The 46,281-nt window shown below is 74.9% G+C and carries 39 protein-coding genes; 18 read left to right on the top strand and 21 right to left on the bottom strand.

Going from position 1 to position 46,281, the window contains the following annotated elements:
- Positions 1 to 383 precede the first annotated feature (383 nt).
- Together ACYVGT_RS23630 and ACYVGT_RS23625 are read right to left on the bottom strand one after the other, a co-directional pair.
- Positions 384 to 1,079, bottom strand: a complete 696-nt coding sequence (locus tag ACYVGT_RS23630) for a DUF1707 SHOCT-like domain-containing protein (RefSeq protein ID WP_460862404.1) — start codon at positions 1,077 to 1,079, stop codon at positions 384 to 386.
- A gap of 159 nt (positions 1,080 to 1,238) precedes the next feature.
- The gene (locus ACYVGT_RS23625) at positions 1,239 to 1,541 is read right to left on the bottom strand and encodes a DUF3817 domain-containing protein (RefSeq protein ID WP_460862413.1); all 303 of its coding nucleotides are present in this window, start codon (positions 1,539 to 1,541) and stop codon (positions 1,239 to 1,241) included.
- A gap of 644 nt (positions 1,542 to 2,185) precedes the next feature.
- Between ACYVGT_RS23625 and ACYVGT_RS23620 the strand changes: the two genes are divergently transcribed.
- Positions 2,186 to 4,009 carry a UvrD-helicase domain-containing protein gene (locus tag ACYVGT_RS23620; protein ID WP_460862411.1) on the top strand — a complete coding sequence of 608 codons (1,824 nt, stop codon included), beginning with the start codon at positions 2,186 to 2,188 and terminating at the stop codon, positions 4,007 to 4,009.
- Positions 4,010 to 4,595: 586 nt separating this feature from the next.
- On the opposite strand, the gene ACYVGT_RS23615 is transcribed toward ACYVGT_RS23620, so the two are convergent.
- Positions 4,596 to 6,056 carry a DUF6114 domain-containing protein gene (locus ACYVGT_RS23615; RefSeq protein WP_460862401.1) on the bottom strand — a complete coding sequence of 487 codons (1,461 nt, stop codon included), beginning with the start codon at positions 6,054 to 6,056 and terminating at the stop codon, positions 4,596 to 4,598.
- Between the two features lie 5 nt (positions 6,057 to 6,061).
- Positions 6,062 to 6,697, bottom strand: a complete 636-nt coding sequence (locus ACYVGT_RS23610; RefSeq protein ID WP_460862399.1) for a DUF6230 family protein — start codon at positions 6,695 to 6,697, stop codon at positions 6,062 to 6,064.
- Positions 6,698 to 6,928: 231 nt separating this feature from the next.
- Here ACYVGT_RS23610 and ACYVGT_RS23605 point away from each other — a divergent pair, with 231 nt between their 5' ends.
- Complete coding sequence (locus ACYVGT_RS23605; RefSeq protein WP_460862396.1) at positions 6,929 to 8,812, top strand: GMC oxidoreductase; 1,884 nt, start codon at positions 6,929 to 6,931, stop codon at positions 8,810 to 8,812.
- Positions 8,813 to 8,859: 47 nt separating this feature from the next.
- Positions 8,860 to 9,798 (top strand): alpha/beta fold hydrolase, encoded by a 939-nt coding sequence (locus ACYVGT_RS23600; RefSeq protein ID WP_460862394.1) that lies wholly within the window; start codon positions 8,860 to 8,862, stop codon positions 9,796 to 9,798.
- A gap of 127 nt (positions 9,799 to 9,925) precedes the next feature.
- Here the strand turns inward: ACYVGT_RS23600 and ACYVGT_RS23595 are convergent, their stop codons facing one another.
- Positions 9,926 to 10,684, bottom strand: coding sequence for a MerR family transcriptional regulator (locus ACYVGT_RS23595; RefSeq protein ID WP_460862392.1), 759 nt, complete (start codon positions 10,682 to 10,684; stop codon positions 9,926 to 9,928).
- Positions 10,685 to 10,857: 173 nt separating this feature from the next.
- On the opposite strand from ACYVGT_RS23595, the gene ACYVGT_RS23590 reads away from it, so the two are divergent.
- The 4 genes from ACYVGT_RS23590 to ACYVGT_RS23575 all read left to right on the top strand — a co-directional run bounded on the left by ACYVGT_RS23590 (position 10,858) and on the right by ACYVGT_RS23575 (position 14,772).
- Positions 10,858 to 11,748, top strand: a complete 891-nt coding sequence (locus tag ACYVGT_RS23590; RefSeq protein WP_460862390.1) for an SDR family NAD(P)-dependent oxidoreductase — start codon at positions 10,858 to 10,860, stop codon at positions 11,746 to 11,748.
- Between the two features lie 55 nt (positions 11,749 to 11,803).
- The gene (locus ACYVGT_RS23585; RefSeq protein ID WP_460862389.1) at positions 11,804 to 12,748 is read left to right on the top strand and encodes an AurF N-oxygenase family protein; all 945 of its coding nucleotides are present in this window, start codon (positions 11,804 to 11,806) and stop codon (positions 12,746 to 12,748) included.
- A 147-nt stretch (positions 12,749 to 12,895) separates the two neighbouring features.
- Complete coding sequence (locus tag ACYVGT_RS23580; protein ID WP_460862387.1) at positions 12,896 to 14,407, top strand: flavin-containing monooxygenase; 1,512 nt, start codon at positions 12,896 to 12,898, stop codon at positions 14,405 to 14,407.
- Positions 14,404 to 14,772, top strand: coding sequence for a DUF4873 domain-containing protein (locus tag ACYVGT_RS23575; RefSeq protein ID WP_460862385.1), 369 nt, complete (start codon positions 14,404 to 14,406; stop codon positions 14,770 to 14,772). The genes ACYVGT_RS23580 and ACYVGT_RS23575 overlap by 4 nt, the downstream gene beginning before the upstream one ends.
- A 237-nt stretch (positions 14,773 to 15,009) precedes the next feature.
- Here the strand turns inward: ACYVGT_RS23575 and ACYVGT_RS23570 are convergent, their stop codons facing one another.
- From ACYVGT_RS23570 to lon, 6 genes are all read right to left on the bottom strand, one after another.
- Complete coding sequence (locus ACYVGT_RS23570) at positions 15,010 to 16,125, bottom strand: adenosine deaminase (protein ID WP_460862384.1); 1,116 nt, start codon at positions 16,123 to 16,125, stop codon at positions 15,010 to 15,012.
- Positions 16,126 to 16,375: 250 nt separating this feature from the next.
- Positions 16,376 to 17,779: a four-carbon acid sugar kinase family protein gene (locus ACYVGT_RS23565; protein ID WP_460862382.1), complete on the bottom strand. Its 1,404-nt coding sequence runs from the start codon at positions 17,777 to 17,779 to the stop codon at positions 16,376 to 16,378.
- A gap of 141 nt (positions 17,780 to 17,920) precedes the next feature.
- Positions 17,921 to 19,108, bottom strand: a complete 1,188-nt coding sequence (locus ACYVGT_RS23560; protein WP_460862408.1) for an MFS transporter — start codon at positions 19,106 to 19,108, stop codon at positions 17,921 to 17,923.
- Between the two features lie 349 nt (positions 19,109 to 19,457).
- Entirely contained in the window at positions 19,458 to 20,588 is a 1,131-nt protein-coding gene (locus ACYVGT_RS23555; protein ID WP_460862380.1) for a Gfo/Idh/MocA family oxidoreductase, read from the bottom strand.
- A gap of 19 nt (positions 20,589 to 20,607) precedes the next feature.
- Positions 20,608 to 21,213, bottom strand: coding sequence for a Uma2 family endonuclease (locus tag ACYVGT_RS23550; protein WP_460862377.1), 606 nt, complete (start codon positions 21,211 to 21,213; stop codon positions 20,608 to 20,610).
- Positions 21,214 to 21,323: 110 nt separating this feature from the next.
- Positions 21,324 to 23,741 carry an endopeptidase La gene (gene lon, locus ACYVGT_RS23545; RefSeq protein ID WP_460862375.1) on the bottom strand — a complete coding sequence of 806 codons (2,418 nt, stop codon included), beginning with the start codon at positions 23,739 to 23,741 and terminating at the stop codon, positions 21,324 to 21,326.
- Positions 23,742 to 24,197: 456 nt separating this feature from the next.
- On the opposite strand from lon, the gene ACYVGT_RS23540 reads away from it, so the two are divergent.
- From ACYVGT_RS23540 to ACYVGT_RS23530, 3 genes are all read left to right on the top strand, one after another.
- Positions 24,198 to 25,598 carry an ABC transporter substrate-binding protein gene (locus ACYVGT_RS23540; RefSeq protein WP_460862374.1) on the top strand — a complete coding sequence of 467 codons (1,401 nt, stop codon included), beginning with the start codon at positions 24,198 to 24,200 and terminating at the stop codon, positions 25,596 to 25,598.
- A 132-nt stretch (positions 25,599 to 25,730) separates the two neighbouring features.
- A complete protein-coding gene (locus ACYVGT_RS23535; RefSeq protein WP_460862372.1) occupies positions 25,731 to 26,711 on the top strand; it encodes a carbohydrate ABC transporter permease in 981 nt (326 codons plus the stop codon).
- The gene (locus ACYVGT_RS23530) at positions 26,708 to 27,658 is read left to right on the top strand and encodes a carbohydrate ABC transporter permease (RefSeq protein WP_460862369.1); all 951 of its coding nucleotides are present in this window, start codon (positions 26,708 to 26,710) and stop codon (positions 27,656 to 27,658) included. The genes ACYVGT_RS23535 and ACYVGT_RS23530 overlap by 4 nt, the downstream gene beginning before the upstream one ends.
- 255 nt (positions 27,659 to 27,913) lie before the next feature.
- Here ACYVGT_RS23530 and ACYVGT_RS23525 read toward each other — a convergent pair whose 3' ends face one another.
- Together ACYVGT_RS23525 and ACYVGT_RS23520 are read right to left on the bottom strand one after the other, a co-directional pair.
- Positions 27,914 to 28,606, bottom strand: coding sequence for a response regulator transcription factor (locus ACYVGT_RS23525; protein WP_460862367.1), 693 nt, complete (start codon positions 28,604 to 28,606; stop codon positions 27,914 to 27,916).
- Positions 28,603 to 29,907, bottom strand: a complete 1,305-nt coding sequence (locus ACYVGT_RS23520; protein ID WP_460862365.1) for a sensor histidine kinase — start codon at positions 29,905 to 29,907, stop codon at positions 28,603 to 28,605. The genes ACYVGT_RS23525 and ACYVGT_RS23520 overlap by 4 nt, the downstream gene beginning before the upstream one ends.
- Positions 29,908 to 30,102: 195 nt before the next feature.
- Between ACYVGT_RS23520 and ACYVGT_RS23515 the strand changes: the two genes are divergently transcribed.
- Positions 30,103 to 30,420: an SHOCT domain-containing protein gene (locus ACYVGT_RS23515; protein WP_460862363.1), complete on the top strand. Its 318-nt coding sequence runs from the start codon at positions 30,103 to 30,105 to the stop codon at positions 30,418 to 30,420.
- Between the two features lie 138 nt (positions 30,421 to 30,558).
- Positions 30,559 to 31,122 carry a hypothetical protein gene (locus tag ACYVGT_RS23510; RefSeq protein WP_460862362.1) on the top strand — a complete coding sequence of 188 codons (564 nt, stop codon included), beginning with the start codon at positions 30,559 to 30,561 and terminating at the stop codon, positions 31,120 to 31,122.
- 43 nt (positions 31,123 to 31,165) lie between these two features.
- Here ACYVGT_RS23510 and ACYVGT_RS23505 read toward each other — a convergent pair whose 3' ends face one another.
- From ACYVGT_RS23505 to ACYVGT_RS23480, 6 genes are all read right to left on the bottom strand, one after another.
- The gene (locus ACYVGT_RS23505) at positions 31,166 to 31,897 is read right to left on the bottom strand and encodes a hypothetical protein (RefSeq protein WP_460862360.1); all 732 of its coding nucleotides are present in this window, start codon (positions 31,895 to 31,897) and stop codon (positions 31,166 to 31,168) included.
- 348 nt (positions 31,898 to 32,245) lie between these two features.
- Positions 32,246 to 33,115, bottom strand: a complete 870-nt coding sequence (locus ACYVGT_RS23500) for a fructosamine kinase family protein (RefSeq protein ID WP_460862357.1) — start codon at positions 33,113 to 33,115, stop codon at positions 32,246 to 32,248.
- A gap of 120 nt (positions 33,116 to 33,235) precedes the next feature.
- Positions 33,236 to 33,757 (bottom strand): low molecular weight protein-tyrosine-phosphatase, encoded by a 522-nt coding sequence (locus ACYVGT_RS23495; protein WP_460862353.1) that lies wholly within the window; start codon positions 33,755 to 33,757, stop codon positions 33,236 to 33,238.
- A 222-nt stretch (positions 33,758 to 33,979) separates the two neighbouring features.
- Positions 33,980 to 34,426, bottom strand: a complete 447-nt coding sequence (locus tag ACYVGT_RS23490; protein WP_460862349.1) for a response regulator — start codon at positions 34,424 to 34,426, stop codon at positions 33,980 to 33,982.
- Positions 34,423 to 36,357 carry a sensor histidine kinase gene (locus tag ACYVGT_RS23485; RefSeq protein WP_460862347.1) on the bottom strand — a complete coding sequence of 645 codons (1,935 nt, stop codon included), beginning with the start codon at positions 36,355 to 36,357 and terminating at the stop codon, positions 34,423 to 34,425. The genes ACYVGT_RS23490 and ACYVGT_RS23485 overlap by 4 nt, the downstream gene beginning before the upstream one ends.
- Positions 36,354 to 37,595 (bottom strand): PP2C family protein-serine/threonine phosphatase, encoded by a 1,242-nt coding sequence (locus ACYVGT_RS23480; protein ID WP_460862344.1) that lies wholly within the window; start codon positions 37,593 to 37,595, stop codon positions 36,354 to 36,356. The genes ACYVGT_RS23485 and ACYVGT_RS23480 overlap by 4 nt, the downstream gene beginning before the upstream one ends.
- A gap of 586 nt (positions 37,596 to 38,181) precedes the next feature.
- Here ACYVGT_RS23480 and ACYVGT_RS23475 point away from each other — a divergent pair.
- The 3 genes from ACYVGT_RS23475 (at position 38,182) to ACYVGT_RS23465 (ending at position 40,137) form a co-directional block, all read left to right on the top strand.
- A complete protein-coding gene (locus ACYVGT_RS23475) occupies positions 38,182 to 38,892 on the top strand; it encodes a biliverdin-producing heme oxygenase (protein WP_460862340.1) in 711 nt (236 codons plus the stop codon).
- Positions 38,893 to 39,061: 169 nt separating this feature from the next.
- Entirely contained in the window at positions 39,062 to 39,688 is a 627-nt protein-coding gene (locus tag ACYVGT_RS23470; protein ID WP_460862337.1) for a TetR/AcrR family transcriptional regulator, read from the top strand.
- Positions 39,689 to 39,774: 86 nt separating this feature from the next.
- Complete coding sequence (locus ACYVGT_RS23465; RefSeq protein WP_460862334.1) at positions 39,775 to 40,137, top strand: hypothetical protein; 363 nt, start codon at positions 39,775 to 39,777, stop codon at positions 40,135 to 40,137.
- Positions 40,138 to 40,144: 7 nt separating this feature from the next.
- On the opposite strand, the gene ACYVGT_RS23460 is transcribed toward ACYVGT_RS23465, so the two are convergent.
- A complete protein-coding gene (locus ACYVGT_RS23460; protein ID WP_460862332.1) occupies positions 40,145 to 41,053 on the bottom strand; it encodes a 3'-5' exonuclease in 909 nt (302 codons plus the stop codon).
- Positions 41,054 to 41,673: 620 nt separating this feature from the next.
- Here ACYVGT_RS23460 and ACYVGT_RS23455 point away from each other — a divergent pair.
- Both ACYVGT_RS23455 and ACYVGT_RS23450 read left to right on the top strand, forming a co-directional pair.
- Positions 41,674 to 42,642: an asparaginase gene (locus tag ACYVGT_RS23455; RefSeq protein WP_460862330.1), complete on the top strand. Its 969-nt coding sequence runs from the start codon at positions 41,674 to 41,676 to the stop codon at positions 42,640 to 42,642.
- Between the two features lie 82 nt (positions 42,643 to 42,724).
- Positions 42,725 to 43,957: an NAD(P)/FAD-dependent oxidoreductase gene (locus tag ACYVGT_RS23450; RefSeq protein WP_460862406.1), complete on the top strand. Its 1,233-nt coding sequence runs from the start codon at positions 42,725 to 42,727 to the stop codon at positions 43,955 to 43,957.
- A gap of 193 nt (positions 43,958 to 44,150) precedes the next feature.
- Here ACYVGT_RS23450 and ACYVGT_RS23445 read toward each other — a convergent pair whose 3' ends face one another.
- On the bottom strand, positions 44,151 to 44,342 hold the full coding sequence (locus tag ACYVGT_RS23445; RefSeq protein WP_460862328.1) for a ferredoxin: 192 nt from the start codon (positions 44,340 to 44,342) through the stop codon (positions 44,151 to 44,153).
- Positions 44,343 to 44,522: 180 nt separating this feature from the next.
- On the opposite strand from ACYVGT_RS23445, the gene ACYVGT_RS23440 reads away from it, so the two are divergent.
- Positions 44,523 to 46,232 carry an AMP-binding protein gene (locus ACYVGT_RS23440; protein ID WP_460862326.1) on the top strand — a complete coding sequence of 570 codons (1,710 nt, stop codon included), beginning with the start codon at positions 44,523 to 44,525 and terminating at the stop codon, positions 46,230 to 46,232.
- Positions 46,233 to 46,281 lie beyond the last annotated feature (49 nt).

The following is a 46,281-nucleotide window of genomic DNA, read 5'->3' as shown; positions in this document are numbered from 1 at the left end:
GCCGGACGGCGGGGCCCGGCGCAACCGGAGCCGGGGCGCCCGCCGCCCGTGGGCGCATCTGCACTGGACCGGTGCCGGCGGCCGGCCGCACGCGCGCCGCGGGGGTGCGCCCGCAGCCGCCCCCGCGGGCGGCCGCAGCAGACCGCCCCCCGATACGGAGACGGGGAGGAGCCCCGGCGGGCGGTGGTCCTCCGCCTGCGCGCGGACGCACGAAGGCCGCGCAGCCCTGCCGGGCCTGCCGGGCCGCCGTCTGCCGAAGGCCCTGCGGCGGCCGCGCGGCCGGAGAGAGCGGGCTGCCCGCGGTTGCCCGGGACCGGCTCCAGCCGCTGGATCCGCAACGCGCGGAAGAGCGGCAGGCTCCGGGGCGGGGACCGTGCCGGGGATCAGCCGGAGAAGCCGAGCATCTGCTGGATGCGGCTGGCGTAGCGGACCTGGACGGAGCCGCCCTTGGCCGTGCCGCGGATGATGAAGTGCGGCGCGGGCGGGGCCGGCCGGTCCGGAACACGGCTGTCCACCGAGCCGAACCAGGACGAGTCGACCGCGATCTCGGCGGAGGCGCCCTCGGGAAGCACCACCCGCACCTCGCCCCAGGAGGCACCGATGTCGATCGACGTCGTCGCCGCGGCGAGGCGGGCCGACCGGAAGTCGAGCAGGGTGCTGCCCATCGGGTTGGCCACCGAGATCTGCGCCGGAGCGTCCCAGGTGCCCTTGCGGGTGAGGGTGCCCGCGGTGGCCTTGAGCTCGAGCGGCTCCCGGCCCCGCGCCGCAGGTACCGCCGGCTCCGCGCCGGCCGCGGTGCTCTCCGGGAGGTCGGCGGTGAGCGGCTCGAGGTCGCCGTAGGTGCGGGCGGCGAACACCGCCGTCAGCCGCTCGTCGAGCTCGTCGAGGGTGATCCGGCCCGTGGCGGCCGCCTCCCGCAGCACTTCGGCGACCCGCTCGCGGTCAGCGTCGCCCGCGCGCATCTGGGACCCCGGCTCTTCGCGCGGCACCTTCGACCACCTCTTCGTCAGACGTCTGCTCCCGGCCGCGGCGTCCCGCAGCGCCTCGGCGGCCCGCTCGCGGGCGTCCCCGACCCCCATCCGCGACTGCGGCTCCTCACCCGGCACATCGACCGCCTTCCTCCGGCGCGCCCGGCGCAACCGCGGAGCGCTGTGCCCTGGATCATACCGGTTGCACCGTTTCCCTCCGCGCGCGCTTCCGCGGCCGGGACGGGCCTCCCGCACCGCCGGGGCGCCCGGTCAGCGGCCGGACCGGTGCGGTTCGAGGTGCCCGCGGGCGCCGGCCACGCGCTCGAACAGGACCGTACCGAACGGCGGCACACTCGCCGCGAGCCCGATCAGGCCCGTCCACAGCGACCAGCGGTGCACGCGCCAGGCCAGCAGCGCCACCGCCCCGTAGACGACGAACGCCGCACCGTGCAGCGGGCCGAAGACCTGCACGCCGATCTCGTTGCCGGCCGCTCCGTACTTGAAGAACATGCCGACCAGGAGCCCGGCCCAGGTGAACGCCTCGAACGCGGCGATCGCACGGAACGCGGTCAGGGTGCGCGCCGCGAAGCGGGACGGGGCGGCGGCGCTCGGAGCGGCTTCGGCCGCGGCCTGCGGGGACGGTGTTGGCACGGGTGCTCCCGGGGAGAGGGTGACGGGTCCCCTCCAGTGTGTCCGAACCTCGGCACCGCACCGCACCGGCCCCGGAGTGCTGCTCCGCACGCCGATCGCCCGCCGGGCGCTCCAGCGGCCGGCGGGCCCTCCCCCGCCCTGCCGGTCCGATATCGAGCCCCGGCCACCGCTCGGACGCCCCTCGCCGTCTACTCCGCCAACTGCGGCGAAGCAGCCACCGGCGCCCCGGTTGACCCTGATTCGGACTGTTCAGATCATGCTTTCCGGACACCTGGCCACCGCACGGAACCGCAGGTCGCGGAGCCCGCCGCGGAACCCGGCGGAAAACCTTCCCCGCGCATTCGAAAACATCCCCGAAAAACACCCTTTGAGCTGCACAGACTACAGGCCGCGAAACCCGCCGGAATATCTTCGCCCACCCGCACTCTGCGGCGTTTGCCCAAATTCCGCGCCGAGCATGACGTTATTGACAAAAGCGCAGGTCGGCCCGCATTTCTGGATGTGTTCCGGCCGGCCGCGCCCCCCTCGCAGGCGACGGAGGACAGCTGGACGTGCCCAGCCAGGACGTGCCCAAGACCGCGATCTCCCCGAACTTCCTCTCCGACTTCTCCCGCCTCGGCCCCAGCATGCGCAGCGCGGTGCTCACCGTGGTCGAGGCGTTCATGGGCGGCGCCGAGGACCGCTTGGAAGCCGTACCCGGCGCCCCCGACCCGCGCATCCGGCTGCTGCGCATCGGTCCGGAGTGGGCCGGTGTCGTGGTGCCCGCCGCGGACGGCGCCCGCCTCCTGGACGCCCTCCGGACCAGCGACGACGCGCTCGCGCTGGCCCGCGACCACACCGGCCTCCCGCCGGCCCCGGCGGCGGAGCTGGTCCCGGCCCAGGCGACCGGCGCCACCGCGCCGCGGATCAGCGGCCCGGACGAGCTGTCGGCGCAGCTCGGCCGGTCCTTCGACGAATGGCAGATCACCCTGCACCCCAACCAGCACCGCATCGTCGACGCGCGGTTCCGCGGATCGGCGCAGGTCACCGGAGGGCCCGGTACCGGGAAGACGGTGCTGGCGCTGCACCGCGCCGCGCACCTCGCGGCGCGCGACGCCGCCGCCAACCCGGGCGAGGTGCGCCCGCCCGTCCTGCTGGCCACCTACAACCGGCTCCTCGCCCAGACGCTCTCCGGCCACCTCGACCGGCTGCTGCCCGATGCCGGCGTGCGCGCCCGCGTGCAGGTGTCGACCATCGACAGCCTGGCGCGCAGCATCGTGCACGAGCACTCCGGCCTGGTCCCCGAGCCGCTGGGCTCGGACGCGCTCGCGGAGCGCTGGCGGACGGCTGCCGCAGCCGACGGCCTGCCGTACTCGGGCCGGTTCCTGGTGGACGAGTGGGAGCAGGTCATCCTGGCGCGGGGCTTCACCCGCGCCGCCGACTACATCCGCTGCGAGCGCAGCGGGCGCCTGCTGCACCTCGCGCCCGAGCACCGCGCGCACGTGTGGGATGCGGTCCAGCGCTACACCGCCGACCTGCGCGCCGACGGCGCCTGGTCGTTCCCGCAGATCGCCGAGGCCGCCGCCGGACACCTGCGGCGCACCGGCACCCGCTATCGGCACATCATCGTCGACGAGGCCCAGGACCTGCACCCCGCACAGTGGCGGATGCTGCGGGCCGCCGTCCCGGAAGGCCCGGACGACCTGTTCATCGTGGGCGATCCGCACCAGCGGATCTCCGACAACCGCGTCTCGCTCGCCTCGCTCGGTATCAACGTGCGCGGCCGCGGCCACCGGCTGCGGATCAGCTACCGGGTGAGCCAGGAGATCCTCGACTGGGCGGTGCCGATCCTCGGCCGCGGCTCCGCGGTCGGGCTCGACGACGACGCCGACACACTGGCCGGCTACCGGTCGCTGCTGCACGGGCCGGAGCCGGTGCTGCGCGGCTGCCGCGACCGCGCTGAGGAGCGCGCGGCGCTGGGCGAATGGGTGCGGGTGTGGCTGGAGGCGGGGGTAGCGCCCTCGGCCGTGGCCGTCGCCGGCCGCAACCAGTGGGTGGCGCGCGCCGCAGCCAAGGAGCTTCAGGCGCGCGGCATCCCCACGGCCGCGGTCGACGCCCCGGACGCACCGGCGTCGGTGCGGGTGGGCACCCTGCACCGGTTGAAGGGGCAGGAGTTCCGCTGCGTCGCGGTGGTCGGCGTCAGCGAGCCGCTGCTGCCGCCGCGGGCCGCTCTGGACGCCGCCGAGGGCGACCCGGTGGCTCTGGAGCAGATCCACCAGCACGAGCGCAACCTGCTCTTCGTGGCGTGCACCCGCGCCCGGGACGCGCTCTACGTCTCCTACGTCGGCGCGCCGAGCCGGCTCCTGCCGCAGGCGCAGGCGGCGGACCAGGAGCAGGAGGCACTGCTCTGACCCGCCCGAGGACCGCGCGGAGCCGCTGACCGGCCCACGCGGCAGCGGTCCGGCCGCGGTCCCCTGCGGGAGCCGCGGCCGGTTCGCGCCTGGGGGTGCGGCGGCGCGCGTCCGGTGGCGGGAGCAGCAGGGGTGCCCGCCCGCCACCGCCGACTGCGCGTCACGGCGTGTGCCGCGAGCGGTGTCGCCAGGTCCACCCGTCGCACGCACCCCTGGGACATCTGCTCATCCGCCCAGCACGCCCAGACGGGCCCGGGAGGGTTCCCGTCCCCGTCCTGGCTGCACCAGCGCAGCACAGCGATCATCCGGATGCCGGAGAACCAGCCCGGCCCGGAACACCGCGACGCCCGCACCGCCGAAGGACTCGACGCGGGCCTGCCGCCGCACCTACGCGCCCGACACCGCGGTTCCGAACAGGCTGACCGGCGCTCCGGCCGAGCGGCCACCGGCCGCCGACGACCACCGGCCAGCCCCTCGCGGCGTTCTCCTCTCCTCGACAGGGAAACCCGCCCTGACTCCCTCGCCGGCCGTGCGGCGGGAGCACCGCCGACACCGCTCGCGACGAACGCCACCCGCCCCACAGGCCCTAACTGCTCGCACGCAGGTCGAGGCCGTCCACGGCCAGGTGTCCGGCGTCGGCGACCGGGCGGGTGACCTCCACGTTGGGGATCGGGATGAGGGACGGCAGCAGCGGCGGCGGGAAGTCGGGGGTGAAGGTGATGCTGATGCCGAGGATGGTGATGGTCAGCTCCTGGACGTGCAGCACCAGCTGCCCGCCGTCAGCGCCCGCCAGGTCCATCTCCGGCAGCCCCAGGGACGCGCGGCTGCCGTTGTGCATCCACCACAGCTCGCCGCCGGTGACGGCGCCCTCGTCCATCCGGATCTGCAGGTAGCGCTCGGTGCCCGAGCTGGTGGGATACTCCACGACGCCGCCGAACTGCGCACCGTACATCGTCATCGAGTCCGCGGTCAGGCCGGACTCGGCGTCGGAGGCGGTGAAGGGCCCGGCGCCGTCGGCGAGCGGAGCCTGAGGGGCGGTACCGGCCTCGCGGGCCGCCTCGCACGCCTCCACGGCGGCGAGGAACTCCTCCTCGGTCTCTGCTGCGGACTCCGCGCCCGTGCGGACCTCGCAGTCGGCGGGGTCGCCGTCGCCTTCCGGCTCCGGCGCCGCCTCCGATTCCTCTTCCTCCTCGCCGCCGTCTCCGCCGGAGCCGCCTCCCGGCTCCTCTGCGGGCGGCGTGCCCTCGCCGGGCTCGCTGGGCGACGGCGACGGGGATGGTGACGGCGAGGGCGACTCCGGGTCGGCCGGGGCCGACTCCCCGCCGTCTCCGCCGCCGAACCAGTCGTCCCACGGCCACCGGATGTCAGCGGGAGCGGCGGCGGGCAGGGCCAGCGCGAGCGCCAGCGGCGCGGCGGCCCACCCGTGCAGCCTGCGGTGCTCCCCGCCCGCGTCGGGACCGCGGCCGGATGCCTCCCCGGAGGCGGCCCCGCCGCCGGCTGGGCCGGAGCCGGACTCCTCCGGCGGCCGTTCGGCGCGGCGCACGATCGCACCGGACCGGGCCTCGGCGGCGCCGTCCTCAGCACCACCGGAGTCCGCGGCCTCGTCCGGATCCGCCGGCTCGGGCCCCCCGCCCCTGCTCCGCCGCGGCGGGCGCTCGGGCCGCCAGGAGAAGACGAGGGCGCCGCCGACGATGCCGAGCAGCATGCCGATGACGAAACCGCCGAAGTTGGCGGTGACGAACGACGCCACCGACAGCAGCGTGCCGACGACCGCGTAGAAGGCGCGCTGCTGCGGCTGGAGCCACACCAGGACGCCGAGTGCGATCAGCAGCAGGCCGATCAGGTACAGCGAGATGCCCGCGACCCCGGCGTAGATGACCAGGTTGAGCGGGAGGATCAGGTCCACCGCGGCAGGCGCGGCCATGAGCTCCACGCCGGCCGCGGCGAGCAGGGCTCCGCCCCAGAAGGGCCGGGTCCTGCGCCAGTCGCGGAAGGCGCGCAGCGGGCCGCGCGGCCGCGCCGTCGGTTCGGGCGTCGGTTCGGGCATGGGCTCTAGAAGCACTCGTGGTTGCCGGGCTTCAGCGCGAGGCTGAGGCCGCTGAGCTTGAGGCTGCCGGCGTTGACCGCCCACGAGGTGATCTCGGGGTCCGCCACCGAGATGGTGTCGGCCTGCAGTCCGAAGCCGCCGGCCGGCCCGGAGCCGCCCTCGGCCTTGTCCAGGGTGCTGGCGTCGCGGCCGATCTCGATGTTGGAGAAGCTCGCGTTTCCTTCGAGCTGCTCGATGTCGAGGGTGAGGTTGCTTCCTTCGACGGGGGTCTCGCCGCCGCCGGCGCCGATCAGCAGGGTCGCTTCGCCGATCGGCAGCGGCAGCAGTGCCGACATGCACATGTCGGTGATCTCGGCGCTGTCCACGGTGGACAGCCCCACCGGCCGGGAGGAGTCGTCCACCGAAGTCGCGACGTCGCCGTACTGGGTGAAGCCCTCCCCTTCCAGCTGGGAGGCGGAGAGCTTGAAGTTGTCGCCGGAGACCGCGAACGAGGCCGCGAGCAGCCCCTGCGTCGTCATCAGGCCGAGGATGGCGGCGGCGCCCAGGCCGGGCAGCACGGCGAGCCCGAAGGTGCGCCAGCGGGTGCCGCCGCTGGGAGTGGGGGGATCTACCGGATTCGCATCGATCGGCTCGTCAGGCATAAGGGGGGTTCTCCTGAATCTCTCGCCCGCCCGCATCCGCGGGCGGTCCGCAGGGTGAAGGGCCTTGCGCTGAACACCACCTCGCGTGTTACATGACTCACGCCTACTCGGGGGTAGGTGAGGAACATTACAATAGTTAATGTCACGTTTCCAAGTGTTCGCTCCGCCCTGGCGCCGCGATGAAGACCGGCACCGGGCGGGCGCCGCCCCCGAGCCCAGGAAAGGTGCCCCGTGCCCTCCCAGACCCCTCCCTCCGCCGCCGGAGGATCCGCGCACGCCGCCGGCCCGGGCGGCCCCGCCGGCAGTGAGTCCGGAGCCGACGTCGTCGTCATCGGCTCCGGGTTCGGCGGCGCGGTCAGCGCGCTGCGCCTCACCGAGAAGGGCTACCGCGTGGCCGTCCTGGAGGCCGGCCAGCGGCATACCCCGGAGACCCTGCCCGCGACCTCGTGGGACCTGAAGCAGTTCCTCTGGGCCCCCCAGCTGGGCTGCTACGGCATCCAGCGGATCCACGTGCTGCGCGACGTGATGATCCTGGCCGGCGCCGGCGTCGGCGGCGGCTCGCTGAACTACGCCAACACGCTCTACGAGCCGCTGGACGACTTCTACGCCGACCCGCAGTGGCGCGGGATCACCGACTGGCGGGCCGAGCTGGCGCCCTACTACGACCAGGCCAAGCGCATGCTGGGGGTGCGGACCAACCCCACGATGACGCCCTCCGACACGCACCTGAAGGCGGTGGCCGAGGACATGGGCGTGGGCGGGAGCTTCCACTTGGCCCCGGTCGGGGTCTTCTTCGGCGACGGCGGGGACGCCGGCGGCGGCAGCGCCGCCCCCGACGTCGCTCCCGGCACCGAGGTCGGCGACCCCTACTTCGGCGGCGCCGGCCCGCGCCGGCGGTCCTGCACCGAGTGCGGGGAGTGCATGACCGGCTGCCGGCACGGAGCGAAGAACACCCTGCTGGAGAACTACCTCTACTTCGCCGAGCGCGGCGGCGCCGCCATCCACCCGATGACCACCGTCGAGCGGATCCGCGAGCTGCCCGGCGGCGGCTACGCCGTGGACACGCTCGCCACCGGCAAGCGCCGCACCCGCGCCAACGCGCGCACGTTCACCGCTCAGCACGTCGTGGTGGCGGCCGGCGCGTGGGGCACGCAGAACCTGCTGCACCGGATGCGCGACCAGGGCCGCCTGCCGCGGCTGTCGGCGCAGCTGGGCACGTTGACCCGGACCAACTCCGAGTCGCTGGGCGGCGCGATGACCCGGCACCTCGACCCGCCGGAGGACTTCTCCCAGGGCGTCGCCATCACGTCCTCGATCCACCCCGACGCGCACACCCACATCGAGCCGGTCCGCTACGGCAAGGGCTCCAACGCGATGGGCCTGCTGTCGACGCTGCAGGTGCCCGGCGGCGGCAGAATCCCGCGCTGGCTGCGGTTCCTCGGCACTGCGGCGCGCCACCCCTACCTGTTCGCGCGGAGCCTTTCGGTACGGCGGTTCTCCGAGCGGGCGATCATCGGGCTGGTCATGCAGTCGCTGGACAACTCGCTGACCACCTCGCTGAAGAGGGGGGTGCTGGGCCGCCAGGTGCTGACCAGCCGGCAGGGCCACGGCGAGCCGAACCCGACATGGATCCCGCAGGGCCAGGACGCGATGGAGCGGCTGGCCGACCGGATCGACGGCTTCCCCGGCGGCAACGTCGGCGAAGTCCTCAACATCCCGCTGACCGCCCACTTCCTGGGCGGCTGCCCGATCGGCGCGTCGGCCGGCGACGGCGTCGTCGACCCCTACCACCGGCTGTACGGCCACCCCGGCATCAGCGTGGTGGACGGCTCGGCGGTCTCGGCCAACCTGGGCGTGAACCCCTCGCTGACGATCACCGCCCAGGCCGAGCGTGCCATGGCGCTGTGGCCCAACAAGGGCGATGCCGATCCGCGCCCGGAACCGGGCGCCGGCTATGCCCGCGTCGCGCCCGTCTACCCGAAGGAGCCGGCCGTGCCCGCGGGCGCCTTCGCGGAGCTGCGGTTCGGCCGGCCGCTGACGATCTCCCCCGCCGGCCCGGACGGCGCCAGCGCCGCTGCCGCCGCCGGCGCCGAGCCCGGGGCCGGGGAGGACTAGCCGCGCCCCGCCCGCCTCGGCCCCGCCCCCGACCCGAGGAACCGCCGATGACGCACCTGCGCCATACCGCCGACCGTACGACCGCCCTCACCACGCCCGACGGCGCCGAACTGCGCGTCCGAACCCGCGGACCGCGGGACGCGCCGGCCACCGCCCTGCTGGCCCACGGCTGGGCGCTGACCTCCGACACCTGGTCGGCCGTCGCCTCGCTGCTCGCCGCCGCCGGCGGCGGCGCGGTGCGGGTGGTGCGCTGGGACCACCGCGGCCACGGCGCGTCGACCCGCGGCACAGCGCCGCTGACTATGGCGCAGCTCGCCGCGGACACAGCGCTGGTGGCGCAGGAGGAGGGCGGCAGCGGGCGGCTGGTCCTGGCCGGCCATTCGCTGGGCGCCATGGCGGTGGCGGCGCTGGCCGCGGAGCGGCCGGAGCTGTTCGCCGGGCAGCCGGGGGGCGGCGGCAGGGTCGGCGGGGTGCTGCTGGCCTGCGGTTCGGCGACCGCCCTGGACACGTCCGCGGCGGGCTTCGCGCCGGCGGAGCGCGCGGCGGGAGCCGCGGTCAGGACGGGGATGGCGGTCCTGCGCGGCCTCGCCGGGCCGGCGGATGCGGTGCACACCCGCCTACCGCCGCACCTGCGCGCCTACCGGGCGGCGGTGCGGCGGGCCCTGTTCGGCCCGGAGGCGCAGGACACCGACGTCGCGGCCGTCGCGGCGCAGCTGCACACCGCGCAGGCGCAGACGGTCGGCGAGGCGCACGCGGCGATGTCGGGGCACGACGTGCGGGGTCGGCTGGGCGCGCTGGCCGCGGTACCGGCCGTGCTGCTGGCCGGGGAGCACGACCCGGTGGTTCCCGAGCGGCACCTGCGCGCACTGGCGGCGGAGCTGCCGCATGCGCGTGTCCATACGGCGCAGGGAGCGGGGCACATGGTCCCCCTGGAGCGTCCGGAGGAGACGGCCGGACTCCTGGCAGAGCTGTGCCGGGTGCCCTGACCGCGGCGGGGCGGCGGTGGCACCGTCCGCGGCCGCCGCGGTGCGCCGGCGCGGACGGGCCGTGCCAGCGGGCAGGCGTGCGGCACGGCACCGCGCGCGGCGCGCCGCGCCGGGAGCCGGGCGCCGCTCAGGCGGTCTCGGCCTTGCCGGAGGTGACGATCTCCATCATCTCCGAGAAGTGCTCGCCCAGGACGTCCTGCAGGTGGCGGGCCATCGCGCGGGCGAGCAGCGCGTCGACCGCGGTCTGGGCCAGCGGCCGCAGCCGGCGGATCAGGTCGGCCGCCTCTCCTATATCGGTTCCGGCGAGCACACCGTCCGGGGCATGCGCTTCGAGGATGTGGTCGGCGACGTCGCGGACAAGCTCCTCGGCCGCCGGGTCGATGTGCCCGCCGAGCCGCTCGGCGATGTCGAGCACTGCGGGCAGCGACATGCCGGCGGCGACGAGCTCAGCGCCGGCGTGCAGCAGCCGCGGGCTCGGCACCCGGAAGCGGTCGCCGTCCTCCTCCAGCAGGCCGAACTCGATCGAGCGCTGGATGTTGGCGTCGGTGACCTCGCTGCCGAAGAGCTCGGCCAGCTCGGCCCGGGTGGCGTGCCCGGGGATCTCGTCGCTCCACGGGTCGCCCACCGCCGACTCGAACCCGAGCACGTCGTTGAGGTCGCCGCCGCGCTCCCAGACCGAGACCAGCTCGCTGATGTTGGCGAAGGTGTACCCCCGGGAGAGCAGCTGCGCGATGAGCTTCAACCGGGCCAGGTGCGCTTCGGTGTAGATGCCCACCCGCCCTTCCCGCCGCGGCGGGGAGAGGAGCCCGCGGTCCTGGTAGACGCGCACGTTGCGCACGGTGGTGTCGGCACGGCGCGCCAGCTCGTCGATGCGGTATTCGGCCATGGGCTCAGCCTAGGGACTGCGCGGGAACATCTCGACTGCCGGGAGTCCTCCGCTGCGCTGCGCCGCACCGGCGCTCCCCTGGGTGCCCGCTCCGCTGCACGCGGCAACGGCCCTATTGCATCGTGACAATGGCCGTTGTAACGTTCTGGAAAGACATGTGGAGGAGATCACATATGCGTCGAGCGCCCCTCACGGACCTGCGCGGCAGCCGTGTCCTGGTGACCGGCGCATCCGGCGCCTTCGGCGGTGCCGCGATGCTCCTGCTGCGGCGCCTCGGCGCGCACGCCGCCGGGCTGGACCGCAAACCGGGCGGCCCCGACGGCGCGGTCCTCACCTGCGACGTGGCCGACCCGGAGTCGGTCCGCGGCGCGGTGGGCGAAGCCGTCGAGCGGCTCGGCGGGCTCGACCGGCTGATCCACTTCGCGGGCGTGGGCCCGGCCACCGACATCGGCTCCATGCCCGGGCCGGCGGGCTCCGGCGACTCCGCGGCCGCCGACGCCTTCGACGTGAACGTCCTGGGGACCTGGCGGGTCACCGCCGCGGCACTGCCGGCTCTGCTGGAGGCCCGCGGCCGGGTCATCGTCACCGCGTCCCTGCTCGCCGGGCTCTCGGTGCCGTTCGCGGGCGCCTACGCGGTGTCCAAGCGGGCGCTCACCGCCTACGCCGACACGCTGCGGACCGAGTACGGCACGCACATCGGCGTCACCACCGTCTACCCCGGCTACGTGGACACCCCGATCCACGACGCCTCCCGCGCGGCGGGCGTCTCACTGGACGGCCTGGTCCCCGCCGAGCAGGTGCGCGACACGGTGCTCACCGTGCTGCGCGCCGCGGCCGCCGGGACCCCTGCACGCGACCTGGCCTCCACCGCCGTCGGCACCGCCGCCCTCCGGCTCACCCGGCACGCTCCCGGCCTGATCGACCGCATCGCCGCGATCGAGATCGCCGAACTGGTCCGCACCGGCGAGCTCGCCGGCGGGCCGATCACCCGCGGGCTGCGGGAGCGCCACGGCGCCCCCGCGCTCGCTCCGTCCGCCGGCGGCACCGGCGGCCCCCGCCCCTGACCCCCCTCCCGGCCGAGCGCTCGCACGTCCGCAGCACCCCCGAAGGAGACCCGCGATGACCGTGCAGACCCAGGCAGCCAAGCCGTCCGTCACCAACCGCGAGGACATCGCCAAGCGGCTGCTCCGCTCCTCGGCGAAAGCCTCCTACGACCCGCTGATCGAGATCGACTGGGACGCGCCGGTCGCCATGGACCGGTACGCGCTCCGTCCGGAGCGCATCTCGCTGTACGGCACCGAGCTCTGGGACCGGCTCACCGAGGACCAGCGCAAGGAGCTCAGCCGGCACGAGGTGGCCAGCATCGCCTCCATCGGGCTCTGGTTCGAGACGATCCTGATGCAGATGCTGGTCCGGCACGCCTACGACCGCGACCCCACCAGCAAGCACATCCAGTACGCCTACACCGAGATCGCCGACGAGTGCCGGCACTCGGTGATGTTCGGCAAGATGACCGAGAAGCTGGCCGGCCGGGCCTACCGGCCGGACTGGATCACGCACAACCTCGGCCGGGTGTTCAAGGCCATCTCCAACGGCCCGCTGACCTTCTCCGGCGCGCTGTTCGTCGAGGAGATCCTCGACCAGCTGCAGCGCGAGGCCATGGTCGACGACACCCTCGACCCGCTGGTGCAGGCCGTCTCCCGGATCCATGTGATCGAGGAGGCGCGGCACATGCGCTACGCCCGCGAGGAGATCATCCGCGACTGGGACAACCACGGACCGCTGGTGAAGGCCTACAGCCGGTTCGTGCTCGGCCTGGTCGTCTACTTCTCGGCGACCCGCCTGATCAGCCCCGAGGTGTACCGCTCGGTCGGCCTGGATCCGCGCGAGGCGGCCCGCGCAGCCCGCCGCAACCCGCACCACATCGACACCAAGACGTGGGCCGCCCGCAAGGTGGTGGCCACGTTCGACAAGGCCGGGCTGCTCGCCGGGCCCGCGAAGTACGTCTGGCGCCGCGCCGGCCTGCTCGGCCGCCCCGGCGCACCCGCCGCGGTCGGCGCCTGACGCCCCGCCCCCTGATCGGCCGGGCCCCGGGTACAACGCGCCTGGACCCGCGGGCCCGGCCCCGCCGCCCTGGAAGTGCCTGCACCGCCGCGCTCGGGGCGCGGCGCAGTGCGCACGCACCCCGCTCCACCGAAGGGACCGTCCACGGTGACCCCAGCAGAGACGACGCCGCACTACCGGGTGGCCATCATCGGCACCGGCTTCTCCGGCATCGGCATGGCCGCCCGCCTCAAGCGCGCCGGCCTGAAGAGCCTGGTCCTCCTCGAACGCGCCGGCGACGTCGGCGGCACCTGGCGGGACAACACGTTCCCCGGCGCCGCCTGCGACGTGCCGTCCCACCTGTACTCGCTGTCGTTCCGGCTCAACCCGGGCTGGTCCCGCACCTTCTCGCCGCAGCAGGAGATCCAGGAGTACCTCCGCCGCGTGGCCGAGGAGGAGGACGTCTACCGGCACGTGCGCTTCCACCACTCGGTGGACGGCGCCCACTGGGAGGCCGACCGCGGCCGCTGGCGGGTCGAGTCCGAGCGCGGCACCATCACCGCCCAGTTCCTGATCAGCGCCTGCGGCGCGCTCGCCGACCCGGCGATCCCCGAGTTGCCCGGCCTGGACCGCTTCGCGGGCACCGTCTTCCACTCGGCGCGCTGGAACCACGACCACGACCTGTCCGGGCGCAACGTGGCGGTGGTCGGCACCGGCGCGTCCGCGATCCAGTTCGTGCCGCAGATCCAGAAGGAGGTCGCCCGGCTCGACCTCTACCAGCGCACCCCGCCGTGGATCATCCCCAAGCACGACCGGCCGGTGACCCGACTGGAGAGCTGGCTGTTCAACAACGTGCCGCTCGCGCAGCAGGTGTTCCGCAAGAACATCTACTGGGGCCGGGAGAGCTACGTGCTGGGGTTCGTGAAGTACCCCGGGATCATGAAGGGCGTCGCTGCCCTGGCCAAGGCGCACATCCGGCGCCAGGTCAAGGATCCGGGGCTGCGCGCCAAGCTCGTGCCGGACTTCGTGCCGGGCTGCAAGCGGCTGCTGCTGTCCAACGACTACTACCCCGCGCTGGACCGGCCCAACGTCGACGTGGTCACCGACGGCGTCGCCGAAGTGCGCGAGAAGTCGATCGTGGCGGCCGACGGCACCGAGCGCGAAGTCGACACGATCATCTTCGGCACCGGCTTCCACGTGACCGACATGCCGGTCGCGAAGATGGTGCACGACGCCGAGGGCGCGACCCTGCACGACCGCTACGGCGAGGACGTGGAAGCGCTGAACGGCACCACCGCCGCCGGCTACCCGAACCTCTTCATCATGGCCGGCCCCAACACCGGGCCGGGGCACACCTCGCACGTGTTCTTCCTCGAATCGCAGATGCGCTACATCCTGTCGGCGCTGGGCTACGCGGCGCGGACCGGCGCGGCGGTGCTCGACGCACTGCCCGAGGCGCAGAGCACCTACGCGGCCGAGATGCAGCACAAGACGCGCAACTCGGTGTGGGTGACCGGCGGCTGCGACAGCTGGTACCTGAACGACAAGGGCGTGAACGTGACCCTGTGGCCGGGGTTCAGCTTCGAGTACGCACTGCGCACGCGGAAGTTCGACCCGCACAACTACCGGGTCCGCAGCGCGCCGGAGCGGGCCGGCACCCCCGTGGAGGCGGCGGCATGAGCGGCTTCGACGACGGCGAAGAGGAGTACCGCGGCCCGGTCACGCTCGTCTTCGACGGGCGCGCGGTCGCGGCGGAGGCGCACATCGCCGGGCACTTCGACCCGCTGACCGGCGACTACCGCTGGATCGGCCGGATCGCGGCCGCACCGGAGGTCGCCGCGGAGTACGACGCCGGATGCACGGCGGTGCTCGTGCGCACGCCGGGCGGGTACGAGGGCGCGGGCACGCTCACCGAGACCAACCCGTGGGGCGGCCACCGCCTGCAGGGCAGCGGTGCACCGCCGTTCGCGGTCCCCGAGGTCACCGGGGAGGGCGAGCCCGCCGGCCCCGGAGCGAACGGCCCGGGCGGCGCGGAGAGCGCTTAGCGTCCAGGGCCCTGGTCCGGGGGCGCCAGCGGCGCCGCGCCCCCGCGCTGCCCCCCGCGGAGAGGCGGCCCTCCCTCCTGCTCCGGGGAGGGTCCGCTGCCGCTCCCCATGGCGCCGCACCACCGGCTCCTCCCCTGTGGCAGGGGGAGGAAGCGGCCGCCGGGCGGGCGGAGTGCGTAAGGGGACCGTCTGCCTGCCCGGCGTCCCACCCGCGGTGCGCGGCCCGCCGGGCTCGCGTCACCAGGGGTCTTCGGCGCGCAGGAACGGGGCCGCGGCCCGGTTCGCGGCGAGCCGCGCGTACCCGGGCTTGATGACCCGGTTGATGAGGTCCAGGCGCTCGTCGTGGCCGACGAACGCCGACTTCATCGCGTTCACCGTGAACCAGCGCAGCGTGTCGTGCCCGTAGCCGAAGACCGCGTTGAGCCGGTCGAACTCCGCCGTCATCGAGGTGGCGTTGAGCAGCCGGGCATCGGTGTTGACGGTGGCCCGGAAGCGCAGCCGCCGCAGCGCCTCGATCGGGTGCTCGCGCAGCGACGGGACCGCGCCCGCCGCAACGTCGGAGGTCGGGCAGAGCTCCAGCGGGATGCGCTTGTCCCGCACCGACGCGGCGAGCCGGCCGAGCTTGGCGGTGCCGTCCTCGGCGAGGGCGATGTCGTCGGCGATGCGGACGCCGCGGCCGATGCGGTCGGCGCCGCACCACTGGATGGCCTCCCAGATGGAGTCCAGACCGAAGCCCTCGCCGGCGTGCAGCGTCAGGTTGAAGTTCGCGCGCTGGACGTACTCGCAGGCGGCGAGGTGGCGGGTGGGCGGGTAGCCCGCTTCGGGCCCGCCGATGTCGAAGCCCGCCACGCCGTCGTCGCGGTAGCGCACTGCGAGCTCGGCGACCTCGTGCGAGTCGGCCGCCTGGCGGAGCGCGGTGAGCAGCAGCCGCACGGTGACGGGCCGGCCGAACAGCCGGGCCTTCGCGGCGCCCACCCGCAGGCCCTCCAGCACCGCGTCGACGGCTCCGGCGGCGGACAGGCCGCCGCGGGTGTGCTGCTCGGGGGCGAGCTTGACCTCGGCGTAGACCACCCCGTCGGCGGCGAGGTCCTGGACGCATTCCACCGCGGCGCGCACCAGGGCGGGGGCCGTCTGCAGCAGGTCCACCACCCGCTCGGTGCGCGCCAGCAGCTCCTCCTGCCCGGCGGGCGCGGAGAACCACGCGGCCAGCCGGTCCTCCTCGTCCGCGGGCAGGGCGGCCCCCTGCTCGGCGGCGAGGGCGAGCAGCGTCGCGGGCCGCAGCCCGCCGTCCAGGTGGTCGTGGAGCAGGACCTTCGGCATCGCGCGCACGGTGTCCAGGTCGAGTCGGGTCATTGTCCTCCTCAGTGCCGGAGGCCCTCCCGCCGGCAGTCGCAGCGGGAGACGGCGACGGATAAATTGCCGCGATCCTAGACCAGCGGCCCCGGGGCCGGCCTCCGCAGCAGGAGTGAGTCGTGTCTCGGCGCCCCCGGGCAGGGCGGAGGTCCGTACCGGGGACCGCGCTGCGGCCCGCTCCCGCCGGGACCGGGAGGACGCGGCGCGGGGCGCGCCGGGGCGGTGCGCAGCAGGGCAGCCCCTTCCGCGCCTAGGCGCGGAAGGGTGCCGGGGCGATGTGCTCGGGGACTTCGGCGTCGACCTGGTGGAGGCGGGCCTGCGCGGCGCGGCGGAGGCGGCCGAAGCACTCGACCGCGGTCGTGGCGTCGCCGACCAGGCCCCCCTTGGTCACCGCCGGAACGCCGTCCAGCGGGCCGCCGCCGAGCACTCCGTGCACCGCGAGCGGCACGATCTCGCCGGCCACCGCGAACGAGCGCACGCCCAGCTCGTCGAGGAGGTGCGCGGCCAGGTCGCCGCCGGTCAGATAGAGGCCGGTGGGCAGCGCGTGGGCACCGGCCCGGTCCTCCACACCGCGGAGCGCGCGGGCCACGCACGCGGCGAGCGCGGAGGGCAGCGCCCAGAGCACCGCCCGGTCGAGGGCGGCCGGGGCGGTGCCCTCGGGCCGGGCTCCCGCGGGCCCGGCGGTGGATTCCCCGGCACCGTCCGGCTGCGGGCTTCTCAGCCGCACCACCACGAACTCGGGGAAGACCGCCGTGGTCAGCCGGTCGGCGAGGGCGTCGGCCACGGCTGCGGCATGGTTCCCGCCGTCCGTGCACAGCACCACCGGGTCGACGTCGACATAGCGGACCGGTCCGGTCCGGGCCACCGTCTCCAGCTGGCGGGCGGTGGCCGCGGTCGGGCTGCCCATCACGGCGAGCAGCGGTCCCGGCGCCTCGGCGCGGCCGCGCAGCCGGAGCGCCGCGGCGAGCGCGGCGCCGGCCGGTCCGGGGTCCACCGCGACCCACACGGCACCGCGGTCCCGGGAGGCCGCGGCGGCCGCCTCGGCGATGTCCTCGATCCGCGTCTCGTCGAAGGCGTCGCAGAGCACCACGGGCTCACTCCCCGCGGTCAGGTCGGCGGTGAGCAGCTCCCGGGTGACCTGCCGGACCGGCACGCGGCGCACTGCAAGGTCGGTCTGGCGGGCGAGGATCGCCGCCACGTCGCCGGTGTCCATCGGGCAGAACGGGTCGGCGGCGACCTCGGTGCGCTCCAGCGGCTGGCCGTCGAGCAGCTGGACCCCCTCGGCGGTGACCCGGCCGGCCGACGGCAGCGCCGGCACCATCAGCGCCCGCACCGGCGCACCGGTCCGCTCGCCGACTGCGCGCAGCGCCGCCTCGACCTCGGCGCCGACGTTGCCGCGCAGCGTGGAGTCGGTGCGCTTGACCACCAGGCCGACCGGCCACACCGCCTCGACCACGTCGGTGACCAGGTCGGCGGCCTGCTCCGCGGGCAGGTGGCGGCTGTCCAGGTTGGCGACGACGACGTCGTGGTCGGCGGCGGCGACCGCCGCCTGCTCCGGCGGCACCGAGGCCACCCGCAAGCCCGCGCGGGCGAAGCGGGCGCCGGTGGCGTTCGCGCCGGTGAGGTCGTCCGCAAGCACCAGGACCTGCGCCACGGTGGTCGCTCCTTCGCACGTCGCGCCCGCACCGCGGCCGCGGTCAGACCCGGCGCCGGGCGGCGCGTCCGAGTCGATCCGAAGGCGGCGGCGCCGGCGAACCGGGATGGGTGGGCGGGCGGACCCGCACCTCACAGGGTCTCATCCGCGGCGGGTGCGCAGCCCCGCAGCGGCGATCGCGGCGGCCGCGGCGCACAGCGCGCAGACGTAGCCGACCACCGCGCCCCATCCGGCCCGGTCGAACACGAGGCCGCCCGCCCAGCCCAGTGCGCTGGAGCCCAGGTAGTAGGCGAGCGTGTACAGGCCGGCGGCCTGAGCGCGGACGGCGGGCGCGGCGCGGTAGCCGACCCATGCCGAGGCGGCGGTGTGCGCGGCGAAGAAGAAGAACGTGACGACCAGCAGGCCGGTCGCGACGGCGGCGAAGGCCGGAGCGGCGAGCAGCGCGGCGCCGATCCCCATCGCCGCCACCGAGCCGAGCAGGACCGGTCTGCGGCCCCACCGCTCAATGGCGCGGCCGGTCTGCGAGGAGCTGGCCGTACCGGCGAGGTAGGCGACGAAGAGGAACGCGACGAGCGTCTCGGACAGCCCGAACGGCGGCGCCGCCATCCGGAAACCGAGGTAGTTGTAGACGGTGACGAAGGCGCCCATCAGCAGGAGGCCCTGCAGGTAGAGCGCGAGCAGGCCCGGGTCGCGGACCGCCTGGACCAGGCGCGCGACGGGGCGCGCCGCGCGGCGCTCGGCCGCGCTGCCCGCGGACTCCGCCGCACCGGCGGATGGGCGGGAGCGGCGCCGGGGCGTGAAGCCGCGCGCAGGCGGCACCGCGGCGAGGAAGACGAGCAGCGCGACCAGCGCGAGCAGGGAGTCGGCGGCGATGCCCCACCGCCAGCCGCCCACGTCGGAGACCGCGCCGGCTACGAGCCGCCCGGCCATCCCGCCGACGCTGTTGCCGGCGATGTAGACGCCGGCGGCGCGGCCGAGGTGCGCCGGGTGGATCTCCTCGGCGAGGTAGGCCATGGCGACCGCGGGCACACCGCCGAGCGCGGCGCCCTGCAGCGCGCGCAGCACCATCAGGACGGTGATGTCGGGGGCGAACGGCGCTGCCAGGCCGAGCACGGTGGAGGCGATCAGCGCGGCCGACATGACCGCGACGCGGCCGTAGCGGTCGGCGGCACCGCTCCACACCAGCACGAAAGCGGCGAGGCCGCCGGTCGCGAAGGAGACGGTGAGCGCGACGGTCGCCGCGGTCTCCTCGAACCCCGCGGCGAGGCCGGGCAGCAGCGCCTGCACCGCGTAGAGCTGGGCGAAGGTGGCGACGCCGGCGGCGGTCATCGCCGCCACGACCCTGCGGTAGCCGCTGCTCCCCGCAGCGTGGCCCTGGGGTCCGCCCTCTTCCGTCACCCGTCGATCACCCTTAGTGCCGCCTCCGGGCGGGGTGACGACCCCCCGCGCCCCCCGCAACCCGCGGTCGCCTGCGGTTGTCTTCGGCGGGGCTTGCTTCCCGTGGCTTTCGTGCCGCCCGGAGCAATTCCGTATCGGGGAAAACCGTCTCACAGCACGTTGTAGCGCCGGCGCACCGGCCCCCGCGGTTCTGCAGCGAATAGCCAGGCCACCGCGGCGTGCCGCGCGGGCGTACTCCCCCTTCCGAAATCCTCGGCAGGCAAGCGCGGGGTGCGGGGGTTCAGGGGGGCGTCCCCCGGTCCGAAGGCAGCGTGATGGCGCGGTGCTCGGTCGCGCTGAGCAGGGCGGCCTCGATGACTTCGAGGCCGTGCACCACTTCGTGCAGTTCGACCGGGAGCGGGTCGCCCTCGCCGACGGCCTCGCGCAGGCCCGCGTAGAAGGCCGGGTAGTCGCCGCGCTCCGAGGGCACCGGGTGGACGTCGGGGCCGTGCCCGACCACGCCCCACTCGGGTTCGGGCTGCACGCCCCAGTCGGGGCCGCCGGGGCGCTCGCCCGCGGCGAGCCGGTCCTCCTGGCCGTCGAAGCCGGCGACGGTGAACCCGCCGGCGTCGCCGAGGACGCGGAACCGCGGGCCGGGCAGGGCGGTGAGCGCGCCGGCCCAGAGCCGGCTGACGGTGCCGCCGCGGTGGGTGAGGGTGAGGAAGGCGTCATCGATGGGGAGGCCGGGCCCGGCGGCGCTCTCCGGTGCCGCGGGGCGCAGCGAACGGAGGTCGGCGGCCACCCGGTGGACCGGGCCGAACAGGGTGATCGCCTGGTCGACGAGGTGCGGTCCGAGGTCGTAGAGGACTCCGGAGCCCGCGCTGCCTGCGCTCCCGGTCCCGTTGTCGCGCCAGGTGTCCTTGCGCTGCGGGCGCCACCGCTCGAAGCGCGACTCGAAGGTGTGCACGCGACCGAGGACACCGTCGTCGACGAGCTTGAACAGGGTCAGGAAGTCGGCGTCCCAGCGCCGGTTCTGGAACGCCGTGCAGACCAGTCCGGCCCGCTCGGCGTGCTCGGCGAGCGCGCGCCCGTCGGCGGCGGTGAGCGCCAGCGGCTTGTCGACGACCACGGAGAGCCCGGCGTCCAGCGCGGCGTGCGCGAGCGGCGCGTGGGTGTCGTTCGGCGTGGCGACCACGGCGATCTCGAACGCGCCGCTGCGCTTCCACAGCTCCTCGGCCGAGGCGATGACCTCGGTCCGCGGATACCTCGCCCGCACCCGCTCCGCCTTCTCCGGGTCCCCGGTGACCACCGCTCCCAGCTGCAGCCCGGGAGTGGCGTCGATCAGCGGAGCGTGGAACACCTCCCCGCCCTTGCCGTACCCGAGGAGGACAACGTGCAGCTGCTGCGGAGATCCGGCGTCATCAGAACCCATAGGCCCACCGTAACGGCCGTCAGTTGGCCCTTCCCCGGCGGCGCGTGGTCAGTTCCGCGGTGAAAGCGAACGGCTCCTCCACCTTCACAAATCCTTCGTAGCGCCCGGTCAGGTGGTACGCGGCAGCAGCGGAATCGAGGCGGTAAGTGTGGACAATTCCGCTGGAACCGTCCCGTTGGACCCGCCAGAAATGCGCGATCCCGGCGCTGGCGTAGCGAGCAGGATCGACGAACCGGTCTCGCTCCAGCGATTCGGGTGATTCGACCTCGATCGCCAACAGCAGATCGTCGGGATAGTAGTACGTCGAGGGCCCGGTGGACTCCGCTCGCTGGAATGCCTCAGCGCTGATGACGAGGAGATCGGGCTCGGGTACCTGACTGCGCCCCATGCGCACGGCCATCTCCCGGGCGATCTCGTAGCGCTCCGGAGCCTGCTCGTCCAATCCGCGTTCCAGTGCGCTGATGATGCGGCAATGCCACTGATCCTGAGGGCTCACGAAAACGAGGTTGCCATCAATGAGCTCACTGTGCGGGGGAAGTTCACGCATTCCCAGGAATTCTTCGGCGGTGAACCCCCCGCGGGCAGGGACCTCCGGAATTTCCCAGGCGGGCAGCGGAGCACTCATGCATTTTCAGGCTACCCAGGGAGCAGCCCGCTGTCAGCGTGAATCCGCCACGCGCACTCGGCCTGCCCGCCCCGGTGCGGGGCGGGCGGGCCGGCGGGCGGATGGGCGGGTCAGGCCGCGACGGGTTCGCGGGACTCGGCCGGGGAGAGGGCGAGGTCGAGGACCTCGCGGACGTCGCTCACCGGGTGGACGGTGAGCTGCTCCAGGACCTCGTCCGGCACGTCGTCCAGGTCGGGCTCGTTGCGTGCCGGGATCAGCACCGTGGTCAGGCCGGCCCGATGCGCCGCGAGCAGCTTCTGCTTGACCCCGCCGATCGGCAGGACGCGGCCGGTCAGCGACACCTCGCCGGTCATACCGACGTCGGAGCGCGCGGGGCGGCCGGAGAGCAGCGAGGCCAGGGCCGTCGTCATGGTGACGCCGGCGCTGGGGCCGTCCTTCGGGATGGCGCCGGCGGGCACGTGGATGTGCACGCCGCGCTCCTTCAGGTCACCCACCGGCAGCTCCAGCTCCGCGCCGCGGGACCGCAGGTAGGAGAGCGCGATCTGCGCGGACTCCTTCATCACGTCGCCCAGCTGCCCGGTGAGGGTCAGCCCGCTGGCGCCCGACTCCGGATCGGCCAGTGACGCCTCCACGAAGAGCACGTCGCCGCCGGCGCCAGTGACGGCGAGCCCGGTGGACACGCCCGGCACCCCCGTGCGGTCGGCCGACTCCGGCGTGTGCCGCGGCCGGCCCAGGTAGCCGGTGAGGTCGTCGGCGCCCACCGCGGCGGGCAGCGGCGCGTCCTGCCGTGTCTGCTGCGCCTCCTGCGCTGCGATCTTCCGCAGCACGCGGGCGATGCTCCGCTCCAGTCCGCGCACGCCCGCCTCGCGGGTGTACTCCGAGGCGAGCCGGTGCAGCGCCGCGTCGTCGAAGGAGACCTCCGACTCGGCCAGGCCCGCCTTCTCCAACTGCCGCGGGAGCAGGTGGTCGCGGGCGATGGAGACCTTCTCGTCCTCGGTGTAGCCGTCCAGCTCGACCAGCTCCATCCGGTCCAGCAGCGGGCCGGGGATGGTGTCCAGCGCGTTGGCGGTGGCGAGGAAGACCACGTCGGACAGGTCGAGGTCGACCTCCAGGTAGTGGTCGCGGAAGGTGTGGTTCTGCGCCGGGTCGAGGACCTCGAGCAGTGCCGACGTCGGGTCGCCGCGGAAGTCGGCTCCGACCTTGTCGATCTCGTCCAGGAGCACGACCGGGTTCATCGAGCCGGACTCCTTGATCGCCCGGACGATGCGGCCCGGCATGGCGCCGACGTAGGTGCGCCGGTGCCCGCGGATCTCCGCCTCGTCGCGGACGCCGCCGAGGGCGACCCGGGTGAACTCGCGGCCCATCGCGCGGGCCACGGACTCGCCGAGCGAGGTCTTGCCGACGCCGGGCGGGCCGACCAGGGCGAGCACGGCGCCGCTGCGGCGGCCGCCGATCACGCCGAGACCGCGCTCCTCGCGCCGCTTGCGCACCGCGAGGTACTCGGTGATGCGGTCCTTGACGTCGCTGAGCCCGGTGTGGTCGGCGTCCAGGACGCCGCGGGCGCCGGAGACGTCGTAGGCGTCCTCGCTGCGCACGTTCCACGGCATGGCGAGGACGGTGTCCAGCCAGGTGCGGATCCAGCCCGACTCGGGCGAGGAGTCGCCGGCCCGCTCCAGCTTGTCCACCTCGGCCAGCGCGGCCTCGCGGACGTGGTCGGGCAGTTCGGCGCCCTCGACGCGGGAGCGGTAGTCGTCCTCCTCGCTGCCGGGCTTGCCGTCGAGCTCGTTGAGCTCCTTGCGGATCGCGTCCATCTGGCGGCGGAGCAGGAACTCCCGCTGCTGCTTGTCGACGCCCTCCTGGACGTCCTTCTCGATGGTCTCGGCGACGTCGAGTTCGGCGAGGTACTCGCGGGTCCACTCGATCAGCAGGCGCAGCCGTTCGGCGACGTCGCCGCTCTCCAGCAGCTGGAGCTTCTGCGCGGTGGTGAGGAACGGCGAGTAGCCGCCGCGGTCGGCGAGCGCCGCGGGGTCCTCGGTCTGCTGGATGGAGTCGACCATCTGCCAGGCGCCGCGCTTCTGCAGGAAGGTCGCCGCGAGGCCGCGGTACTCCTTGGCCAGCTCGGTGACCTTGCCGGGGTACCCGCCCTCGGGGGCGGGCTCGGCGCGGATGTCCACCGAGACCCAGAGCGCCGCGCCGGGGCCGGTGGTGCCGGCGCCGACGCGGGCGCGGTCGGTCCCGCGCAGCACCGCGGCCGGCTCGCCCTGCGGCGTGCGGCCGACCTGCTCGACCGTTGCGACGGTGCCCGCCGCCGCGTGGGACCCGTCGATGCGCGGCACGATCAGCACGCGCGGCTTGGATGCGGACCGCCCACCGGGCGCTTCCCCGCCGCGCGCCGCGGACTGCGCGGCCTCCACGGCGGACCGGATCTCCGAATCGGACAGGTCCACGGGAACGACCATGCCCGGAAGTACGACGTCGTCGTCGAGAGCAAGGACCGGCAGGGTGGTACCGGACTGCGCGTCAGTCATCGAACCCTCCATGGTTGAGTCACTAACACTCAATAAAGAAGAGCCTCTGTTTGTTCCCCTCCCCGTGTTCGCTGTGAGCGATCGCGGGCCGGGAGGGCGGAATCCGGCTCATCGCGGGGGATCCGGACCCGCCGGACCGAACGGGCGGCCGACCGCCAGGGGCGCCGCTGCGGGCGCCGTGCGCCGGACAACAGCGCCGCGGCGCCGCGTGTTCCCGTGCGACGGGCGCCGCCCCGAGGACCGCCTGGTCGCCGCGCCGCAGCGGGGATGCGGTGCCGATGCGGCCGGAGTGGCGCATGGGGCCTTCGCGCCGGAAGACGCCCCCTGCGCTTGCAGTGGCGCTCTGTGACCGAACCGATGCCGAGCGCGCCGCAAGTGGCCCTGGACATCGCCGCGCCCGCCGGATTCCATCGGTGCACCGGTCTATACCACCGGCCTAGCTGGAGGTGCGTGCGCATGGATCCCTCGCTGCCCCGCCGGTCCCCCCGGCGCGCTCCGCACGGCCCGCCCGGGGCTGGGACACCGTCCCGGGCGCTGCGCGCCGCGGCGCTCGCGCTGCCGCTCGCGGTGGCGGTGCCCGGCTGCGCCTACCTGTCCGGCGAGCAGACCGGCGGCGCGGATCCCGACTCGGCCGCCTGCGAGCCGTACCGGCAGTGGCAGGACATCGGCGGCACCGTCGAGGTGTACTCCTCCATCCGCGACGACGAGGGCGAGAAGCTGCAGCAGGCGTGGTCGGATTTCGCGGACTGCACCGGGATCACCGTGAACTACGAGGGCACCGGCGAGTTCGAGGCGCAGATCCAGGTGAAGGTGGACGGCGGCAACGCCCCCGACGTCGGGATCTTCCCGCAGCCCGGCCTGCTGGCCCGGTTCGTCGAGTCGGGCGACGCCCTGCCGCTGCCGGACGGCGCCGCCGAGTCGGTGCGGGAAGGCTGGACCGAGGACTGGCAGTCCTATGTGGAGCACGGCGGCGACCTGTACGGCATCCCGCAGGCCGCCAACGTGAAGTCGCTGGTCTGGTACTCGCCGGAGGTCTTCGCCGAGCACGGCTACGAGGTCCCGGAGACCTGGGACGCGATGGTCGAGCAGTCGGAGCAGATGGCGGAGGACGGCATCGTGCCCTGGTGCGCCGGCATCGAGTCGGGCGAGGCGACCGGCTGGCCGGCCACCGACTGGCTGGAGAACGCGGTCCTGCAGGAGCACGGCCCCGACGTCTACGACCAGTGGGTCGACCACGAGATCCCGTTCGACGACCCGCAGATCGCCGCGTCGCTGGAGCGGGTCGACGGCATCCTGCGCAACCCCGACTTCGTCAACGGCGGCCACGGCGACGTCCAGTCGATCGCCACCGTCCCGCAGGGCGACGCCGGCCTTCCGGTGCTGGACGCCGAGTGCGGCCAGTACATGATGGGGTCCTTCTACGCCGCCAACTGGCCCGAGGACACCGAGATCGCCGAGGACGGGCAGGTCTACACCTACAGCATGCCGCCGATCGACCCCGAGGTCGGCACGCCCGTCGTCGGCGGCGGGGAGTTCGCCGCCGCCTTCGCCGACCGGCCCGAGGTGGTCGCGTTCCAGGAGTACCTGGCCACCGCCGACTTCGCGAACAGCCGGGCCGAACTGGGCCGCTGGTTCTCCGCGCACCGGGATCAGGACCTCGACCTGCTGGAGAACCCGGTCGACCGGATGTCGGCGGAACTGCTGCGCGAAGAGGACACCGTGTTCCGCTGGGACGGCGCCGACTCGATGCCGGCGGCGGTCGGCGCCGGCACCTTCTGGCGCGGGATGACCGACTGGATCAACGGCAAGGACTCCGGGGACGTCCTCACCTACATCGAGGAGTCCTGGGACGACTGAGTCCGGGCGCGGGAGGCCGGCCGGGGAGCACCGTCCGGCGCCCGCTCCCCGCGCACGCCGCCCGGTGTGCGCCCGCCCTCCGGCCAGCCGCACCCGGCCGGGGTGCAGACACCGCTGAGGAAGGAGGGGCCGGTGGGGTTCACCGTCACTGACGAGCTGCCGAAACTGCTGTGGCTGGTGATCGCCGTCGCCGCGTTCCTCGCCGCCGTCGGCGCCGTGCTCCTCATCGTCGACCGCGGCCCGCGCACCCGCCGCGAGTGGTGGCAGGCGGCCTGCTTCCTCGGCCCGGCGGTGGTGCTCCTGCTGGTCGGGCTCGTCTACCCGGTGTTCCGCACGGTCGCCCTGTCGTTCATGGACGGCCCCGGCGAGGCGTGGGTGGGGTTCAGCAACTACGTCTGGATGTTCACCCGGCCGGAGATCCTGATCGTCCTGCGGAACACCCTGCTGTGGGTGCTGTTCGCCCCGGTCCTGGCGACCGCGACCGGTCTCGTCTACGCGGTGCTGGTGGACCGCTCCCGCTACGAGGCGGTCGCCAAGTCGCTGCTGTTCATGCCGATGGCGATCTCCTTCGTCGGCGCCAGCATCATCTGGAAGTTCGTCTACGCGCACCGCCCCGCGGGCTCCGACCAGATCGGGCTGCTCAACGCGGTGTGGACGGCGTTCGGCGGCCAGCCACGGCAGTGGATCCTGGACGCGCCGCTCAACACGCTGCTGCTGATCGTCGTGCTGGTCTGGATCCAGGCCGGGTTCGCGCTGGTCATCCAGTCGGCGGCGATCAAGGCGATCCCGACCGACATCGTGGAGGCGGCGCGCATCGACGGGGTCTCCGCCTGGCAGCTGTTCTGGCGGGTGACGCTGCCGATGATCTGGCCGACGGTCACGGTCGTGCTGATCACCATCTCGGTGCAGACGCTGAAGATCTTCGACATCGTCCGGACGATGACCGGCGGCCAGTTCGGCACGTCGGTGATCGCCAACGAGATGTACAGCCAGGCGTTCCGCTACGGCGAGGTCGGGCAGGGATCAGCACTGGCCGTGATCCTGTTCGTACTGGTCGTGCCGCTGGTGTTGATCCAGATCCGCAAAACCCGGCGCTCCAGGGAGGCGGCATGACCAGCACCGGCAGCGCGGGCGCGGACCGCGGGGCACCGCAGTCGAGCGCGGGCCGGGTGCGCCGCCGGCTCAGCGGCGCGGGCGGCAGCGCCGCGGCGATCGCCATCGCGCTGCTGTGGACGGTGCCGACGGCGGGCCTGCTCGTCTCCTCGCTGCGGCCCGAAGACCAGATCAAGACGACCGGCTGGTGGACGTTCTTCGGCGCGCCCGAGCTGACCCTGCGCAACTACGCCGACGTGCTCTTCGGGTCCTCCGCGGACGGGCGGCTGGCCAGCTACTTCGTGAACTCCTTCGTCATCGCGGTACCGACGATGGTGTTCGTGGTGCTGCTGGCCGCGCTGGCGGCGTACGCGGTGGCCTGGATCGACTTTCCCGGCCGGGACTGGGTGTTCATCGGGATCTTCGCCCTGCAGATCGTGCCGATCCAGATGTCGCTGGTGCCGCTGCTGAGCCTGTTCTCCGAGGGGGCGGCGATCGGCGGCGTGCAGGTACTGCCGGCCCTGGACCTGCCGGGGGCGTTCCAGTTCACCACGGTGTGGATCGCGCACACGATGTTCGGCCTGCCGCTCGGCATCTTCCTGATGCACAACTTCGTGGCGGGGCTGCCGCGGAGCATCGTCGAGGCGGCACGGGCAGACGGCGCCGGGCACGGCGTCATCTTCGCGCGGATCGTGCTTCCGCTGACCGTGCCGGCGCTGGTGTCGCTCGCCATCTTCCAGTTCCTGTGGACCTGGAACGACCTGCTGGTGGCGCTGATCTTCGCCGGCGGCAGCGTGGAGGTCGCACCGCTCACCGTGCGCCTGGCCGAGCTGGCGGGCACCCGCGGCACCGAGTGGCAGCGGCTCACCGCGGGCGCCTTCGTCTCCATGATCGTGCCGCTCGCGGTGTTCTTCTCGCTGCAGCGGTACTTCGCCCGCGGGCTGCTGGCCGGCAGCGTGAAGGGGTAAGGACGCCTTCGGTGTGGGGGACGCCCCCCACGCCAGCGCTCCCGAGCGGGGTGACGACCCCCCCACCACCAGCGCTCCCGAGCGGGGTGACGACCCCCCGCACCCCCCGCAACCCGCGCTTGTCTGCCGCTGCTGCCGGGTATTCCGCTCTGTCCTGCAGCCGCTGCCGGGCACCCCGCTCCCGCCCGCCGCCGCTGCCGGGTATTCCGCGCTTGCCGGCCGCTGCTGCGGGGAGGCGGAGGCATGCGGGCTGCTCTACCGCACCAGCCCGGCCCGGTAGGCGATGACGACGAGCTGCGCCCGGTCGCGGGCCTGCAGCTTGACCATGGCGCGGCTGACGTGGGTGCGCGCGGTGGCCGGACTGACGAAGAGGCGCTCGCCGATCTCGGCGTTGGAGAGCCCTTCGCCGACCAGGGCGAGCACCTCCCGCTCGCGCTCGGTGAGTTCGCCGAGGTCGGGCCGCGGCCCGCCGGAGGAGGAGGGGCTGGCGGCGGTGAACGCCGCGATGACCCGGCGGGTCACCGACGGCGACAGCAGCGACCCGCCGTCGGCGGCGGTGCGCACCGCGCGCAGCAGCTCCTCCGGCGGGCTGTCCTTGATCAGGAAGCCGGAAGCGCCGGCGCGCAGCGCGTCGAAGACATACTCGTCGAGCTCGAAGGTGGTGAGCACGACGACGCGGGTGGCGGCCAGCGCGGGGTCGGCGGCGATCTCGCGGAGCGCCTCGATGCCGTTGAGCACCGGCATGCGGACGTCCATCAGCAGCACGTCGGGGTGCTCGCGCCGCACCAGGTCGACGGCTTCGCGGCCGTCGGCGGCCTCGCCGGCCGGCGCGAGGTCGTCCTCTTCTTCAAGGAGCACCCGCAGGCCCATCCGGACGAGCGCCTGGTCGTCGGCGATACCGACGCGCACGGTGCGCGGCGCGCCGTGCGCCGGGCCCTCCGCGGTCACCGGCGCCCCTCCGGAGCCCTCAGCGGGAGCAGGGCGCGGACGGCGAAGCCGCCCTGCGGCCGCGGACCGGCGTGCAGGTTGCCGCCGGCGGCGCGGGCGCGCTCCCGCATCCCCGCGATCCCGCTCCCCTCGGCGGGATGCGCGCCGGGTTCCGGCACGCCGTCGTTCTCGATGTCCACCGCGACCTCCGTCGGTCCGTAGGCGATCCGCACGCGGGCTCCGGCGCCACCGCCATGCCGGACCACGTTGGTGAGCGCCTCCTGCACGATGCGGTAGGCGGCGTGGTCGACGGCTGCGGGCGGCACCGCCGGCTCCCCTTCAGTCTGCACCGCGATGCGCGGCCCGGCGGCCTCGATCCGGGCGGCGAGCGCGGCGACCCGGTCCAGGCCGGGCGGCGGGGCCGAGCCCGCGCCCTCAGCCGGTGCGGCCGCGCCGCCGGCTTCAGCTCCGACCGCAGCACCCTCGGTGGCGGTACCGCGCGGGTCGCCGCCGTCGCGGAACACGGCGAGCGTGGCGCGCAGCTCGTCGAGGGCGTCGCCGCTGGTGGAGCGGATCGCCTCCAGCGATTCGCGGACCCGGTCCGGGCGGCGGTCCAGCACGTGCAGTGCGACACCGGCCTGCATGCTGATCACCGAGAGGCTGTGCCCGACCAGGTCGTGCACCTCGCGGGCGATGCGGAGCCGCTCCTCGGAGGCGGAGCGGCGCAGCTCCAGCTCCCGCTCGCGGCGCGCCGTCACCCGCCGTCCGCGCACCGTGGCGCCGAGCGCGATGGCCGCGGCGAGCAGCGCTACGTAGGGCAGTGCCGCTGCGTAGGCGGCCGGGTCGAACAAGCCGGCGTAGGGGCGGTCGATGTTGGCGGCGACGAGCACCGGCAGCACGGCGGCGGTCCACGGCGCCCAGGCGCGGATCGGCAGCGCGGCTCCCAGCGCGTAGCCGGTCAGCAGCAGCGCCGCCAGGATCGGGCCGTGGATCCCCGTGCCGCCGATGAACACCGCGGTGCCGGCGCAGGCCGCGGCGAACGCGGTGCGCGGGTAGACGCGGCGGACCGCCACCGCCAGCGCCAGCACCGCGATCGCGGCCCACGTCGGCGCACCGACATCGGCCGGCCCGAAGTCGGGCGGGCCGGGCGGGCCGGGCGGGCCGAACCGGTCCGGCTTGCCGGCGCCGGCGAAGCGTGCGGCGAACGAGGCCCCGGCGGCGATCACCAGCGCGAGCGGGACGTCGACGAGGAGCCGGCGGGCCGCGGCGGGTGTCCAGGCGGCACCGGACGCGGCGCGGAGCCGGTCGAGAGCAGTGGTCACCTTCGCGACGGTAGTCCGCGGGGGCGCCCAGCGCATCGGCTCGGGCGCGTAGCGCGCGTCGGCCGAAACGCGTACCCGGACAGACGCGCTCCGGGCGACGCGCGCGACGGCGGCCGGAGCGGAGTGTGGCGGTATGCGGTTCTCCAGCGCAGCGGCGCTGCCGGCCGCAGTCCACCGCCGCCGACCGGAGGAGCCATGTCCTCTGCACTCGCCGCCGCCGTGACCGCGGCACCCGCCTGGGCGGGCCACGGCCCGCCGCCGTTCGCACCCCTGATCGGAGTCGCCATGCTCTGCCTGATCCTGCTCATCGCGCTGCTCGCGTTCCTGGTCCTGCGCTCCCGCGGCCACCGTCCGCCGTGGGCCCGGGGCCCGGCCGCCGACAGCCCCGACGACACGGCCCGCCGGGTGCTCGCCGAGCGCTTCGCCAACGGGGACCTGACCGTCGAGGAGTTCCTGGAGCGCGCGAGCGCGCTCAACTGGGTTCCGGGCCGCGACACCAAGGGCCGGACGTGACCACCGGCCCCGCCTCCCGCTCCGGCTCCGCCCGGGCGCGGGAGGCCGCCCGGGCTCCCGGCCCGGGGCGGCGCGCCGCTGGGCGGCGCCCCCGCTGCGGCAGCGCGTGCCGCCGTTCTGCCGAAGGAGGATTGCGCCATGGACACGACCCCGGCGAGGGCCCGGGCGGCAGGCGCGCCGCCGCGGGCGCTGCCCCGGTTCGGACCGCGGAGCCGCGCCGCCCTGCGCTCGGCGCACGCGGTTGCCGGAGCCGGCTGGGTCGGGGCGCACGCGACCCTGCTGGCGCTGGCCGCGATCGCGCTCGCCGGCCCCGCGGCGGAGCGGGACACCGCGCTCGCCGGAGTCGGACTGTCGGCGGGCGCACTGGTCCTTCCGCTCAGCCTGGCGACCCTGGCCACCGGCCTCGCGCTGTCGCTGGGCACGCACTGGGGGCTGGTCCAGCACTGGTGGGTGGCCGTGAAGCTGGCACTGACGGCCGCCCTGGTGGTCGGCAGCAACCTGAGCATCGGGCCGGCGGTCCGCGCCGCGGGCGCCGACCCGGCCGCGGCCGACGCCGCCACCCGGATCTCGGCCACCGGTGCCCTGGCCGTCTCCTTCACGGTCCTGCTCACGGCGCTGGTGCTGTCCACCGTCAAGCCCTGGGGCCGGACTCCGTGGGCCCGCCGGCCGCGCCGCCTGCCGCGCGCCGCCGCTCGGGGTTGAGCCCGGCCGCGCCCGCGGGGGGCGGCTGTCCGCCCTGCACGCCCTAGCCGTCGGTGCTGGCGGAGAGGTTGCGGACGCTCTGCAGGATCTTGTCGATGCGGCCCTCGGAGAGCGCATCGCCGGTTCCCGCGTCGGCGAAGACGGAGACGGTGCGCAGCTGCCCGTCGCGCTCCTCGTCGACGAAGGCGACGGTGTGCACGACCGCCTTCTCCGGCGCGCACTCGGCCTTGCCCTCCGGCACCGAGATGTCGACGATGGCGCGGTGGCCGGTCAGGTCGTTGGCGGCGAACGCCTCCACCGAGCGCACCTTGTTCGCCGGCGCCGAGCCGTCCTCCTCCGAGTAGCCCAGCTCGGCCCAGCGCTCCGCGACCTTGGGTGCGGACTCCTCGGTGTCGGTGGACTCCAGCACTCCGAAGGAGCCGACGAGGGCGACACTGCCCCAGTCCTCGCACGGCTCGTTCTTGTAGATCGCCGCGCCCTCCAGGACGTAGTCCATGGAGCCGTCCTCGTCCTCGTCGAAGCCGACGGTGGCCTCCCGGCCGGGGACGCGCCAGTCGCTGTAGGGCACCTCGTAGGCGAAGTCGAACTCGGGCACGGTGACCTGGCGCCAGCCGGCGTTGAGCGGCTCGGGGCCGTCGGACGCGGACGCGGACGGGCTCTCCTCCGCGGACGGCGACGCCTCCGGCGAGGCCGACGGCGCTGAGCCGCCCGCCTGCGGTGCGCCACGCAAGGTGTCCGCGACGAGCACGACGGCGATCACGACGGCACCCACCATGACGAGGACGATCGCGGCGATCAGCGTCCGGCTCGCGGCGCTCCCCCGGCGCCGGCCCCCCGGCGGGGGGCCCTGCGGCTGCGGGGGCTGCGGGGGCATTCCGCCTGCGGGCGGCCCGCCGCCCCCCGGGTACCCGCCGCCGTGCTGCGGGCCGTACCCTCCGCCCTGGTAGCTCACTCGTCTGCTCCTCACCGGTGCCGGCGCCCGCGCGGCGCGGGTGTCCGGAATCGTCAGAAGCGAGCCTAGAGGACCGTCGCGGCACACGCGGCTCCCGGGTGGGCCCGCTGCCCGGCCGGTCCCGGCCAGCGCTGCGGCAGGTGGGCCCGGCCGCGGCGCCGGGAGGGCGGGTCAGCCGCCGTGCAGCGCGGTGCGGGCGGTGTCCATCGTCGTCGTGCGGTAGGCGGCGCCGAACAGGCAGACGTGGACCAGGAGCGGGAAGAGCTGGTGCAGGGCGATCCGGCCGCGCCAGCCCGGCGCCAGCGGCGCGGCCTCGTTGTAGGCGTCGCGCACCCGGTCCAGGAAGGGCAGGCCGAACAGCGCCAGCATGGCAAGGTCGCCCTCCCGGTGCCCGCCGTGCGCGGCCGGGTCGATCAGCACGGCCGCGTCGTCGCTCCACATGACGTTGCCGTTCCACAGGTCGCCGTGCACCCGGGCCGGCGGCTCAGGCTCGCCGGCGAGGTCCTCCACTGCGGCCACCACCTTCTCCACGGTGCGCACGTCGCCCGGGGTGAGCGCGCCGCGGTCGGCGGCCCGGCGCAGGAAGGGCTCCAGGCGGCTGCGGGCGTAGAACTCCGCCCAGGAGTCGGCGGGGGTGTTGTCCAGGGGCAGCGGGCCGATGTAGCCGTCCCGGTCCGCGCCGTAGGAGTCGGCCCCGGCCAGGTGCATGGCGGCGAGCCGGCGGCCGAGCGCCTCGGCGGCCTCCGGCGTGGCCGGCCGCTCGTCCAGCCAGGGCAGCACGAGCATGCCGTCGTCCCAGCCTTCGACGGGCGCGGCGGGCGAGGAGAATGCGCGGCCGAGCCAGTCCAGACCGAGCGCTTCGGCGCGGAACAGGCCCGGGTACCCGGCACCGGACTCCTCGGGCAGCGCCTTGACGAACAGCGGCGGGCCGTCGGCAGTGGTGACGCGGTAGGTGCTCCAGGCGTGCGAGGAGCCGAGGGGGGCGGAGTCGACGGCCGCTCGGCCGGTCAGATCGCGGACGCGGGAGGCAATGGTGTCCACGCGGTCTCCTTGTGCACTCGGCCGGATTCTGCAGGGGGGGAGGTGGGGCGGCTCGGCGGCACCAGTGCGGCCGGCCGCGCTGCCGGCCCGGGAGGGCGCGAAGCAGCGCTGCCGGCGCGGTCAGCCGGAGTCGGGGCCGAACCGGTCGGCGCACTCTTCGGCGAGGCCCTTCGCGGCGGCCTCGACCATGGTCAGGACCGCGGTGAAGCCGTCCTCGCCGCCGTAGTAGGGGTCGGGGATCTCCGGGTTGGGCCCGGCGCCCGGCGCGAAGGACCGGAACAGGGCGGTGCGCGCCCGGGCTTCGCCGTCGGGCGCCAGCGCGTGCAGCTCGGCCAGGTTGTCGCCGTCCATGGCGAGCAGCAGGTCGCGCCGGCGGAACAGGGCGGGGTCGAAGCGGCGCGCCTCGTGGTCGGTGGGATAGCCGTGCACCCGCAGCGTCGCGGCGGCGCGGTCGTCCATCCCGGAGCCGATGTGCCAGCCGCCGGTCCCGAAGCTGTCCACCGCCACCCGGCCGGCGAGCCCCGCCCGCTCCAGGTCGGCGGTGAGCACCTTCTCCGCCATCGGCGAGCGGCAGATGTTCCCGAGGCAGACCAGGGCGATGCGGTAGGTCCCCGCGTCGCCGCGGGGTTCGGGCAGGCTCATGGCACCACCGTATTGCAGAACGGCGCCTCGGCGTCCGCGCCCCACGGGGGCACCCGCGATCCCGCAGTCCGGCCTGGAGCGCCCCGGCGCTCGCGCCGCACCCAGCGTGTCCGGTGCAGCCTCCCCGGCCGCCCGGAGCGGGAGCCGCGGGCATCCGCGGCCCGCGGCGGCCGGGGCCCGGTGCCGCTCTGCGTTCCGCCCCCGCTGCGCCGCCCGGCCTGTTCAGCCCTTGGGCAGCCGGACCACGGTGACGAAGAAGTCGTCGATCTGGCGGACAACCTGGATGAACTGCTCGAAGTCGACCGGCTTGGCCACGTAGGCGTTGGCGTGCAGCCGGTACGAGCGCAGGATGTCCTCTTCGGCCTCGGACGTGGTGAGGACCACGATCGGGATGTGCGAGAGCTCCGGGTCGCCCTTCACCTCCTCGAGGACCTCGCGGCCGTCCTTGCGGGGCAGGTTGAGGTCGAGCAGGATCAGGTGCGGCTGGGGCGCGTCGGCGAACTCCTCCTCGCGGCGGAGGAAGCGCAGCGCTTCGACCCCGTCGGAGACGACGTGCAGCCGGTTGCCGACCTTGTGCTCCTCGAACGCCTCCTTGGTCATGAGGACGTCGCCGGGGTCGTCTTCGACCAGCAGGACCTCTATGGGCTGCACCAAGCTGACCTCGCTCATCGTCTGCCAGACCTTCTGGAGTCGTCGGGGGCACCGCCGTCGCTGCCGGACGGCCCGGTGCCGTGCTCTGCGCCGGCCTCTCCCCCGGGTTCCGGGGCGCTGCCGGGCGGCGGGGGCGCCGCGCCGGGGGTGTCCGCTGCCGCGCCGGGGGCGTCCGCGGTGCCTGCGGTGTCCCCCGTGTCCGTTTCCGGGGGCGCGGGTGCGGCGTCCACCGGAGGAACCGTACCGTCCCCGGCGCCGGAGTCGGCAATCGGCGCGTCCTCGGGCCCGGATCCAGCCGCGGCGGCACCGGCCGGAGCGGCCCCGGCGGCCGGTTCCGCCGGCACCGCCGGATCGGGCTCAGCAGCCGCGGGCCCGTCCCCGGCCGCCGGCTCTTCCGCGTCCTTCGCCTGCACCTGGGCCGGGCCGGGCTCCGCAGCGGCCGGCAGCGACCAGCAGATCCGGGTCCCCGGCTCGTCCGCGGTGTCCAGCCAGATGCGGCCGCCGTGGAACTCGATGATCTTCTTGCACATGGCGAGCCCGATACCGGTGCCGCCGTACTTGTCGCGGGTGTGCAGCCGCTGGAAGATGACGAAGATCCGCTCGGCGTACTGGGCGTCGATCCCGATGCCGTTGTCCGCGCAGCAGAAGACCCACTCGGCGCCCTCGCGCCGGGCGCTGATGTGCACCTGCGGCGCCTCTTCGCCGCGGAACTTCACCGCGTTGCCGACGAGGTTGAAGAAGACCTGGGTGAGCAGCGTGCGGTCGCCCTCGACGGTGGGCAGATCCTCGCCGGTGATCACCGCGCCGGCCTCGTCCAGCCGGGTCTCCAGGCTGCTCAGCGCATCGGAGAGGGCGACGTCGAGGTCGACCGGGGCGAAGTTCTTGGTGCGGCCGACGCGGGAGAACGCGAGCAGGTCGTTGATCAGCGTCTGCATCCGCTTGGCGCCCTCGACCGCGAAGTCGATGTAGGAGTCGGCCCGCTCGTCCAACTGGCCGGCGTAGCGGCGCTGCAGCAGCTGGCAGAAGCTGGCGACCTTGCGCAGCGGCTCCTGCAGGTCGTGCGATGCCACGTAGGCGAACTGCTCCAGCTCCAGATTGGACCGGCGCAGCTCGTCGGCCTGCGACTCCAGCAGGTCGGACTGCTCCTGGAGCTTCCTGCGGGCCGCGCCGACCTCCTGGAGGTCGCTGACGATGCGCTCGCGCATCGCGTCCACGTCGCGGCCGACCCGGGTGATCTCCGGTGGGCCGGTGAGCTCGATCCGGTGCGCGTAGTAGCCCTCGGAGACCTGCTGGAGGTGGGTGCCGAGCTCGTCCAGCGGCCGCAGCACCCAGTGCTGCAGCATGATCCACAGGAAGACCGACACCATCAGCACGGTGAAGCCGACGAGCACCAGCAGCGCCACCACCTGCTGACTGGCGGTGGTCAGGCCTTCGCGGGCGGAGGCGATCTCGGCGTGGATCTCGTCCTCGGCCTGCGCGGTGGCGGTGTTGAGTTCGTCGAACAGGTCGCGGCCGAGCTCGTAGTCCTCGGCCCGGACGGGTTCGCCGGCGCGCACCTTGGCCCGGGTGGGCTCGGCGTAGTCCTCGGCCCACGCCTCCCCGGCGTCCAGCACCCGCTGCAGCGACGGCGCGATCTCGGTGTCCCGGTCGATGGCCGCGCGCAGCACGGCGCGGTTCTCCCGGACGGCGTTGTTGCCCTGCTGGTAGGGGGTGAGGAACTCGAGGTCCTCGGTGAGCGCGTAGCCGCGGATCCCGTTGTCCATGTTGAGGTAGGCCGAGCGGGTCTGCTCGACCGCGGACAGTGCGGGCGCCAGCTCCTCGACCTGGCTCTCCAGGGCGTCGCGGACGCGGAACGCCGAGACGGTGATCACCGAGACGGCGCCGACCAGCAGTGCGGCGACGACAACCAGCAGTACGGTGACCCTGCGGCGCAGGGACCAGGGTCTCACCGGGCGCTCCCATGGGTGACCAGCAGCATGGCCACGTCGTCCTGCAGGGGCCCGCCGTTGGACTGCTCGGCATCGTCGACGACCCGCTCGGGGAGGTCGACGATGGAGGTGCCGGCGGAGAGCACGTCGCCGAGGATGCGGCGCAGGCCGGTGACCTCCAGGCGGTTCGGCGGCGCGCCGTCATAGGCCTCGACGAGGCCGTCGGTGTAGAGCATGAGGGTCGAGCCGCGCGGGAACGCGAACTCCTCCACCAGGGTCTCGGAGTCGGGGAAGACGCCGAGCGGCGGGTGCGGCGTGGCCGAGACCTCGGCCACGTCGCCGCCGGTGATCAGGAGCGGCGGCGGGTGCCCGAACAGCCGCAGCCGGGCCCGGTCGCCGCCGGTGTCCAGGCTGACCTGGCACAGCGTCGCGTACATCTCCTCCTGGGCGCGTTCGCTGATCAGGATCGCCTCGAGCGCGGGCAGCAGGCCGGCCTCGTCGACGCCGCCCATCACGAGCGCGCGCCAGGCGATCCGCAGCTGGACGCCGAGGGCGGCCTCGTCCGGACCGTGCCCGCTGACGTCGCCGACGAGCACGTGGGTGGTGCCGTCCTTCTCCACCGCGTCGTAGAAGTCGCCGCCGACCAGGGCGCGCTTGCGGCCGGGCCGGTAGAAGGTGCGGTGGGTGAGCGGCGACTGGGCGAGCAGCACCTGCGGCAGCAGGCCGCGCTCCAGCCGCATGTTCTCCCGCGCGTACAGCTCGGCGTCGCGGAGCTGGCGGGCGTTCTCGTCGGCGCGCTGGCGCTCCACCGAGTAGCGCAGGCTGCGCGCGAGCAGGCTGCCGTCGACCTGGCCCTTGACCAGGTAGTCCTGGGCGCCCGCGGCGACCGCCGCCACCCCTTCGTGCTCGTCGTCCAGGCCGGTGAGGACCACCACGGCGGCGGATCCGGCCAGATCGAGCACGCTGCGCAGCAGGTCCATGCCGCCGGCGTCGGGGAGGTTGAGGTCGAGCAGGACGCAGCCGCGGAAGCTGCGCAGCGAGTCGCGCGCTTCACCGAGGGTGCGGACCCAGGTGATGCGGCTGTCCAGGGCGCTGTCGGCGAGGAGCTCCTCCACGAGGAAGGCGTCTTCGGCGTCGTCCTCGATCAGGAGCACATCGACGGCGGACATCGCCGACGGAGCCGGCTGCACCGCGGATGCGGCGCGGTCGGCCCGTCCGGCACCGGCCGGCCCCGCTGAGTCGGATCGCGTCACGCTCACAGCCCCATGTCTTCGTCCGCCGACACTGCACCCCCGCCGCGGCTGCGGCGGAATGTGCACCGTCGGGCCTGCACCGCGCCCGGGCACGGCGACCCACGATATTGCCCCGCCGGAATCACCGCCACCCTGCGCAGATGCGGTGCGCCCGCCGGCTTTCGGCGGGATTCTCACCGGTCACAACGCGCACGGGCGCCCGCAGCGTTCCCCGGGGCGGCCGTTGCGCACTGCCCTTCGCCGCCCCGGTCGGAGCGGACGCGGAGCGTGTCCGCCGCCCGGCGGCGGCTCCGCAGATCTCCCAAAGGATACCGGGGACGGCACGCACACCGCGGCGGCGCGGCCCGCCGCGGCCGCGTCCGGCCGCCGGACCGCCGCGCGACCGGCGGCGGCGCAGCGGAATCGGATTCGGAATCGGTGCCGGACGCGGCACTGCAGGCGGCCCGGCCGCTCGCCCCCGGCGGGGCGCGCGTGATCTTTCTGACGCAACGTCATCTCCCCCTTGACACCGGCCGGACCGTTGGCGACACAATGTCGTGAAAGCGGCTTCCGGGCAACGGGGGCCGAACCGGACCGACCAGGAGGCCCCCCGGTGCACGGCGACCCGCACGGCCGCGGCGCGAGCGGCGCAGCCGCCGCCCAAGCGTCCTCCGGCTCCACTCCCGCCCCCTTCTCCGCACGCCTGAAGGACACCACCTGGGCGGCCCACCAGGAGACCGAGGAGCACGGCTTCACCCAGGCCCTGCTGGACGGCGGGCTCGACCGCGCCGCCTACGCCGACATGGTCGCCCAGCACTACTTCGCCTACGTCCCGCTGGAGGAGGCCGGCCGCGCCCTGGCCGGGGACCCGGTGGCCGGCCCGTTCGTCCTCCCCGAGCTGGAGCGGGTGCCGGCGCTCCGCGCCGACCTGGCCTACCTGCTGGGGCCGGAGTGGGCCGACCGGATCGCGCCCAGCACGCCCACCGAGGAGTACGCCGCCCGGCTGCGCGCGAGCGCCGCCGACCCCGCGGCGTTCGTCGCGCACCACTACACCCGCTACATGGGGGACGTGTCCGGAGGCCAGTTCATCCGCCGCACCGCAGCCCGCACCTACGCCTTCCCGGGTACCGACGGCACCGCCTTCTACGACTTCTCCGCGCTCGGCAGCCTCCCCGCGTTCAAGAACCGGTACCGGGAGCGCCTCGACGCCGTCCCGGCCGCCCACCACGACCGCATCCTCACCGAGACGGCCGCCGCCTACCGCCTCAACACCGACGTCCTCGCCGACCTCGGCCGCCGCCACACCGCCACCCGCGCGGCCTGACCCGCCCGCTCCCGGGACCGGCGCGCAGGGCAGCGGCTTCCCGGCGCCGGTCCGCGCCGATCCCGGCCGCGCATCCGGCCCCACCGGGCACGCCGCAGGTGCCGCGGGCCGGTGCCGGGCCGGTCCGCGCTGCGCACCGCGGCGGGCGCCGCCGTGCGACCATGAGGACATGCCCAAGATCTCCGCCCCCACCATCGCCGCGCACCGGGCGCAGACGCGTGAGCGCATCCTCGGCGCCATCGCCGAGCTCTCCCGCACCCAGGGCATCGACGAGATCTCCATGACCGACGTGGCGCACGCCGCAGGCATCACCCGCACCGCGCTCTACAACTACTTCCCGGACAAGGCCGCGCTCCTCGTCGCCTTCGCCGAGCAGGGCACCGACGACTTCCTGGAGCGGTACCGCACCGAGGTGCTGGCGGAGTCCGGCGCCGCGCAGCGGCTGGACTCCTTCATCCGGTTCCAGCTGGAGGCGATGGCCGACCACCCGCACCCGGCCGCCGCCGAACTCGGCGCGTCGCTCGGGCCGGACGCCTACCGCCGCCTCTCCGACCACGTCGAACCGCTTCAGCGCCTACTGGTGGAGATCCTGCGCGGCGGTGTCGAGGCCGGCGAGTTCGACGACGTCCCGCCCGAGGCCACCGCCCGCCTCGTCCTGGCCATGGCGGGGGCCCAGCGCGTCCCCCTCCTCCAGGGCGAGACCACCCTCGCCGAGGCCCACACCCTGCTCGCCGCCTTCACCCTCAAGGCCCTCGGCACCCGCACTCCGCCCGCCGCCGGCCCGCAGGGCGCCTGACCGCCGCCGCACCGCGGCGTTCCGGGCCGTCGGCCGGCGCTGCGGCCCGCACCCGGGAGAACCCCGGCGCAGCCCCCTTCGAATCAGTGCCCGACCTGGTCGATACCGAGGCCATCCAGCAGGGGATCCGCACCAGTGGTTCCGTTTTGGGCGCGGAACGCCCGGGAGCGAATGTCGGTCCGAAACACCGAAGCGAGGCGGGGCGATGGGGCAGAATCAGTCTGTCCGCAGGTCACCGCACTGACTCGACGGGGATGCACGTGTGCTCTCTGCTGCTGCTCCTCGCCGGAATCGGCACCGTTGCCGTGGCCGTGACCAACCGCATAGTGCGGCTGCGGCCGCCGGCGGTGGCCTCCGCCGGACTGACCGAGAGCGGGCGGGCGGCGCTCACCACTTTCGGCGGCAGCGTGCTGATCGCCGCAATCTTCCTGGCGCTGGCCGGAGTGTGAGCGCGGGTCAGCGCAGCGCCCGGAGCAGGCTGCCGGCGGCTCCGGCCGCAGCGAGCGTACCGGCCAGCACCGCCGCCGACGCCGCGGTGTCCCTTCGGGTGCGCCGGGCGGCGGCCGCAGCGGCCGCGTCCGCCCGGTCCTGGGCGGTGAACGCGCCGCCGCACAGCTCCGGCGGCAGCGGGTCCGCCCGCCAGGCGTCCGGCCACGCACCGGGACGGGCGCCCAGGGCGCCGCGCGGCCGGGTGCGCGGCTTGATCCGGGCAGCCCGCGGCAGGCCCTCGGCGGACCACCGCTGCGGTTCCGGGCCCGAATAGTAGAGCGGTCCGGGAGCGGCGGCGAGCAGCTCAGCGAGGATTCGGGCGCAGGCGCGCGCGTCGCCCAGTGCGGTGTGCTGCGCGGTCGGCCACTCGCCGCTGAGTGCCTTGCTGGCGTGCGGCAGGGAGTAGCGCTCCAGGTCGAGCTGGGAGCGCAGGGCGCGCAGCGTGCACAGCCCCGGCAGCCGGCCGGGCAGCCCGGGGGCGAGCTCGGCCGTGAGGAACGCCGCTTCGAAGTCGAGGTTGTGGCCGACGACGACGGCACCGGACAGCAGCCGGGCCAAGTCGGCCGCCACGTCGCGGGCGGCCGGAGCGCCGACGGTGTCGCCGGCCGCGATGCCGTGGAAGACCTCTCCGGCGACCGGCCCGCGCGGGTCGATGAGAGTGGAGAACTCCTCGCTGACGGTGCCGTCGCCGCGCATCCGCACCACGGCGGCCTCGACGATGCGGGCCCCGGCAGCGGGGTCGAGACCGGTGGTCTCCAGGTCCACCACCGCGTAGTCGAGGGAGCGCGCCGGCCGCCCGGTGCCGCGGATGCGGGTCAGCGCCCCCTGCACGACCGCCTGCGCCGCCGGCCGCGCGGCCCGGCCTCGCTGAAGCACGAAAGGTCCTCTCCCTCGGGGCGGCCCAGCCCGCCCCGGAGTCCGGCCCGGGGCAGGGGCCGCGGCCCCGACCCTATTAGGACCGCCCCGGTGGCTGCGCCGCCGCGGGGCCCGGAGGTCCGCACACGCTGCTGGGCGGCGTCCGTGCACCGCGGAGCGGCGGTCGGCCGGCACCGCTGCCGGGCCCCGCACTGCCCCCGGGCCGAAATCCGGCGGCCGGGACCGCTCCCCCAGCCGCTCGGACCACCGCAGGCGGGCCCCGGTGGACGCGCCGCCTCCCGGGCCGCCGCCCGCTGCCGGACCGATGGCCTCGGCCGCGCCCGCCCAGCGGATCCGGAGGACCGCAGCGCTTTCAGCCGGCACTGCCGCAGCGGGTCCCGGCAGGCGCCCCCCTCCGCGCCTGCCCCCGGGGCGCGGCGCACTCCGGAAGGGTGCTCTTCGGCCGCCCGCCTTCCCCGGCGTCCCGCCGCCGCGGCCGGGCGCCTGCGCCCGGACCGGACGGGCCGGGCAGCCGCCGGGAAGCGCGCGGGCCCGCGATACGTTGTGCCGTCTGCCGGGTCCCCGCCCGGCCCCGCTGCGACCTGCGCGCCGGCGGGTTCCGCCAACCGCCTGGAGGCCGCGTGTCCCGCACCGCTCCCGCCCTCGACTCCTACGTGCCGCTCGCCGAAACCACCCGGTCCGGCCTGCGGGAGAGCGTGCACTACGGCGCCGCAGCGGGGATCGGCGCGGACGGGCGGCTGGCGGTGGCCCGCGGCCCGGTCGGCGACGCGGTGTTCCCGCGCTCGGCCGCCAAACCCTTCCAGGCGCTGGCCTGCCTGCGGGCCGGCGCCGAGCTGGACGGCCCCGCGCTCGCGATGGCGGCCGGCAGCCACAGCGGCGAGCCCCGGCACGCCGCGCTGGCCGAACAGGTCCTCGCCGGTGTCGGCCTCACGCCCGACGCGCTGGGCTGCCCGCCCGACTGGCCGCTGCACCGCCCCCAGCGGGATGCGCTGCTGCGCGCCGGCGGCGAGCGGTCCCGCACCCTGATGAACTGCTCGGGCAAGCACGCCGCCATGCTCGCCGCCTGCGTCGCCGCGGGCTGGAGCACCGCTGACTACCTCGATCCCGCACATCCGGTCCAGGTGCTGGTCCGCGAGGCGATCGAGGAGATGTGCGGCGAGCCGGTGGCGCACACCGCCGTCGACGGCTGCGGCGCACCCCAGCTGGCGGTCTCCACCGCGGGGCTGGCGCGCGGCTTCCGCACCCTCGCCGCAGCGCCCGAGGGCAGCCCTGCGGCGCGCGTCGCCGCCGCGATGCGCGCCCACCCGGAGTACGTGGCCGGCGAGGGCCGCGACGACACGGCCGTGATGCGGGCGCTGCCCGGCGCGATCTCCAAGATCGGCGCGGAGGGCGTCGTCGCGATCGCGTTGCCGTCCGGTGCGGCCGCCGCGGTGAAGATCGCCGACGGCGACCTCGCCAGCCGCGCCCGCACCGCCGTCGGCCTGGACACCCTGGCCCGGCTCGGCGCCGACGTCGCGCCAGTGGCCGAGCTGCGCACCGGCACCGTCTACGGCGGCGGCCGGAAGGTCGGTGAGATCCGGCCGGTGTGACCCGCCGGCCGTCCGGCACCCATCCATCCACTCCTCATCCCCGCGCCCGCGGCGGGCGCGATCGAAAAGGCGGTTGAGAACCATGCGCGACGTCGTCATCGCCGGCGCCGGAATGGCCGGCCTGCACGCGGCCGAGAGCTTGCGCGCGGCGGGCTTCACCGGGCGGATCACGCTGCTCGGCGACGAGCAGCACCGTCCCTACTCGCGGCCGCCGCTCTCCAAGGAGCTGCTCACCGGCGCGGGCGCCGAGGTCGGCGCGGACACCCCGGCCGCCGCGCAGCTGCGCACCGACGAGGAGTTCGCGGCGCTCGACCTCGACCTGCGGCCCGGCGCCCGCGCCGCGCGGCTACTCCCCGGCGAGCAGGCCGTGGAGCTCGCCGACGGCAGCCGGGTGCGCGGCGACGCGGTGATCGTGGCGACCGGCGCCGCCGCCCGGCGGCCGGACACCGATCTGGACGGCGTGCACGTCCTGCGCACCCTGGAGGACGCCGCCGCGGTCCGGGCGGGGTTCGACGCGGCGGCCGCGGCGGGCGGCCGGATCGCCGTGGTCGGCGCCGGCTTCATCGGCGCCGAGGTCGCCGCGAGCGCCCGCGCCCGCGGGCTCGACACGGTACTGGTCGAGGCGGCCGAGACGCCGCTGCTGCGCTCGGTCGACCCGCGGGTCGGCAGCGTCCTCACCGACCTGCACCGGGACAACGGGGTGGAGGTGCGGCTCGGCGCGCCGGTCGCCGCCTTCGAGGGCGCCGGGCGGCTCAAGCGGCTCCGGCTGGCCGACGGCACCGCGATCGACGCCGACCTCGCGGTGTGCGGTCTGGGCGTGGAACTGAACACGGGCTGGCTCGCCGGATCGGGGGTGCGGCTCACCGCTGACGGCGGCGTGGCCACCGATGCCTACGGGCGCACCTCCGTGCCGGGTGTGTACGCCGCCGGCGACCTGGCGGAGTTCCCGCATCCGCACCCGCACTACGGCGGCCGGCTGCGGCTGGAGCACTGGACCAACGCGGGCGAGCAGGCCGAGGCGGCCGCGCGCAACCTGCTGGCCGGCGAGGGCGGCGAGCCCTACGCGCCGGTCCCCTACTTCTGGTCCGACCAGTACGGCCGGAAGATCCAGCTGCTCGGCCGCGCGGCGCCCGCCGACACGGTGGAATTCGTGCACGGCGCGCCCGAAGACCGCAAGTTCGTGGCGTTCCTGGGCAGGGACGGCATGCTGACCGGCGTCCTGGGCCTGAAGTCCACACCGAAGGTGATGCGCTACCGGCGGCTGCTGGCCGAACCCACCACCTGGGACGAAGCCCTGGCGGCGGCACGGGGCTGACGGAGCCGGCGCAGGCAGCGCCGCCGCTGCAGCAGGCCTCGGCAGCGGTGCTGCGGCGCACGGCGGCGTCCAGGACGGCGCGGTCCGAGCCGGTTCCCGCCCCCCGGTGGACGGCGGAGCCGGGCCCCGCCGCACCGGCGGTGGCGGCCCGGGCGGCCGGACATCCCCTCGGAAGGGGACGCCGGCCTGCGGCTCAGCCTTCGACCGTGAGGGCCTGCTTGGGGCACATGCGGACCGCTTCCTCCACCTTGGGGCGCAGCGACTCGTCCGGCTCCTCCTGGAGGATGTACAGGAAGTCGTCGTCGCGGACCTCGAACACCTCGGGCAGGACGCCCATGCAGACCGCGTTGCTCTCACACAGGTCGAAGTCGGCACTCACACGCATGGGGGGCTCTCCTTACGTCGCGGAAGTGCCCGCAGTCTAGGACGCCGGGCCCGGTGCCCGCCGGGCGGCGCAGCAATCCCGCGCCGCAGCGCCCGGCGGAGACGCGCCGCCACGCGGTCGGGACGGCGCGGAGCGCGGCGGATAGGGTGACTCCGATCACCCTCGGACGCGGAGGTCTCCATGCCGGACAGCCCCACCGCCGCCTTCCGGGCGGCCCGCGACGCACTCCTCGCCCACCGCGACCCGGAGCAGGCCCGAGCAGCCTTCGCCTGGCCGCGCCCGGAGCGGTTCAACTGGGTCGAGGACCACTTCGATCCGGCGGCCGGCGAGCATCCGGACCGCACCGCCCTGCGCATCGTCGCGACCGGCGACGGCGGACCGGAGACCGACACCTCCACCGCGCTCACCTACGCCGAGCTGGCCGCCCGCAGCAGGCAGGTCGCGAACTGGCTGCACGCCCAGGGCGTGCGCCCCGGCGACCGGATCCTGCTGATGCTCGGCAACCAGGTCGAGCTGTGGGAGACCGTGCTCGCCGCCATCCGGCTGGGCGCCGTCGTCATCCCGGCGACGACGCTGCTGACGGCGGCCGACATCGCCGACCGCATCCGCCGCGGCGGCGTCGCGCACGTCGTCGCCAACGCCGCCGACGCGCCGCGGTTCGAGGGGATCGAGGGGCACTGGACGCGGATCAGCGTCGGCTGGATGGAGGGGTGGGCGCACTACGAGGACTCCCAGCACGCCGGCCTCGACTTCGCGCCGGAGCACCGCACCCGCGCCGCCGACCCGCTGCTGCTCTACTTCACCTCCGGAACCACGGCCGAGCCGAAGCTGGTCGAGCACACCCACCTGTCCTATCCGGCGGGCCACCTGAGCACGATGTACTGGATCGGCGTGCGGCCGGGCGACGTGCACCTGAACATCTCCTCGCCGGGATGGGCCAAGCACGCCTGGTCGTCGCTGTTCGCGCCGCTGAACGCGCAGGCCACCGTGCTCGTGGTGGACCAGCCGCGGTTCGACGCGGCCGCACTCCTCGACCGCGTCGCGGCTGCCGGGGTGGACACGTTCTGCGCCCCGCCGACGGTGTGGCGGATGCTGGTCCAGGCCGGGCTGGGCCGCTGGCAGACGAGCATCCGCGAGGCGGTCTCGGCCGGCGAGCCGCTCAACCCCGAGGTGATCGAGCAGGTCCGCACGGCGTGGGGCCTCACCGTCCGGGACGGCTTCGGCCAGACCGAGACGACGCTGCTGGCCGGCAACGTGCCCGGTGGCACCGTCACGCCGGGCGAGCTGGGCGGGGCGATGCCCGGCTACGACATCGTGCTGGAGGACCCGGCGACCGGGGAGCCGGCCGGCACCGGCGAGATCTGCGTCGACCTGGCGAACGCCCCGGTGGGCGTGATGCGGGGCTACCGGGACGACGCGGAGCGCACCGAGGCGGTGATGCGCGGCGGGCGCTACCACACCGGCGACGTCGCCACCTACGGCGCAGACGGCGGCCTCGTCTACATCGGGCGCAGCGACGACGTGTTCAAGGCCGCCGACTACCGGATCTCGCCGTTCGAGCTGGAGAGCGTGCTCATCGAGCACGCGGCGGTGGCCGAGGCCGCCGTCGTCCCCGCGCCGGACCCGATCCGGCACGCCGTACCCAAGGCGTACGTGGTGCTCGCCGCCGACACCGAGCCCGACGCGGCGACGGCCCGGTCGATCCTCGCCTTCTGCCGGGAGCGGCTGGCGCCGTTCAAGCGGATCCGCCGGCTGGAGTTCGCCGCGCTGCCGAAGACGATCAGCGGCAAGATCCGCCGGGTGGAGCTGCGCACCGCCGAAGAGAGCCGCGGCGGCGAGCGCGGCGCGGCCGAGTTCCGCGAGGAGGACTTCCCGGACCTGCGCTCCTGACCGCGCCGGCCGCGCCCGGAGTCCCGGCGCCCCGGGGGCTCCGGGCGCG

Source organism: Nocardiopsis coralliicola (assembly GCF_054779695.1).
Note: the sequence above shows the minus strand (reverse complement) of the source record. Positions and strands in the feature narration are given on the sequence as shown.

What these genes read in the sequence shown, in the direction of transcription:
- ACYVGT_RS23630 (WP_460862404.1), bottom strand. Translation starts at nt 1,079, where the DNA reads ATGGGGGTCGGGGACGCCCGCGAGCGGGCCGCCGAGGCGCTGCGGGAC.
- ACYVGT_RS23615 (WP_460862401.1), bottom strand. Translation starts at nt 6,056, where the DNA reads ATGCCCGAACCGACGCCCGAACCGACGGCGCGGCCGCGCGGCCCGCTG.
- ACYVGT_RS23610 (WP_460862399.1), bottom strand. Translation starts at nt 6,697, where the DNA reads ATGCCTGACGAGCCGATCGATGCGAATCCGGTAGATCCCCCCACTCCC.
- ACYVGT_RS23600 (WP_460862394.1), top strand. Translation starts at nt 8,860, where the DNA reads ATGACGCACCTGCGCCATACCGCCGACCGTACGACCGCCCTCACCACG.
- ACYVGT_RS23595 (WP_460862392.1), bottom strand. Translation starts at nt 10,684, where the DNA reads ATGGCCGAATACCGCATCGACGAGCTGGCGCGCCGTGCCGACACCACC.
- ACYVGT_RS23590 (WP_460862390.1), top strand. Translation starts at nt 10,858, where the DNA reads ATGCGTCGAGCGCCCCTCACGGACCTGCGCGGCAGCCGTGTCCTGGTG.
- ACYVGT_RS23585 (WP_460862389.1), top strand. Translation starts at nt 11,804, where the DNA reads ATGACCGTGCAGACCCAGGCAGCCAAGCCGTCCGTCACCAACCGCGAG.
- ACYVGT_RS23575 (WP_460862385.1), top strand. Translation starts at nt 14,404, where the DNA reads ATGAGCGGCTTCGACGACGGCGAAGAGGAGTACCGCGGCCCGGTCACG.
- ACYVGT_RS23570 (WP_460862384.1), bottom strand. Translation starts at nt 16,125, where the DNA reads ATGACCCGACTCGACCTGGACACCGTGCGCGCGATGCCGAAGGTCCTG.
- ACYVGT_RS23560 (WP_460862408.1), bottom strand. Translation starts at nt 19,108, where the DNA reads ATGACCGCCGCCGGCGTCGCCACCTTCGCCCAGCTCTACGCGGTGCAG.
- ACYVGT_RS23555 (WP_460862380.1), bottom strand. Translation starts at nt 20,588, where the DNA reads ATGGGTTCTGATGACGCCGGATCTCCGCAGCAGCTGCACGTTGTCCTC.
- ACYVGT_RS23550 (WP_460862377.1), bottom strand. Translation starts at nt 21,213, where the DNA reads ATGAGTGCTCCGCTGCCCGCCTGGGAAATTCCGGAGGTCCCTGCCCGC.
- lon (WP_460862375.1), bottom strand. Translation starts at nt 23,741, where the DNA reads ATGACTGACGCGCAGTCCGGTACCACCCTGCCGGTCCTTGCTCTCGAC.
- ACYVGT_RS23540 (WP_460862374.1), top strand. Translation starts at nt 24,198, where the DNA reads ATGGATCCCTCGCTGCCCCGCCGGTCCCCCCGGCGCGCTCCGCACGGC.
- ACYVGT_RS23530 (WP_460862369.1), top strand. Translation starts at nt 26,708, where the DNA reads ATGACCAGCACCGGCAGCGCGGGCGCGGACCGCGGGGCACCGCAGTCG.
- ACYVGT_RS23515 (WP_460862363.1), top strand. Translation starts at nt 30,103, where the DNA reads ATGTCCTCTGCACTCGCCGCCGCCGTGACCGCGGCACCCGCCTGGGCG.
- ACYVGT_RS23510 (WP_460862362.1), top strand. Translation starts at nt 30,559, where the DNA reads ATGGACACGACCCCGGCGAGGGCCCGGGCGGCAGGCGCGCCGCCGCGG.
- ACYVGT_RS23505 (WP_460862360.1), bottom strand. Translation starts at nt 31,897, where the DNA reads ATGGTGGGTGCCGTCGTGATCGCCGTCGTGCTCGTCGCGGACACCTTG.
- ACYVGT_RS23495 (WP_460862353.1), bottom strand. Translation starts at nt 33,757, where the DNA reads ATGAGCCTGCCCGAACCCCGCGGCGACGCGGGGACCTACCGCATCGCC.
- ACYVGT_RS23490 (WP_460862349.1), bottom strand. Translation starts at nt 34,426, where the DNA reads ATGAGCGAGGTCAGCTTGGTGCAGCCCATAGAGGTCCTGCTGGTCGAA.
- ACYVGT_RS23470 (WP_460862337.1), top strand. Translation starts at nt 39,062, where the DNA reads ATGCCCAAGATCTCCGCCCCCACCATCGCCGCGCACCGGGCGCAGACG.
- ACYVGT_RS23450 (WP_460862406.1), top strand. Translation starts at nt 42,725, where the DNA reads ATGCGCGACGTCGTCATCGCCGGCGCCGGAATGGCCGGCCTGCACGCG.
- ACYVGT_RS23445 (WP_460862328.1), bottom strand. Translation starts at nt 44,342, where the DNA reads ATGCGTGTGAGTGCCGACTTCGACCTGTGTGAGAGCAACGCGGTCTGC.
- ACYVGT_RS23440 (WP_460862326.1), top strand. Translation starts at nt 44,523, where the DNA reads ATGCCGGACAGCCCCACCGCCGCCTTCCGGGCGGCCCGCGACGCACTC.